The following is a 57,671-nucleotide window of genomic DNA, read 5'->3' as shown; positions in this document are numbered from 1 at the left end:
ATGTCGGGCCCGGATGTGATCCGCGACGGGTCATCCTCGCGTACGGCTGACAAAAAGCTCTTCATCAGACCGAAATCGCCGCCGCCATGGCCCGTAGTGATCTGACCGTCGCCCATATCCAGCTCGACCATGGTCTTCTTCTCGGTCAAAAAATCGGCGTGCTCGATACCCTGATCGATGCACCGAAGAGTGCCCTGATCGCCCATAACGTACGTCTCCCGGCCGCCTGACAAATTAAAAGCAGTCATAGTAAAGCCCGCTGTCTCGCCGCCGCCGAACTCCATGTTGACCACCTGGTGATCGACAACATCATTATCGCATGCAAAGACGCATCGTCCGTAAGGACCGTCCTTGAGAGCAAGCTTTACGGCCTCGGGCGTGCCGCCGCGAGTCACAACGTTCACCGGCCACCTGTCGAAATGGGTGATATCTCTTATATAAATCTTAAATGCCGAATAGGGACACTTTGGCTCGATGCTGCATTCGGCGCAGCGGTCCGATGCGCCCTGCGGCTGATTGGCGCGCGTGAAATACGAAAGGCTGCCGAATGACGACACTGCGGTGCATTTACTGGGTATGAAGTAATTGAGCAGATCGATATCATGGCAGGACTTGGCAAGAAGCATGAACGATGACATCTTCTCATTGCGCCAGTTGCCTCGGACATAGGAGTGAGCCTGATGCCAATAGCCGACCGGTTCGAGCAGTTGGATATTATGCACCTTGCCAATGATGCCGCTGTCGATCATCTCTTTAAGTTTGCGATTGAACGGAGTGTATCTCAAGACATGGCAGACCGCCAGCATAACACCGCTCTTTATTACGGCATCATAGATAATCTTGCAGTCCTCGGGAGTTGGAGCCATGGGCTTTTCGAGCATTAAATGATAGCCCATGCCAGCCAGAGCCACAGCCGGGTCACGATGGTCGGCGTCCTGCGTGCAGATAATGGCGGCCTCGGCGAGTTTCGGTTTGTCCAAAATATCCCGCCAGTCTCTAAAGCGCATGTTCTCGGGAATGTTATAGGTATCGGCATAGTCGTTGCGGACATCATCCCTCGGCTCGCATACCGCAATAATCTCCCCCTCATCAGGGAATGCCTTTACATACTTTGCGTAGGCATTGCCGCGACTGCCGGCGCCTACGACTATAAATGATACCTTTCTCATGATACTTCTCCAAAAAAACTTCTTGTTGAATAGACCTATCTTTTACAGTTTAGCCGTATTGTTCGGCTTTTTCAATGGTAGACCGGGATTTGCGTCAATTGTGAGGAGCCAGAGATGTGATGATTCAAACCGCCGTCATCTGGAAAAAACCACACCGTTGCATACAGCCAATACTCAATGCCTGCAGGTATATTGAACAAAAAGAAGGAACTGCAGCTCGTATCGAGCAAACAAAAACAAAGAACAAACATTGCTTGATTGGAGTAAGCCTTCAGATGAACTCACTGGATAAACTGATACAACCGGGCGCTCTTATGCGCCCTGCGCCGTTTTGGAGCTGGAACGATAAGCTTGATGAGCAGGAACTCAGGCGGCAGATTCGCGAAATGGCTCAAAAAGGCTGGGGAAGCTTTTTTATGCACTCTCGGGTCGGGCTTGTGACCGGATATCTGTCGGACGAATGGTTTGAACTGATAAACGCCTGCGCTGACGAAGCCGAAAAGACCGGCACATACGCATGGCTCTATGATGAAGACAAGTGGCCGTCGGGATTTGCAGGCGGAGAAGTGCCCGAAAAGGATGCAGCGTATCGATCACGCGCCCTTGTGTTCGTCAAAAAGGGCGGCGCCACAGAAAATGATGAGCTTCTCTGCTCCGTGACATACAAAGGTGCAGAGTATGATATATGCAAGCGCGTGCAGCCTCTTGGTGACTTGTGGTTCAACGGGGCAAGCTATGTGGATTTGATGAGCCCGGACGCCGTCAGAGAGTTCATCAACTGCACGCACGAAAGATATAAACAGCACTGCAGCAGGCACTTCGGCAAGACAATACCGGGCATCTTCACGGACGAACCATGCTATCTGGCTCAGCACAGGTATGACGTGCCTGTGGTGCCGTGGTCCGATTTTCTGCCGGATTTCTTTAAGCAGCTCAAAGGGTATGACCTGACAGACAAGCTGCCGCAGCTCTTTGTCGACATTGAAGACTACCGCAAGGTGCGCTTCGACTTCTACGATGCGGCAACAGAACTCTTCAAGCGATCTTTTACAAAGCAGTACTATGACTGGTGCAGTGAAAACAACATGATTATGACCGGCCACTTCATGGCGGAAGACGGGTTGGTATACCAGACACAGTGGTCGGGCGATGTGATGACTCATTATGAGTTTATGCATTGGCCGGGGATAGACAAACTCTCGCGCGTAACATGGCCGAGCCAACTGCTGACGGTCAAGCAGGTCACATCAGCCGCCGATCAACTCGGTAAAGAACGCTCCTTCTGTGAAGTGTTCGGATGCGTAGGCGGGCAGGTCAGTTTCTTCCACCGCAAGTGGATCGGTGACTGGCAGGCGGCACTGGGAATAAGTTTCGTCAATCATCATCTATCGCTCTACTCGATGCGCGGCGAGCGAAAGCGCGACTTCCCGGCTAACCTCTATTACCAGCAGCCGTGGTGGAACGATGAGAAGGAGTTCGCAGATTATGAAGCCCGGGTATGCGCGGCGGTCTCTGAAGGCGAGCGAATGGTGGACGTGCTGTTGATCCAGCCTCTGGCTAGTGTGTGGAGCGAATATTCACCGCTGCATAAATCGGCATCCGAAGCGCCGGAGCGGTTATATGATGAAGCATTCACCGATATATCCTCCAAGCTTATGGCCGAAAAGCTCGACTTCCACTTTGGGAATGAAAACCTGATGGCTAAATATGCATCTGTAGAAGGCAAGACCTTTAAGATAGGTAAGCATTCGTATAGCTGCGTGGTTGTTCCACCTGCATGCAACATCAAATCGCATACGTTTGATCTGCTCAAGCAATACGCGGCAAACGGCGGCAAACTCATATTCACCGGCTCGCTGCCGACTATGATCGACGGAATTGGAACGGCTGTGGATATTGCCGATTGCACGGTTGCATTTGATGTGGATGAGGCTGTAAAAGAAGTATCCAAGGCATTCCCGGACAGGATAAAGGTCACGGACAAATACACCGGAGAGAACGCCGGAGCAGTATTTATCCACTCTCGGAAGGTCGGCGGATCGACTCGTCACCTTATCGTGAACACTGACGAGCAGCGGCCTATACGCTCGACAATCAACATGCCCGGCAATCAGCCAACGGCAATTTTCGACCTGTACGATGGATCGTTTTACAAGCTGGAAGCAAAAGACGGCGTGATAGACGTCAACTTCGCTCCCGCTGGAAGCATATTGATAATCTGTGGCGAAGAGGCTAAAGAGGCGACCAAGAGCGCTCCCGCAGTGCTGGGATCGGGTGTATGCCTTACCGACTTCACACAGAGCATGCCGGAGGCAGTGATCAGCAAGTTTGACTGTCGGGTTCTGGAGGATAATGTGCTGCTGCTCAATGACTTAACTCTCGAACTGGACGGGAAAGTGGCATACGAAGGCCCTGTGTGCGGCTCATGGCATGACTATTATTACAAAGCCGACAACGGCACTGCGTTTAAGGCCACATACAAGTTCATCTCGGAGTGTGAAGTCGAAAACGCAGTTGCGGCAATAGAAGTCGCTGAAAACCTCGACTCGATCACATTCAACGGCCTGCCGGTAAAGGCTCTCAAAGAGCGCGGCGAGCTGGGAGCATTCGACCCCGCAAAGAGCTGGAAAGACATCAACTTCACAAAAGTGCCTCTGCCCGTCATTAAGAAGGGAACAAACACGCTCGTCATTGAAGGGATAAAGATCAACAACATCACAGGGATAGGTTTCCACGAAAGGGTGCCGAACTGGCAGGAACATCAGCCGACTGAAGCGGAAGAAGTCTATCTGACAGGTAAATTCTCTCTTTCGCCGATATCTGACGGTCAATATGTGATCACAGAGTTCAAACAGCCCGCCGGCAAGAACCTGACAGATGAAGGCTTCCCGTTCTATTGCGGACGCGCATTGCTCTCATCCGAGTTTGAGCTCTCTGAAAAACCCGCAGGAAGGCTTTATCTGAAGCTCAACCGGGCTAATCTGGCGTCGGCTGTGGTCAAAGTCAACGGCAAAGAGTGCGGAACCTTGAGATGGAAGCCGTTTGCACTGGATATCACAGACACTGTGAAATCCGGCAAAAACACATTGGAACTGGATATTGCGACGACTCTGGTCAACTGCTTCGGCCCGAACCGCAGGACCGGCATCAAAGAGGATACCGGGATCGGCCCCGGCAGCTTTATTGAGATGTCCAAGTTCAAGCGCGGCTACGAACTCTTCGAGTTTGGTCTGGAGAGTGTGTCAATATTCAAAAACAGGTAATAGGTAACAGGTAATAGAATAAGGCGGCAGGCAACAGGGATCAAAGCTGTTGCCTGTCGCCTTATTTGTGGGTATGATAACGGCAGAGGTGTTTATCATGTCTACAACCCATTATTCAGTTCTTGCCGCTGGAATCGCGCTTATAATATTCGTGCTATGGTTCTTCTTCGGCGGCAAGAAAGAGTCGATACAGACTAAAGAAGAGATGCCGGAGAGTGTCGAATCCGACTTCGCTATTACCGGCATCCACTGCCCGAGCTGCATGCTCTCTATACAGAAAGTGCTCTCACGCACCGAAGGCGTCTCAGATGTAAGCACCAACTTCGAATCGGCGCGGGCGACGGTCACATATGACCCGCATGCGCTCACGGTCAAGGATATCTCATCGAAAGTCGACAAACTCGGGTATACGGCGACACCTATTACCGAAGAGCGGGAGATGACCGAAGAGTCCGCACCGGACATGGAGACCGAGGTCAGGGACGTCCGCATGAGGCTGATCGTCTCGGTGTCGCTTACCCTGCCCGTCCTGATAATATCCATGGTGCTGCCGGTCTTCTTCGGTATGAAGATCGCCATGCCCCCCTCGCCGCTGGTATATGTTCAGTTTGTTCTCACGTCTATTGTGCTCTTTTACGCGGGATGGCGGATATACAAGAGCGCAATCGGAGCCATAACCAACCGCGCGAGCGATATGAACGTGCTGATAGCTGTGGGCACCTTTGCAGCATATATCTACAGCGCATTTGCAACTATTGCGCCTGGGCTGTTCTTAAGATACGGGGTCGAGCCGCATGTGTATTACGAGACTGTGGCGGTGATTATAACCCTGATCCTCACAGGTAAATTCCTGGAAGCGCGTGCGCGCAGCCACACATCAGACGCAATCCGCAAGCTCCTGAGTCTGCAGGCAAAGACTGCGCGAGTTATACGTGACGGCCAAGAGTTCGATATACCCATTGAAGAGGTGAGCGTGGGTGAAAAGATTATCGTGCGACCCGGCGAGAAAATACCTGTAGATGGGGTCATAACCGATGGATCGTCAGCAATTGATGAATCGATGATCACAGGTGAGAGCGTGCCTGTCGATAAGCAGCCCGGCGATGAAGTGATCGGCGCGACAATCAACAAGACGGGCAGCTTCACGTTCGAGGCGACAAAGATCGGCAGGGACACGATGCTCTCGCAGATAGTCAAAATGGTGAGGCAGACTCAAGCGACAAAAGCTCCCATACAAAAACTCGCGGATATGGTGGCGGGGATATTCGTGCCGGTGGTTATCTGCATTGCAATTGCGGCGTTTATGGTCTGGTTTATATTCGGACCCGCGCCGTCGATCACATTTGCGCTGATATCGTTTGTATCTGTGCTGATTATCGCCTGCCCATGCGCTCTAGGGCTTGCAACGCCTACCGCTGTAGCTGTCGGAACGGGCAAAGGAGCGGAAAACGGAATATTGATCCGAAGCGCCGAGGCTCTTGAGACGGCAAGAAAGCTCACCGCTGTCGTTCTGGACAAAACAGGCACGATCACACGCGGGGAGCCGTCGCTGACTGACGTAATTCCAATCACATGCATTGACAGGGATCAGCTACTGACGATAGCTGCTTCAGCCGAGAAGGCAAGTGAGCACCCTATAGCCGGAGCAATTGTGAAGGGCGCACAATCACAGAAATTGCAGATATCCTCACCCACCCGATTCGAAGCATTTCCAGGTGGAGGAATCAGGGCGACAGTCGACTCAAAGAATATCCTGATCGGCACGAGTAAGCTGATGGGTGAGAACAACATCAATACCTCGGCGCTGGATGAGTCCGCCCAGGAGCTTGGTTCACACGGCAAAACGGTTATGTATGTGGCAGTGGACGGCGAATGCGCAGGGCTGCTTGCTGTGGCAGATACCGTTAAGCCCGAATCTATACCGGCTATCGCACGATTGAAGCGGCTGGGGCTTAAGGTCGTGATGATTACCGGAGACAACAAGCAGACAGCAAATGCTGTCGCGTCGGAAGTCGGGGTTGATGAAGTTATGGCAGAGGTTTTGCCGGGTGACAAGTCTGCTGCAGTTAAAGAAATTCAGCGTACTGGTGGGACTGTCGCGATGGTGGGGGATGGAATAAACGACTCACCCGCCCTTGCTCAGGCTGATCTTGGAATAGCAATAGGCAGCGGGACAGACATCGCTATCGAATCATCTGACATCACCCTGATCAGCGGAGACCTGAACGGTGTCGCTACAGCAATCGAACTCTCTTGCGCTACCATGGCCAATATCAAGAAAAATCTCTTCTTCGCATTTATCTACAACACTCTCGGAATACCGATTGCAGCGGGCGCACTCTACCCCGCGCTCGGCATTCTGCTAAACCCTATGATAGCCTCTGTTGCTATGGCTGCGAGTTCGCTGTCGGTGGTCAGTAATGCTCTGAGATTGAGAAAGTTTGTGGCAAGGCACTGAGCATTTCCTATATGACAGTCTATATTGAATAGACTACAAAGCACGGGAACAAAACAATGAAGAACATCAGCCACGATGAGTTGGACAAGCAATTAGATGAAGATGGTAACCTCGACGAAGCGATAGACGAGCTTCAAGCCGCTGTTACATTAAAGCCTGATGACGTCCAGATATTGGACAGCCTCGGCTATGCTCTGTATCTTGTAGATAGAGCTGAAGAGGCTGAAAATGTATACCGCAAGGCATTGTCGGTTGAGCCTGATAACCCACATTTGAATCAGGGTCTTGGATATATTTTGGAATGGCAATGTCGGCATGAAGAAGCTGCGTCTGCCATTAAGGAAGCCATTCGGATCGACCCAGAAAATCCAGACTATTGGTTCCTGCTCGGTTATATTCTCGAGGACCTTGAGAGATATGATGAGGCAATTGACGCGCTTAATGAAGCCATACGAATTGATCCTGAATATGCAGATGCACATTACAATCTCGGGCTTCTTTACTCGAAACTGGAACGCCTGGTTGATGCTGAGAAAGAATACCAAGAAGCAATTAGGATCGATCCGGAATATGCAGATGCACATTATAATCTTGGGTCTCTTTATTTGAAAATGAAACGCACGAGTGATGCTGAGAAGGAATTTCAGGGAGCTGTCCGACTTGACCCGGAAGATAAAGATAACTGGGATGTGCTAGGCTGGACCCTTGCCGATCTTGGCAAATATGAAGAGGCAATAGCAGCATATAAAAAGGCGCTTGCAATTATGCCGGAGAACTCTGACACTCACTGGAGGTTGGGCGACGCGCTCGATGAACTCGGTCGATATGAAGAGGCAGTCTCGGCTTATCGTGAGGCAATTCGCCTGAAGCCTGAAGAAGCTGAGTATATGCTTTGGAACAGCCTTGGTTTTTCACTCAAACATTGCGGTAAAATAGAAGAGGCAATAGCAGCATGTCTTCATTCTATCAGCCTCAATGCAGAATGCGCCGATTCACATTACTTCTTAGCACAAACACTGCAAGAATTGAACAGACTTGGCGAAGCAGAATCCGAATCACGCGAGGCAATTCGCCTTGAACCTCAAGACCCGGATATGTATTATCAGCTTGGTTTGGTGCTCGAAGACACTGACCGTCATGAAGAATGTGCACAGGTATTCAAAGAAGCTATTCGCCTTAACCCCAATGATTATGGCCCTCATTACAGACTTGCCTGGGCTTATGAAAGACTACGCAAGCTCAATGAGGCATCTGCAGAATATCGCGAGGCGGCACGTATCAAGCCTGAGAACTGGTGGCCTTATTACAACCTCGCAAATGTAGTTCGCGATCAAGAGAAGTATGAAGAAGCAATTGCGCTTTATAAAAAAGCACTGGAAATTAACCCGGAGGAAGATACTGTCTACTTCAATCTAGGATACTGCTATTCTAGACTCGGGAAGCTGGAGCTTGCCGACCAGGCCTATCGCGAAGGACTTCGCCTGAATCCGAATGATGCTGACGCGCACGATGAACTTGGGGATATTCTCCAGCGCCTTGGTCGGTCAGAAGAAGCTGTTGAGGAATTCCGTGAAGCAGAGCGCCTGGGAGCTAATGATGTATGACCGTAAAAAGGCCCCGGGCTTTGTTCTCTCCAGGGCCAGATAGGATAAAAAAACAGAAATGTATGTGCTTTAGAGAATCAAGAGGTCGAGCCGGGAATCAATCCCTTGTTTGCCTTCTTGCCCTGCTTGTCACGGCGCTTCTCTTTAATGTCCTTCTTCGGCGCTTTCACATCTTTCTTTGGAGATTTGTCACCCATTGCAAGGATACTCCTTTCAGATGGCAGCCAACACACTCATGGATTCAGCATTTGGCCTAGTCCATTCTTTCGGGATTTCGCCCAAACTTCTATAAATTTTAGCCATCTATTTTACATACATACTAGGCTCTTCTTGGCCTGACGTCAAGCGAGTGTGGCTAAATATCACCGCGCCTTTCGATGGAGATAAAGATGCAGGCATAAATAAGCAAAAGGGCCGGAACTCGCCTCATATTCCGGCCCTCTCTGGTTCGCTGCCGACCTGTATCCGTCAAAAATTATGCAGCAACTCTTCGCAACCAATACTCCACGTAGGGCATCACATCCACAACGTCATCCGTAAACTCCGGGCACTCGCTTATTGCCGACTGGCTCACAGGCACAACAACCGCGCCCGCCGTGAGGTCCAGATACATCCCTTCAACTGGAATCAGAGCAGTCTTGCCCGATGCATGACTTGTCACTGCGGCAAATATGATCTGGCCGGTACCGACATCGGCCAGAAGGTCCGATACTTTGCCGAACTCCACGCCATCCGCATCCAGTACTCGCCAACCCATCGCGTCGGGCTGGCCGTCTGCCAATTGATATGTAACACGGCTTAGTCTGACCAGGCCGCCTTTTTCTTCCTCTTCGGGAAAGTCAGGATAATACTCCATCGCCTTTACCCTCGCCCAACTGTAATCTTGACGGGACGGATTCGCCCGACATAATTTGGTTACCCTATACTCCCGAAAACGACACTAAATGTGATATAATTCCGCATAATCCAAACCGAGGTGGCATATGCTTAATTTGCACAAACGCATCAGAATTCTTACTCTTCTTGGTGTTATTCTCTCGCTTTGCATACAAATATCCGTCTTTGGGGCAGATAAGCCTAATTACCTTGCCCTGACCATACTTCATACAAATGATATACACGGTCATCTCTTTCCATTCGACTACAATGCCCTCGGCAAACCTGAAACCAATGTAGGCGGCGCGGCGCGCAGAGCTGCAATGATCAGAACAATTAAAAGCGAATCCACAAATCCGGTGATCGTGATGGATGCGGGAGACGTGTTCACGCGTGGGCCTCTGCAGGACCTTGAAGGCAAGCCCGATTTCGATGTTATGAACGCTGTGCCGTATGACATAATGACACTGGGCAACAACGAGTTCAAAGGAGACAGCTACATAAACAATCCCAGCCCTCTAGGTCTGGATATATTGCGTGAAAGGATCAAACAAGCAGAATTTAGCGTAATCTCAGCAAATGTAATAGAAAAATCGACAGGGAGCACGCTGGTAGCGCCTTGTCATATCTTTGAAGCGGGCGGAATAAAAATAGGGGTGTTTGGGCTCACTGCCCCAAGGGTTGCCGGTTATCCACAGGCAGTAGCGCTACAGCTTAACGATCCAATAGCCACAGCAAAAAAAATGGTGGCGGAGCTGTCCGACAAATGCGACTTCATTATAGCATTGACCCATATCGGATATGATTCCGATCTCGCGCTGGCAAGCTCTGTGCCGGGAATAGATGTAATTATTGGAGGCGATTCTCACACATGGCTGGATAAACCGACTCTTGTGAAGAATGATAATGCTAGTGAAACAGCCTGCTGGGTAGGCGGAACAATCATCTGTCAGGATGGGGAATGGGGAAAGGCCCTGGGCAAACTGGACTTGTATCTGCACAAGGAGAGCGATGGGCGTTATCTAGTGATGAGTTATAAAGATCAAGTGATCGATATAGACTCATCGATTCAGCCTGCGCAAGACGTTGAGATCATACTCGAGAACTACACAAAGCCGTATATGGTCAAGATCGGTACACTTGATAAGGATGTCACTTTATCAAATGCCCCGGCATGGGTCGCCGAAAGGCTTCGAGAAGCGACAAAGTCGGACATAGGCTTCCGGCCATATGACGGAGTTGAGAGCGGACTTGCAACAGGACCTGTCACCGAGCTTGATCTGCGAAAAATGGTCCCGTGGAATAACAAAGTAGTGGTTGTAAAGGCAACGGGCGCTCAGATTAATAAACTTGTGCTGCAGCCGAATGCTGCTGTTGTAGGAGCCGAGATACGCGACGGTCAGCTATATGTTGGTAACAATAAGGCAGAGCCTGCATCATACTATACAATTGCAAGCGAAGACTACTATGCCATAACAAGCCCTGCGCTTTCCGACGCGCAGATCACTAAAACGGACTTGAGCACGAGAGATATCTTGCGCTCGTATGTGGCTCGACACGATCAATCTAATAATAATACTTTACCGGCTGCCGCTGTGCGAGAGCCGGTGATTTCTATGGCCGGGACAATCGCACCTTAATTTTGTGTTAAATGGTGCCTTGCGACTAAAGTCACTGCTACAAATACACAAAGTCGGCCTTCGCCGACTGAAACCTCAGTGCCCGCAGGGACACTTTGTGCAGTTTTTAGCTGCGGTTTTAACCGCAGAGGCCAAAACAAGGTAAATGGCATTTTGATTCGTTCGCTCTGTTTCAAGCCCGGGTGATATAATACCGATATGAAAACAAGGACTGAGCATGACCTGCTGGGCGCGATGGAAGTGCCAGCGGATGCGTATTACGGCATCCACACTCTCCGCGCTCATGAAAACTTTAATCTCTCGGGGATCAGGCTCCACCCGGAGCTTATTCGTGCGCTCGCTGATGTTAAGAAAGCCTGCGCTCTGGCTAATCTGCGCACAGGACACCTGGACCGGCATATAGCCGACGCAATAGCCGGAGCTTGCGATGAAATAGCGTCGGGCAGGCTGCACGATCAGTTCATAACCGATGTATTTCAGGGCGGCGCCGGAACATCGGCCAATATGAACGCCAATGAGGTAATCGCTAACCGCTCAATTGAAATCCTTGGCGGCAAAAAGGGCGATTACAGCATCGTCCACCCGCTCGATCATGTGAACCTGGCTCAGGCCACAAATGATGTTTTCCCGACGGCTGTCAAACTCGCCGCTATACGCCTTCTTATTCCTACGAGCAAGGCTGCATCCGAACTCCAGCGCGCGCTTCAGGAGAAAGAAAACGATTTCGCTGCTGTGCTCAAGACCGGCAGAACTGAAATGCAGGACGCTGTGCCGATTACTCTCGGCCAGGAGTTTGCGGCATGGGCGCAGGCCGTCCAGCGCGACTGGTGGCGGCTGTATAAAGTCGAAGAACGCCTCAGGCAGGTAAACCTTGGCGGAACGGCAATAGGGACAGGTCTTAATGCAGATCAGAAATATGTCTATATAGTTGTAGATATCCTGCGTGAGATCACGAATGTCCCTCTGGCTCGGGCTGAGAATATGATAGACGTCACTCAAAATGCGGATGTATATGTCGAGGTATCGGGACTTATTAAGGCGGCTGCCGTAAACCTTGCCAAGATCGCATCAGACCTGCGCATATTAAGCTCCGGGCCAAAAGCCGGGATCGGCGAAATCAAGCTGCCACCGCTGCAGGCAGGAAGCTCGATTATGCCGGGTAAGGTAAACCCCGTTGCAACTGAGGCCGTGAGCCAGGCTGCGTTCCAGATAATGGCAAACGATCATGCAATTACAATCGCGGCGATGAGCGGGCAGCTTGAGCTCAATGCGTTTCTGCCTATGCTATCGCATAACCTATTCCAATCGCTCCAACTGCTTCAGAACTCAGCGCTGCTGCTGGCGGATAAGTGTGTCAGGGGAATAGAGGCTAATTCCGACCGCTGCCGCATGCTCGTCGAAGGCAGCTTTGCTATGCTCACTGCTTTAAGCCCACACATAGGCTACGAAGCAGCGTCCGAACTTGCTACTGAAGCGGACAAAACCGGCAGGACTATCCGCGAGGTCGCTCTCGAGAAGAAGCTCTTTACCAGGGAACAACTGGACACAATTCTGTCGTCTGTGGAAATGACTAAACCTGGAATAGCAGGGGCTAAAGCTTTTAAGCCAAAGGCCACGGGCAAATAAACAGCTTTACTCGTGGTTAACGGGTATGATTTTCGGCTCTACAACATCCTTGTTGTCTTCTGCTCTAAACTCCACAGTAAAGCCCTTGAACCTGAACCTGGCGACGTTGTGTGGACCGAGATATGGCTTTAGTGATGTCGATACGACCGGGTCAGTAAAGGAGTCCACAATCACCCACTTGCCTTGAAGCGAGCCGGATGTGTGGGCATTATACAGTGAGCGTGAGATTATGCAGGTTGCGCCATTCTTCACTCTCACAGCAATATCATTGAACGTTTGATCGGATAAAGCATGGCCGCATACGATGAAACACTCGACGCTGTCGAGGACAGGACCTGTCACAAGATGGTCGAAGACCGCTACGCTGTCTATCGGCACGAAAAACGGCCATGGATATTCGGGATACACATTATGATTGTTGATCGAAATAGCTCCGGGGCGGGCAACCCCGTGAGTTAAAATCGGCCATACCTGCAGCCACTCGGCGCTGACATCGTCCATCGGATGATCGGGGTTTCCAAGCAGACGATCACGATACATTGTTCCGCGCTGGCCCCAGGCTCCGTCCGGCAGTCGGATAATTGCGACACGCGGCCTGTAATCCCGCCAGGAATAGCTCCTGGGGTGCTCAGGAACATATCTCTTATAGAAATCCTGGACAACTTTTCCGTGATTTGTCAGCTTATATGAGCCGTCATCTTCCCATGAAATCAATGAGCCCGTCGGTGAAGCAAGCGGATGACGTTTGCCTGGCCTGCCGGGATAATCCAAGTTCTCGACATACAAAGCTTCAGCTCCGAGCCAGTAGCCCATCATAAGAGCCGACTTCAGCGCCTGCGGAGAATGGCCGGGATAGCAGCTTTTGCACCAAAGATCCGGTGAAACCCACCAATCCGCATCCGAATTCTTGTACTCAAGTGCAGCCCCAAGAGAAATAGACATCACAACTGAACTCAGGTTTTCTTTAAGAATCTTTGGAGTGATGGTCCAGCCTGCGCGAGCGAAAATATGGAACATATCCGGCCATACGTCCTCCGTCGAGAGCGTCAGCCGATCCTTATAATGGATTCGCTTTAGCTGTTTGCACTTTTCGACCAGGAGATTGTATGAGGTAATAAGGTCCTTGCCTTTTGTATCAACCAAAAATGGAGCATCAAATCTCTGTTTATCATCAGTGTGGACAAACATGTTGCCGGTCAGCTGCATGTGCTCGCACTCGTCATAAGTGACGCCGAGCAGCGCAGCCTGCCCAGCCTTTTGCGGCGGCAGGATAGGATCAAGCCAGGACATGCGAAGGTCCCAGCGGTGCGTGCCGTCCGGATGCGTAAACTCGTTGACTCCCGGGGCGATCTCGGCGGACTTGACGAAGTTGGGGATCTCATTGTTGAGCATATACTTCAGGCCGCATTCGCGCATTGACTCGTCAATTGCCTGAACACGACGAGCCATGTTCCCATCGCCGCTAGTTGGGAAAAGGTGGTAGACCATAAAATTAACCCCGAGATCGGCAAGAGCACTTTTGACAAGCGCAGAACCGTCACCGAACGGGTTGCCGGTCTTGCTTGCCAACCATTCGCTTCCCGCATTGTCGACGCCCAATAGAATTGGCTGCCGCGCCGGTTGGGCTAAGGTTGTCGCTGTGCAGGCAAATATGAGTATGCATAAGAGCAGTAATATACTTTGCTTCATTTTCTTCTGTTGTTTCCGACTATCGTCCTGCAGATTCGATTTACTTATAGGTTTTCGGTAACTATCTCGGAAATTCCTGTCTCGTCTGTCGAGATGACAAATCAGGAATTGTGGGAGCTAAAACAGCAAAAAGCCCCCGCGGGAGAGAGATGCGGGGGCTTTACGGCAGCGCCTACTTAATGCTTGCCAGGACGCTGCACATCTTAATAGCTGCCTGGCGAAGATGAACCATCTGGTGGTGGTCCGCCGGGGCCACCGGGGCCATCAGGTTTGCCGGAAAATGTGGTCGCCGACTGGAGCGACGTGATCTGATCGGAAGTCAAAATGCCTCTGACCTTTGCCCACACACTTATGCTTTCACTGACAACAGCAGCTTCCGCTTTCTCAGCCTTGGCTGCCGCTGCCGCTACAGCATCGGCATCGTATGTGGAGGCAAAGATAGCCTCGCGAAGGGCTTTGGATGCCGCGGCGGACGTCTTCGTAAGAGACTGGATGGTCGAATCACCGTCCGTTAAAATGGTCTTCAGGCTTTCCGCTTGGTCAGTCGTGAGACTGAGCTTATCAGTGAGCCGATCAATCATATCGGCCTTTGGCGGCATTACCGCCATCATTACGCTGGACGTTCCCATGCCGCCCTGTCTGGGGCCGCCCTGACACCACGCGGGTGTCATACACATAACTGCCAGCATTACCACGATCAAAGTAGTGAGCTTCATTTCCGGTTCCTCCTTTGAAAAGTTGAGAGTGGAGAGTTGAGAGCTAAAGCTCGCAACTGCTTCCGCTCATCCAACTGTCTGCAGTGTGAGCGTGAGTGCCGTAAGTGCGTCTCAAAACTGCAATGAAGCCGCTTTTCTGCTGTAGCCTGCTTCCAGTTACTATGACGAAAACGCGCTCACAATCAGTTCCAAAAACAGATCACACATACATCACAGTTGTGTTTAAGTTGCATCGTATAGGCAATGCGGATTTGCCGGAAGGTGGCGCGCATGCTAGAATCAGAATGGATGATCCAGAGATGATGGAGTAAAAATATGCTTATCCTGATCGTTGACGATGATGCTGATCTTATAGAAGGCCTTAGATGGTATCTGGAAGCCGAGGGCTATGAAGTTATATCGGCGACGGACGGCGAGGCGGCTATAGAGTTGTTTTGCGGTAGAAAGCCTGACCTGGTAATACTGGACATTATGATGCCGAAGATGGACGGGATCAAGACGTGCGAGATGATAAGCCGCAGCTCCGATGCCATGATAATGATGCTCTCCGCTCGCGACAGCGAGATAGACAAGGTCCGGGCGCTCAAAATAGGCGCTGACGACTATGTTACAAAGCCGTTCCATACATCCGAACTGCTTGCAAGAATTCAGGCGCTGCTGCGCAGAAAAGGTCGCGGCAAGTCGCTGGAGTCATCATATCACTGGAATAATTTGGAACTTGCCATCGCCGAGCATCGGGCGAGTGTTGACGGAACGATAGTCGAGCTTACTGCGATGGAATTCGATCTGCTTGCCGCGCTTATGGGCAGCCCGCAGGTTGTGCTCGCGCGCGAGCAGTTGGTGGAAGCGATATGGGGAGACGACTTCTACGGCGAGCTTCGCCTGGTCGACAACCTGGTATATCGACTCCGCGAAAAACTCACCGGCGCAGGATGCGTCGATTTCCCGATTGCAACGGTGAGAGGAGTCGGATATGCGTATCGTCCCGAGGGTTAATGTACGTGTGAGCCTAGCTCTAGCAATATTGCTGACTATTGTATTGAGCTGGATCATCAGTTCGGGGATCGCGAACTATCTCAATTATCTCAATATTCGCTCGTTTCAGCAGGAAATGGTTAAACACCCGGAACTCTACCCGAGGCCAATGCCGGAACCGAGATTCGGTTGGATGGAGTTTTTGAGCGCGAGCTATCCCTTTCCACCTAAGCACGAACGCCGACCTCCGCCTGATCCGAATATGATGAACAAACCCCGGCCTCCTGTCGAAAGGCCACCCGACCGGTCGTCAATTCCGTTTGACCTAAAATGGTCGTTTATACGCCTTGGGGTGGCTCTCGGACTGGCTGCGCTGGCAGGAGCATGGCTTGGACGCAGGTTCACCCGACCTCTCACACAACTGACGAGTGGAGCCGAAGCGTTCAGGTCGGGCGACTTTGAATACCGAATACCCATCAGTGGAAAGAGTGAATTCGCGGAAGTAGCGGACGCTATGAACGATATGGCCGGACAGGTCTCCGATCAGATCAGGCGGCTGGAAAAGGACGCCGAACGCAGAAGACAGTTCCTGGCCGATATTGCACACGAATTCCGCAGCCCGGTCGCCACAATGCGCACCATGGCAGGGGCCCTGTCAGACGGTATAGCTGACGAGCCCGAACGCAAGGAAAGAGCTATATCAGCGCTGGTGGGCACATCTGAAAGGCTGCTGCGGCTGGTCCGAGACCTGATGGAACTGGCTAAAATCGACCTGGACGACTTTCCGCTTAACGTGCGTGACGTAGACATGCGAGAGCTGGTCACATCCGTGATCTGCTTACAGGATGCGAAAGCTGCTGAGGCAGGAATTATTATTCATCCGCTCCAGTCGCCCGAGTTCGTAACAGCCAAGGTTGATCCTGATCGAATTACTCAGGTGCTCGACAATATAATTGATAACGCGATCAGTTATGCCGGAGAGTGCTCGCACGTCAATGTGACTCTGGAGGATGGAGATCAGATCAAAATAATCATCTCAGACACCGGAAAAGGTATTCGGCAGGCGGATATAGGCTGCGTGCTCGACCCGTTCTATCGAGCGGATGCAGCAAGAACTCCAGGTGACTGCCACTCGGGTCTGGGATTAAGCATCGCGTGCAGGCTGGTTGAAGCGCACGGCGGCAATCTGAACATCGACAGCAAAGAAGGCGCGGGGACTACGGTAACCATAGTTATTCCCAAAAGGTGAAATCCGCGTTCGGAAGTGATATGATGTTATAGTGAAATGCCAATCGGGAGGATTACATATGGCGGAGTTGAAAGTCGGCGATACGGTGCAGGTTATAACCAGAGAGGTTACAAATGACGACTATAAGAGCAGCCTGTATTTCGCGTATTTCGGCGGACTTGTTGGAAGTGTGGACAGAATATATGATGACGGCTCGGTATGCGTTGAAATAGACATTGACAGCCTGACTGAGGATGCGCGCAAAAGACATCTCGACACTCAGGAAGCGGAGAGAAAGAGATGGCTCGACAGCCTTTCGGGCGAAGCTAGAAACCGGCTCACCGAAGATCAGAAAAAGCTCAAAATAAGCTACAAAATACTTGTATCAAAAAAAGACCTGGAACCAACTAAAAGTCCTAAAAAGAAAACCAACCGGACATCCGAGGAATCCGGATCAAATAAAGACTCTGCTGCTGATCATAAGGGCCCTGCCAGGGCCCCGGATCCCGCTGAGGCAAAGGATCAGCCCGTAAAGCGCCTGAGCGAAGCCGACCTGGCTGCAAAGGAAGAAGAGTTTCTTCGTGCTCTTCAAAATCGCTCGCAGTAAGAAGCCCTTTATATAGAATCCGCAACTAGATGGCGTCAAATCCTCATCTGACGTCACCACCACTCTCACTATACTCCGACATTTTTTAGCTCGCAGGCTATTAGCAGCCTCAGATTATATGCTATATTACTTGTAACGTGTGTCTGGTTTTGGTGAAGGCAGGATTATTGCGATAGGTTCGGTTCAAAGCAGATCCCTCGACTTCGCTCGGGATGACTGGATACGATAGGCCAGCTTGTTGATGAATAATGCTGGTTCAGTCGCAGGGCGGCTGAAACTGCTGCCACAACTATATAAAGTCCCCTTACGACGCAGTATCGATCCGCATCATATTCTATTATCTATTGGAGTGAGAATGGACGAGATAAGACAAATTGAAGCTGACTCATTGAAACGTAATCTTAAATGGTTCAAAGAATCCGGCATAATGGACCCTGCAGACGGGAGCTGGGGTCTGGCGGAAAGAATCGCTCTGACTGAGGATAACTCGGCAATCGAAGCAATAAAGAAGGCATTTACGGCATATTCGGATTTTGACGGATATTCCGTGATCGAGCACCGCCGCCCCGACTGCAACTTCGAGGCCGCGCTTATGTTTCTGCTTGCCGCGGAAGTTTTCGACAGCAGTGATATGCATCAAACTGCGAGCAATATTCTGCATTTCCTGTTTCGCAGAAGCTGCACCCGCAATGAGATAGAAGACAACAATGTGCGATTTATGTGGCGATGGGCATCCGGATACTGGTGGCAGCCTTATTATGTAGACGACAATTCATGGAACGGAGCGCTCTCGATTATGATCGGCAGGCGCTATCCCGACCTGAACGCACAGCACTCGCTTGTCGATAAGGGTATAGAGACAATCGAGACGATCCGGGTAAGCCTGCAAAACTACCTAGACGGTAAAGAGCAGCCGAAAGACCAGCCGCCGGTCTCAGGACTGGAACTCTCTCCACATTTTGCCGCGCTGGCTATTATGGCTTTTGCTCACAGTTGGAAAGCGTTCCAAAACAGCAATTTACAATCGACCGCGCTTCAATATATCGATAGGGTGCAGGATAAGAAGCAGAGCTTCTCAAGCAGCGAGCATGGCTACTACCTTATGGGCAATGCATGCTGCGCCTCCGCATTCGAAGACGATTGCTTCCTTAAGGAAGCGAGGGAAAGCGCAAATTATATCTTGTCCATTATGTCCCCTGAAGGGCTAATTCCGAGTGAGCATAATGAAGCGCCCACCGGAAAAAACCTTGTAGACACAATCTACACCCAAAACTGGTGCGCCCTCGGCCTGCATGCAATATGGAAGCTGACCGGCGATACTGCTTATCGCGAGGCATATGAGCGGTCTGTCCGCCTGCTTGCAAGCATTCAGGATGATACTCCTGCTCCACACTTTAACGGCTGCTGGCGAGGGATGTACGACATGGAGAAACGCGCCTGGGGCGGGGGTGATAAATACGAAGGCGGCGCAGGCAGTATATACAGCGGCTGGACAAACGCCCCTATTTCATTCACTTTTGCTATGGATATACTCGGGCTGTCGCTGCTGCCTTAAAGGAAAAAGTTATGAATTCAATTCTCGACTCATACGCAGATATATACCGCAGCGCTCTAGTTAATGACTGCATTCCATTTTGGCAGAAGAATTGCCCCGACCACGAGTACGGCGGCTATTTTGATTGTCTGGATAGAGACGGCAGCGTCTATGACACCGAGAAGTATATGTGGATGCAGTGGCGCAAGGTGTGGATGTTCTGCGAGCTATATAACAAGCTTGAGCCAAGGCAGGAATGGATCGACTTAGCACGGCTCGGCTATGACTTTCTTACAAAGTATGGACGCGATCAGCGGGGACGATACTATTTCGCTCTTGCGCGCGACGGCAGGCCAACAATGGCGCCATATTCGGTCTTCTCCGATTGCTTTGCAGTAATGGGCTCGGCGGCATATTATCGCGCTACAGGTGATGAAGGCGCCCGTGCAGAAGCTTTGCGAGCATTTGAAAGCTATCTCTCGCGTGAGATGAAACCAAAGGGTGAGTGGACGAAAGAAATGGAAGGCCGGGAGCCGATGAAAGCACTTGGCTTCTATATGATGAAAGCCAATCTGCTTGCCGTCCTAGACGAATGCATCGGCGGTATATCTGCCTGCTCGGAGTCTATAGATACGGTCAGAATGGTAATGGACCTCTTCTGGAACCCTGACTTTAAGGTAATGTTCGAGAATGTCAGGCAGGACGGGTCATTTGACCTCGACTCTATGCAGGGACGCCATCTCAACCCCGGCCATGCCATAGAGGCGATGTGGTTTATTATGAATATCGCTGCCAGAGCGGGTGAGACGGAACTGGCACAACGCGCTGCGGATATCGCGCAGGCGGAGCTTGAGTTCGGCTGGGACCCCGATCACGGCGGTATATTTTACTTCATGGACGCGCTCGGCAAGCCCCCTCTGGAACTGCAGTGGGACATGAAGCTGTGGTGGGTGCATAACGAAGCGCTGATAGCAACCGCCATGGGATACAAGCTTACTGGAAAGCAAGAATTAGCCGAGTGGTTCAAGCGTATTCACGACTGGACCTGGGAGAGATTTCCTGACCCAGAATACGGCGAATGGTTCGCTTATTTGAACAGATATGGTGAGCCGACTCACATGCTCAAAGGCGGCAAGTGGAAATGCTTCTTCCATCTGCCCCGAATGCTTCTGGTATGCTCATCTCTCTTCAACAACACATACTTTGAAAGTGAGTAAGCAATGAAAACAGCTATCGTAATGATGCTTCTGACGATGATGGTCTGCGGGAGCTGCATGGGTGCGCCATCATCCCTGCCTCCGCCTGCGATTCCCGAAGGTCTGGGTGTGAACATCCATTTTGCCGGAAGCGATATGGCGCAGGTAAACAAGATTGCTGACGCGGGCTTTAGGTTTGTGCGCATGGATTTCGGGTGGGGCGGCGTCGAGACTAAAAAGGGAGAGTATAGCTTTAAGATTTTCGACGAATTGGTCGACTCCATGGCTGCGCGCAACATCCGCGTGATCCTGATCCTCGATTACAGCAACCCGATTTACGAAAACAGCGCTCCTCCCCTTACTGATGAGGCAAGAGCAGCCTTCGCGGCTTATGCAAAGGCCGGAGCAGCCCACTTCAAGGGCCGGGGCGTTGTTTGGGAGATATATAATGAGCCCAACGGTGACTGGTTCTGGAAGCAACCCAAAGCTGAGGATTATGTAAAGCTGGCGAAGGTCACTTACAAGGCAATTAAGGAGGCCGATCAGGATAGTGTGGTTATCGGCCCCGCGAGTTGCGGCTCATGGGCCCGAAAATATCTGGAAGAGGCTTTCAAGTCCGGCTTGCTGGAATATGTCGATGCAGTCTCGGTGCATCCATACGGATGTAAGAAACCGGAGGACGCCAATGTGTTCTACTCCTGGCTGCGGCGCAAGATAAGCCAGTACGGTCCCAAGGGTGCCTCGCGTCCGATCATAAGCGGCGAGTGGGGTTATCCGTCTCTGCCGTCCAGTACTTTCGGCGACGGAGTTACGCTTGAAGGCCAGGCCGATTATCTGGCTCGAATGCTTCTGGTCAACACTATGAACGGCTGCCCGATCAGTATATGGTATGACTGGCGCAATGACGGCACCGGAACCAATCCCGGAGACAGGGAACACAACTTCGGCACACTCTTTTTCGACTTTAAGGAGAAGCCATCTTATGTTGCAATGAAGACTCTCTACAAAGAGCTTGACGGCTATTCGTTTGTTCGCCGGATCTCTATGGGGACCATCAATGACTATGTGATACTCCTGCGCAAAGGCGGCGACTATCGCATCGCCGCATGGACTGTCGGTGACGCGCATACTGTCTCAATACCAGTCGATACGCCCGTCGTCAATGTAGTCTCGCTTATGGGAGACAGGAAGAGCATGGCAGTCGAAAACGAAACGATAAATGTTGATCTTGCAGGATCAGTGCAGTATATTGAACCGGCTGCACCCTGCCGCCGGTGGGCACTGGACACTTCTTGGAGAAAGTAAATTGATGATAAGAGTATTAGTGATCATTCTTCTGACGGTCCTTGCCTGCTCGATATGCCACGCTGTGCCGTCATCACTGCCTTCGCTCACGATCCCGGACTGTCTGGGTGTCAACATCCATTTCAGCGGACGCCAGCAGGCGCAAGTTGACCAAATCGCCGATGGCGGGTTCCGATTCATACGCATGGACTTCGTCTGGGGGGCAATCGAAACGCAGAAGGGAGTCTATAACTTCGCTAGTTATGATGCCCTTGTAGACTCACTGGCATCAAGAGGTGTACGTGCATTCTTTATTCTCGGCTATGGCAATGGACTATATGGGTCCCATCCAAATACCACAGACGATGGAAGAGCCGCGTTCGCTGCATTTGCGAAGGCAAGCGCCGCTCATTTCAAAAGCAAAGGCGTAATCTGGGAGATATGGAACGAGCCTAACCGAGAGTGTTGGGGGGCAAAGCCTAACCCTGAAGATTATGTAGAGCTGGCTAAAGCAGTATACCCGGCGGTAAAAGAGGCCGACCCCAACGCGCTGGTCGCGGGACCGGCGCTCAACCGCTGGGACTATGGTTACCTCGCTAAAGCAATCAAGTCCGGGCTGCTCAATTACATTGACATACTCTCATTACACCCGTATGACCCGGCGATGCCAGAAGATGCTATCGTGTTCTACTCCAAAGTCCGCTCGATTATACGCAAATATGATCCGCAAAAGATCGGTATTCCCATTATCAGCGGAGAATGGGGATACAACACCAGCAAGTGGGGCATCAGCCTTGATAAGCAGGCGGAATATCTGTCCAGGATGTTCCTGACCAATATTATGTGCGGCTGCAGGCTTAACATATGGTATGACTGGCGCAACGACGGCACCGAGTATACAAATGGTGAGCACAACTACGGCGTGGTATATAACGATTTCAAGGAAAAACCGGCTTATGTGGCCATGAAAACCCTTTCGACCCAGTTGAAAGGATATACTTTTGTAAAACGGCTGCAGGCTAAGTCGGACGAGGATTACCTGGTCCTGTTCAGGAAAGAAAATGACTATCGCCTGGCAGCTTGGACCACAGCAAAACCGCATGCCGTCTCTATTCCGATTGACGTTCAAGGCCTGGATATCGTCTCCCTATTAGGAGAGAAAAAGCAGGTTGAAACCAATGGAACGCTGCGTATTGACCTAGAAAGCTCGGTCCAGTATATAGAGCCCTCCAAGCCAAGCAATGCCTTGGCTGCGCAAGCAAGAAAAGTAGTAATCAGCAAAACAGAGTTACCCTGGATGGAAGTGCTTGCGCCGGTCGAGGGAAACCTGCTTATTGAGGTGCGACGGCCGGCGGCTCAACTTAGAACCAACTTCAAGGGCAAGGTGTTTATCGGAGGCACAAAAGGAATAAAAACAGCTTCAGACTTTGCCGCTCTTAGCCTTGCGCCAAGCCAGGACCGGGCAATCATCAGAATAAAGATTGATGGACCACCTGCGCCCATATTCTCGTTCGGATGCACGCTCATAGATCAGAATGGCCGCAAAATCGCGTCCATTCCCGCAAAAAGATATTCTATTGTAGAAACATTTGCAGACGGCAAACCAGGCGATCAGGTGACGAAATACAATGCTGAATTTACTGAGAAGACCTATCCATCCTGGTCGGATAATTCAAAAGACGCAAAAGGAATGGCAGATCTTACATATGTAAAAGCGCCTCAGCAAAGTCCTATGAGTGTCTGCGCAAAGCTCGATTACTTGCTCACAAATGCCAAATGCACTGCTTTGGTAACACCAGCAACACCGATCAAACAGGAGATTCAGCCGACCGGCCTTAAGGCATGGATCAAAGGAGACGGAAACGACGGGTCTTTAAGGCTTGAGATTACCGACGCCCGTGATGAGGTGTTTCAACCCGACTGCGGTCTCGCCGACTTTACCGATTGGCGATGTGTCACAATTGATATGACATCCACGAGCGGTGATCATTGGGGCGGAACTCGTGATGGACGTATGGAGTGCCCTCTTACATGGAGCAGGCTGCTCTTGATCGACAACCTGGCACGAGACATAAAAGGCTCGGTCTATCTCGGCCCGATGATGTTGTGCTATGAGTAGAGTCAGGATTAGAATCTCATTTATAGCCTCCAGGTAAGATGCCTGGAGGCATTTTTAATTGATACTTATAATTGGTGTTTGATCGTCTCCCATGCCTTCTCAGCGTCGAAGTCGGGAGTGCGTTCGTTTGTGTGGCATGACCGGCAGGTCTCCTCGCCGACCGGTCCGTAGCCCGCTTTCGGATCTTTCGAATGCTCATCACCGGGACCATGGCAGGCCTCGCACTGAACATTCACCATCTCCGGTGTATCGTTCTTATTTGAAAAGCCATAACGCGTATTCGCCCCCGTGACATGACAGCTCACGCACTCCGGATCAAAGCCCTGATTAGTAGCTTCAAGAGTTGCCATGGCATGAGCGTGCTGCGATTTCGACCAGGTATCATGAATATCCGCATGGCACTCTTTACACTTTTTATCACCGGCGAACGGCGACGTATGCAGGCGCTTTCTCATATCATTCACCTGTAGGCCGCGACTTACCAGCATAACTTCCATGTCTTTTTTCATCTTCTTAGACCGAGTAAGTACGGCATCGGCTACTTTCTTGTTGTAGTCGTCGTACACTTTCACCATCGCCGGATCCTCGTCGTATCGCCGGTCCAGATAGAAGAGTTTATGAGTCGCGCTCTTGATCTTGCCGTCGGAGAGATCGAGGTCAATTCGCCCCAGGCTCCAATTCGTGCTCGTCTGGCCCTTGACGACAATCGTGCTGCCGACCTTGTCTACGGGAGCGCATACTTCATTGGTTGTCTTGTCGGGAAAAAGAAAATCACGACCAGTTAGATGAGTGCACAAAACCAGATCGATTCTCTTAACCGCTGCCAACCTTGCCGCGGTATCGGATGCGCCATGATATACCACTACAACAAGGTCGGACTGCAGACGTACACGTGGTACTAATTTTTCCAGCACGGCGACAGGGTCAGTCACGGGCTGATCGATCCCGCGTCTTCTTAGTTCCTGGGTGATAGCATCATCGAGCACACCGATAACCCCAACTCTGAGATTGCCTTGGGTCTTGAATATGGCATACGGAATATAGCCACCCTGACCACTGCATAAATCAGGCACGTTGGCGCAGAGGATGGGCACTGACTTTGGATCGAAATAATCAAGGTAATTCACACCTGATCTACCCAGTTCCAACTCGCCGGGAACTATAGCGTTATAGTCGAGGAGTTTAAGCGCGCTCGATGCGACTGACGCCTTGAGCTTGGCCTGGAAGTCGTCTCCGGCTGTAGAATCTCCGCCCTCAATAAGCACGACGTTGGGATTGCTCTCGCGGATCGACTTGAGCAGAGTCATCTCACGTCCATATCCCCCGAACTGAAACTTCGTGCAGTTGCAGGATCTAATCTGTCCCCGCGAGCAGGATGTGTAAAGCAGGACAAGAGATGATGGTTTTGTCGGTTTTTGCGCAATTTTCTTGACAGCTACAACCGGCTTTGCCCTAGAAGCCTTCATCGAAGGAGACACGGATGCAAGCAGGAACACCGTCACCAATAAAACCGGTATTTTCATTTTCAATTGCCCCTTTCGTTTTAGCTACAGCTCGTTTTTTGCAAACTTTAGCCGACGTGAAAAACGTCGGCTGAATGGATTATCCCTCCAGATGTAAAACCCGGAGGGATAGCGGATGAATCGAGGCTAACTCGATTCCTTTTTCTGTTTGTCAGCCTTTGCTCTCAATGCTCGGCGTTCGGATGCCGTCGTTTTGGAAGCTTTCAGTTCGTCAGGCATCGGCCTTACAGCATACCCTTTCGGAAGTTCAAAAACAGAATCGGCAATGCCGATGCCGACTTCATATTTGGTATACACCGCTGTAAGAGTATCCATTTTTGCCCGCCTACCTCTCATAAGAAGTTTGACGGGTTTTGTCGACTTGTCGTCAATCCAAATCCTGCACTGACGTCTTGAGACCGGATCCATGTATGAGTAAATCGTGCACTTCTTCTCATTCACGACCTCCCTACCACATTTCTCCGCTTTCACCGATTTCAGAAATCCCTGAATAGAACCGGTGGGACCAGGAAAAAGCACCTTGGGATTGCTGCGAGATGATCCCGTCGGATATTTGGCTGCAATCTTGTTCCAGGGATGGATAAGAAACGTTCCATCAGCATTTTTAACAATGCATACAGGAAGCTTTTGACTCTTGCCCTCCCATCGCATGTTGTTCCCCTTGATCCACATCTTCCTTACACCGCAATTGCCGAAAGCCAAGGACTGAAGCTTGACCTCATAGTGAACTGTTGCAGGCGCCGGAGCCTTGGCCCCGGAAGCCGCGCCCAGGGATAAAACGGCGCATAAAGAGAAAAGACTGATCTTTATTTTCAACTTATTCCTCCAGTCTGTCTTCGACCTGTCAATTGTGACCGTTGTAATTTCCTCCGAGCCCCTTGGTGATAAGCTCTGAATTCCGCAATTCAGTGGATTAGTTTTGCATTATTGATTTTTTGGAGCCGCCGAGGCGGCTCCAAACCACTGACCGATACTCGACTTTACTTCTTGCTGGGATTACCTATGCCTGTGGTCTGCAGAATGTATTCCACGTCGCAAAGGAGCTTGCAGCAAGCCGGATTCTCGTCGCTGTTGGCGATACCCGTAAGAAAACCGGTCGGATTCGGCAGAGGCGGCGAATCAATAATACAGGCATCCATGACTTCCAACTCAAAGTCAGCCAGCCATTGAGCTGCCGTAGCAAGATCGCCTACGGTGTATGCAGCCTTTGCCTCGTCGATCTTGTGCAGAAGCTCTCCAAAGAGCAGCTCGTCGGAAATCAACGGAACTTCGTCCTTGCCGAACGGCAGTTCATGGAACAGGTAAAGCAATTCCTTTAGGCTGTCAAGATCGGCATCGACATGCCATTCCCACTGCTCGAGGTGAACCCATGCAGGCGGGTTCGGACCAGTACCGTCATCATCCCACGCAACTGGGGTTCCATAGAGAATACTCAGTGTGAAGACAGTGGAAGGGCACTCATACATGAGCGGCCACCACAGTCTGATATTGGGTGTGCCCTGCTGAGTCACTTTGTGCGCAGGAAACACATCGGCGCACTGCACGATCTCAGGAGTCTGCTTGGTGAAAGTCGTATTTTTGATCGTGTATGATACTGCCGGCGTCTGCTGCGCAGCGGCAATATAGTTCGGCCAATTAATCCCGCCAGGCACAATACAGAGTACGCCGGGTGCGGCATTGATGACCGGTTCTCCTATTGTCGGATCCGCTATTGTCAGATAACCAAGGTAACAGCGGCAGACATCATTGCCTGGAACCGGCAAAGGAACCGGACAGACTTGTTTCAGCTCGAAGCGGTGAATCACCGGTGTGCTTGTGACTCGAGCAGCAAATGACGGCACAGAGCAAACCAAGGTCAGTGCCAGAACAAGAAAAATGATCCTTCGCATTGTATAGCCTCCTTTGAGGTAAACAGAGATTTTTTTCGCGCCGCTTTCTACAATCTAGACGACACTTAACGCGAGCGGCACAAACGCGTAAGATCGTCGCCGCCGGTCCGGCCCTTTGCCGGAAAAGCGGTTGTCCCACCCTTTACGAGGGACTGGCTGTTTTGACTACCAACACCACCTCCTAATCGGGCTCTTGACAGCTTCATCGGAGGCTTGACACGCAGGCCTAAGCCGGATACAATGCGCATGGCCGACAAAGCGATCCCTACCCATGACCGTTCTTGGAGGCCACGGCTGAGAAGACATACTTCTCAGCCACTCTCTTTTACTTGACAGGTTGAATGCGGCTTTCACCGCCGGCCGGTTTCCCTGATTATCCGCCGCGGCCTCTGGGGACGGATTAGAAACCGTATCCACGCTTACTGAGGCATTTGCAGATAGGCCGATTGGCCCACCGCATTTACCAGCCCAGGCAAAATACCCAGCAACCGCATTGTTTCAAACCTTACATACAAAAAACTACATCGGATTGTCACAACCTCTGCCATTACAATTCATCAGCTCGATCACATCATGCCCCAAGGCGTAAAATTACAGCTCAACTGTATGTAGATATATGCATAAGTATAACCAATTAATGACGTTGTGGCACGATTTTTGCAGTGGCTGTATTTGCATCACGATTCAAGGGTAGGGATCAATATGCCAATACATAGAACCCATTTCCGAGGCCGCATACGCGCCTCAATCTTGACGGTCGCCGTATTTGCGCTCGCAGGCCAAGGCAATTGCTTACAGCCTGTCTCACAATATAGAGGAAACTCGCTTCGCACCGGACAGATCGGCTATACGGCAACATACTCGCCGCAGCTCGCCTGGAAATATTCGACCGGGACCACCTGCAGCGCATCACCGATTGTTGCATCAAACGGCACAGCCTATTTCGGCGCTTACGACAGGTATTTCTATGCCGTAGCGGGCAGCGGATCGCTTGCGTGGCGCTCGCCCAGATACTCTTCGTCCATCATAGGCAGCGCAGGCGTCGCAAGCAGCGGTGTTGTGTACTTCGCGGCCCTCGGCGGCTCAATATACGCGCTCAATTCAGATGGAACATCGAATTGGTCATCACAATGCGCCGTATCAGGAGCCGTAAACGGTTCCATGTTGATAGGAAGAGATGGAACGCTTTATGTAGGCTCAGACAACAACCGTATCTATGCGATCGATGCTACTGGGACGATCAAGTGGAGCTATTACACGGATGGAGATGTTACCCGCGCCCTTTCGATGTCGGCTGACGGTAATGCAATATATGCGCCATCACAGGACGGACGAATTTACGCCGTCAGCTCAAGCGGCACACTCATCTGGAAATCGGCTGTGATAAACCCAAGCAACAACTGCGCGATCGGCCCCGACGGCTCGATATACGTAGGCACATCCAGTGGCTCACTTGTGGCTCTAAATGCAGACGGCTCGACAAAGTGGACATACCCTACTCAGGGAAAGGCTATAACGACAGCACCCGCCGTCGGAGCCGATGGAACGATATATATCGGCGCTCAGGACACTCGTCTGCACGCGATAAACCCCGATGGCACGCTGAAATGGTATTACCAAACCAGTGCAGCAATATACTCTTCGCCCACTCTTGACGCAAATGGAACCATTATATTCGGCACATCCAGCGGGAGTCTTTTGTCCATAAACCCCACCAACGGCTCGCTCAACTGGAGCAGGAGCGTTGGGGCGACTATCTACACTTCTCCGACTATCGGCAGCGATGGGAGTATATTCGTAATGGACTCGGAGGGAAGGCTATCAAAATTCACGGGTCCGGTCGCGTCATCAAATCCATCCACACCTGAGCCATCCGCATTTGTATCGCTGGCAATGGCGGTAATAGCTCTCGCTGCTTCGAAACTGCGTAGAGTGCGAGGATGAGGTCGCCTGGAAACAAACTCCACATAATATTTGCACTCCCGTCTCATATGCGATAAACTCAGATAGTCGTCCATTTTGCTTCTTTTAGGACACTGCGATCTTATCCATATGGAGGGATATATAGTGTTTTCCGCATTATCGCGCCGCCGATGGGCAGTGCCGCTCGTCTGTATCATCCTCATGGCTCTGTGCTCACCATGCCGCTCATCTACCCCGAATTACTGCATAGATAAGGTCGCCTCGACACCCGACCTGCCGCAGTGCGATCCTGAGGCCGGTTTCTGGCAGGACGGCGAGCTGTTTTGCGGACCGGCGGCCGTCTCCAATTCGCTTATGTGGTTGGCTAAAAACGGCTTTGACCGCCTAAACCCACAACTTGAGAACGAGCAGAAATCGCAAGTTGCCATGGTCAAGATTCTTGCCTCACGCGATATGATGGATACCACCGAAGACGGCACTGTCGCGGATGGAATTTTGCGTGGTGTAGAAAATTACATAACCAAAGCCGGCTACCACTGCAAAAAACTGGAATATCGCGGGTGGAGAAAGCTCTACGGCCAATATAAAAGCAGCGGCGATATCCCTGATATGAAATGGATGCAGAGCATGATCAGCGACCCGGCGGGCGCGCTGTGGCTCAATATAGGCTTCTATAAATACGATAAGCAGACGTCTACATACGAGCGCCTGGGAGGTCACTGGGTGACTGTTGTCGGATATGGGATGAATGCGAAAGGCAAGCGAGACCCGTCGATACTCATTGTTCACGATCCATCGCCGCGATCCGGGCAAAAACTCACTCATGATTATTGCCATGTGATTGAGATAAATGACGGCACTACGCTTACGGGAGACAGTGACGGGCTGCCGCGAAGCTCTGACGGCTATTATATGTTCAAAGACGGCCTGCACCCTTGGAGGATTTCGGATAGAGCGATAATAGACTGCGCAGTCGGGCTGGTTATCGACAGAAATTTACACGGAGGAACATCCAAACCCATGAAGTGGTGGGAGAATAAATTTGTTTTATCAACTTTTGCGTCATTTCAGCACGGCGACAATATCGAGAAGATAGTCTCGCTATTGCATGAAGCCGGGCTTAACGCCATAGAGACCAACTGCCCGCTGGAATACGGCGCCGAGGACCCGACGCGTGAAGAGATGGTCCGCGCTCTCAGGGTATGCGAGCAACACGATATGCGGCTTTTTGTTACCGACCATGCCCGTATGACCGGTGTAGAGAACGCCTCGGAAGATGCGATAAAGTCTCTGGCAGATGATTATTCGAGCTACCCAGCACTGGGCGGATATTATGTGTGGGACGAGCCGAGCACTCAAAAGTTCGATGACGTGAAGAGAACATATAACATCCTCCTCAAGCTCGACCCTGATAGACTGCCGCTTAACGCGATTATCCCAAGCTACGGTCACTATAAATATCCGACAGCTTATCCCGAACATGTGCGTGAGTTTGTCGGCAAGGTGAACCCTCCGGTGCTCTCCTTCGACTTTTACTCTGTCCATCAAGCGAAAGATTATCTTAGGGTCAATCAGGACCTCTACAGAGACCTTGCGCTGTGGTCGAGCCTGTCTCTCGAAACAGGAAAGCCGCTGTGGATGTATGTGACATCGTGCCGGTGGTCCGACATCGCCGGGCCCACTAGCGCGAGTCTGAGTTTTCAGGTATACACGGCTCTTGCATATGGGGTCAAAGGTATCCAGTATTTTGAGAGCAGAGGTTTCACAGGCGGTGATGTCGATTTTGTAGATGCCCCTGTCAACGGCGACGGCACTAAAGGCCCATCTTTCGACCTTTTCAAATCATTTAACGCCCGGTTAAACGCGATAGCTCCGACAGTTTGCAAGCTCAAGCTCGTAAAAGTAGTCCACACCGCTCCCGTTCCGCCCGATAACGAGGGGCTCGAAAATGGGCTCTGGGGGATAAAGAGCGCATCGGACGATCTCATAGTCTCTTTCCACTGCGGCACTGGGGCAGAGCGTTATCTGATAGTGGTGAACAAAGATATCAACTCGGCGAGAGATGTCTATCTGGAGTTTGATAGCGATACTTCGCTCACCCGATTGCCCGATATGACCAGGATCGCCTCTCATAATGGCAGAATCAGCTTCAATATGGCTGCAGGCGAGGGTATGGTATTCAAATTGATGTAATTATTCCTGGAGACTGTGAAGTGTCTTCAGGTTGCGTTTGTCCCACTCTATGTCGTCAGGGGTCTCTATAATCCCGGGCAGATCGCGTGTAGCCGGGTGATGCAGGATCGCGCGAAAGCCTTCGAGCCCAACCTGGCCATGGCCGATGTGGTAGTGGCGGTCGGCATGGGAGGCGAGGTCCTTTTGGGTGTCGTTCAGGTGAACAACCTTGAGCCTCTCCAGTCCGACATATCGATCGAGTTCGTCAAACATATCGCTTACACCACCTTCGGTGGAGATATCGTAACCCGATCCCCAGAGGTGAGCCGTATCTATGCAGATTCCCACGCGGTCTGTCACATCGGGCAGATGCTCCATGATGTCTGCAATGTGCTCAAAGCGGGAGCCTATGCTGTTACCCGCGCCCGCGCCCAGTTCGAGTGCGATTATAGGGTTAGGGTCGGCTTCAAGAGCAAAACGCACTGCATTGGCTATACGTTTCACTCCAACCTTATACCCGGAGCCTTTATGGCTGCCGATGTGAGTCACGATATACCCAGCCTCAAGCATCGGCGCTTTCTCGACGGCATCTACCAGCGCGCCCTTGCTCTTTATCCAAATGACATCGTCCGGTGAGGCGAGGTTCAGCAGATACGGTGTGTGCAGGATCACAGGGTGTATATCGAGTCCGGCTGTGCGAGCCCTAAATTTGTTCGCTACATCCAGCGGCAGCAGAGTCCTAGCCCAGCCGTTTGGGTTGCCGGAAAAGAGCTGGATCGCCTCGCAGCCCAGATACTGAGCGCGGTCCAGAGCTTTAACCAGCCCGCCCGCTATTCTGATATGGACTCCCAGACGCATTTATACTCTCAAATCCAGACACCTATTTGGCATATCGGATCATACTCGGTTTGCGGTCAAAAACACTGTGTCATCAGGCAAGCCGTTCATTGCGATTGGCTGCATGGCATTATGAAAATCATTGCCGATAACGGTTATATTGCAAGTTTTGCTGCCGGAAAGACCGAGAAAAGCGCCTGTGCCGGGCAATGAACGGCAGCCATGTATGAAAGCCGTATCGACATCGTTGAGCATTACGGCAGGTATATCGGAATCAGCCTCATACTGCCTGCCGATGAAACCGTCGATATCCAGGTCGGAACAACTGTCAACCCGAAGCGCACTCATCCAGTTTCCACAGGCATCGTCTTCCCAGCATATCTCGACATCTCTTAACTTGATATTTCGGGCGTTGCGAAGGTAAATACCGAGAGGTATCAGTTCACCGCCCCATACACCGGTGTGATATGGATCAGTGGAGCGTTCGACCCCCTCCATATTGCCCTTGACGAGCAGCCTGAAGTTGCTGAATATCACTGACTCTATGGGTCTGTCAGACAAGCCGCCGATATATGCGGCATTGTTCGCGTGGGCAATAATGTCGCTGAAGGATATGTTCCTGATATATCCCAGGTATTCGCCGAGCACTTCGACTCCTGACCAGAGATGAAACGGCCTGTTAACGTTCTCCATTATGATATTGGAGAAAGCGATGTCTTCTATTTGGCACCCCTGCTTGATCTTGACATATTCCGTTTTCACTGCACCGGGGCACGCAGCGGGAATATCCGGCAGAACGGATACTATCGATACGCCTATATCCGTATCGCGCATAACTATGTTGCTAAAGCAGCATCTTTTGATGGGGGAATCTCCCTCATAACCGATCCTGATTCCGCAAGCTCGTGAGCTTAGTGTGCAATTGGTCACTGTAATATTTTCGCATGCCTTTCTGCGACCGAGGCAGTCGGCATCGCTTTTCAAGGCAATTGCGTCGTCCCCGGCAGAAATAAAGCAGTCGGATATACGTACATCGCTGCAGCAGTCGATATCAAGGCCGTCGGTATTGGGCCCATACTGTGCGTTGATAATGGAAATACGATCTATATTTACGACATCGCATCCCATCAGCCATACCGTAAATGTTGGGGAGTTGTGGAAAGTTACATCGTTTATCCTGATGTTGCGGCCATCTATTATATAGAGCAGTGCGCGTGGTCTGTACGGCTTGGGCTTCATAATCGGGCCGAGGTTACGAATATAGTTTATCTGTTCATCCAGCCAGAATGCGGGGCCGCTGCCGTCGATAGTTCCCTGGCCGGTTATCGCGAAGTTTTCGATGTTTGTTCCGAAGAGCAGAAACCCGCTGCCCATGTAGCAGTCAAATCCGCTCCCGCCGTGGTAGTCCTGCTTTCGAGCGCTCCCCATCAGAACAGCCGATGCGGCCAGATCAAGAGTGATATTGCTCCTGAGGCGCAGTGTGCCGATCAGATACGTTCCGGCGGGGAAGTGAACAACTCCGCCGCCGCATACCGAACAATCATCTATCGCAGTTTGGACAGCCGCAGTGTCGAGAGCAATGCCGTCTCCCTGCGCGCCGAATTCTCTGACATCCCATATCCGGTGATTTTTCATTCTGACTCTCATAAGATACCTGGAGGGATTTCTATGCGTCTGTTATTTCTTCTCGCACATATATGCGGCGAACATACCGCCGGTATAGTCCGCGCTGATAATGTCGAAGCCGGTATGCCGAAGCATCTCTTCCATCAGCCAGGACGTTGTGGAGTATTCATCGCGAATATGGTTACGGCAATTGACGCTGCCGCAGCATTCCTTTACTGTCTGCATCCAATTATCCAGCGCCTGCTTGTAGTCCTTCATATCGAATGAAAACACGACGTCCCTGAGGAAGAACTTGCCGCCGGGTTTCAATATATCATGAATTCTGCCTAGAGCTATTACCTTCCAAAAGTCCGGCAGATGATGGAGCGCAAGCTGGGTCGCTACGATATCCGCAGGCTCATCGGCGTGCTCGTAAGTAAGAAAGCCCGCCCTATGAAATTCCACATTGCCCACTCCGCGTGGTTCTGCTTTGGACTTGGCATAATCAATCATCACCTGAGAAATATCGACTGCATGCACTTTGCGGCAAAGGCTGGCAGCAGTAATGGAAAGCTCGCCTGTGCCGCACCCGAACTCGACAAGAGTGCTCTCAGGGCTGATTCCGAGCCTGCCGATGGTATCCGAAGTTTCTTTGGGGATATCACGGAGGCTGTGCATGCGCTCGTCATATCGGCGGACTTCGTCGATAAGGGCGTAATCTGTGCCTATTTGTTTGAACTCATCGTAGTACCAGGAGGGCGTTTCCATCATTCTTTCTATCCTTGCTGGTGCAGTTGCCGGTTAGTATCGGGATTTCCGGAGCGGCTGAACACTTATCTTGTCAATTGAAAGGCTGTATTCGCTCCTCAAATCCCGACACCTAATCCCTCCAGGTAAGATACCCGGAGGGATTTTTATGCTGCGGGAATGACACAGACCACAGAACCTTGAAATGCAAATCAATCGTTAATTCCCGCAGCTTGCACTATGCTATATAAGCAAGAAACTTCGGGAACTCACGCTCACGAACGATTTACAGGCAATCGGTCAGCGCCGTTCCCGAAGCATATCGGTATACACGATCAAACTATCCGATCATTAAACCGAGATCAGTCTTCTTCGTCCTCAGGGCCGAAGTCGCCCATGTCCATAGGGGCATAGCTGAATGAGCTGATCTCTTCCGCTCTGAAGACGGTCACCAACAGGTCCTCTCGCTCAAAGCTGGGCAGATATGAGGAAACAATATCTTCATCTATAGCTTCAAGGAGGTCCTCTTCTTCAGGCACGGTCAGGTCGACTTCCAGGAGCAGCGCGGCATGGATAGTGTCGTGGGCGTAGTGCAGGTGGACCTGCCCGACCCGCGTCTCGCCCTCCCAAATCACATATATCTCCGAGGCCGCCGTGCGCACAAGGCGCGATAGCTTAAACTGGGTCTTGCCGCTGTTTTCCAAGGAAAACCTCCTGATAACCGAATCGGATCGGTGATGGGCCTAGTATGACACTTTTAACGCATAAGGTCAATACTTGCGCGATGAGCGATTCTAGGCTAGAATCACACTATACTATGAAAGCACTTTATCCGGACACAGCGAATATGGAAAACGTGAAACCCGCATTCGAGCAGCTCGCAGATGAGTATGGACGGATGTGGGGGCTTTGCTGCGTGCTTGCCGATGCGCAGGGACATGTCGTTGCCGGAAGTGTCGCCTGCCCCGACAAGTGCTCCTCGTTCAGGCAAAGAGCCATCCAGGAAGCGCTGCGCTGGGGTGAACCGTCCATGCTGCAGTGCCCCGAGGGATACGTGATCTGGGCTGTGCCGGTCATGCAAAACTCGGTCGTGATAGGCGGGATCGTAGCTGAGAAGGTGGTTGTGGGAGCGCCGTCTAAAGACTCTGGAGCGCTATCGCCTGCCGACACCCGGCGCGCCGCTTCAGATCTGCTGGCCATGGCCGAAGAAGCCAACCTCACCAACGCTGCTCTGCTCGAACTTAAACGAACGGCTGCCGAGCGTGAATCCGAACGAGCCGAGGCTATCCATGAACTCAAAGGGCAAAATTACCAGTCGATCCGAGATATTTATCTGGTAGAAGAACCCGCGCTTATAGCTGCGATCAAACGGGGTGACAGACCCGCCGCCAGAGAGATCATAAACCGCATTCTGGTCGGGATTTACTTCTTTGGGCGAGAGAGACCCACGCTCCTTAAAAGCTTGATCCTCGAACTGGTGGTAAATATGTCTCGAAGCGCGGTCGAAGCGGGCGGAGACCCTACTGAGCTTTTGGGCGCGAATTACTCATCCGTCGCTGACCTTGCGCGGATCGACTCTGAAGAAGAACTCTGCGCATGGCTTGTAGATATGCTCGAGAGGATGATGGACGCGATCAAGTCCAACAAGCAGTATCCGAGCACTGTACTCCTCGGCGAGGCAATGAAGTATATGCAAGAGCACCTAAATGAGGAAATCTCGCGAGATGACGTGGCGGAGGTCGCATGCCTTTCGCCGTCGCACTTCAGCAGAGTCGTAAAGAGCAGCTTCGGGCACTCATTTACCGATCTTCTGGCAAGGATACGCGTGGACAAGGCCCGCGAACTGCTGATCCGCACAGAGAAGAGCCTCATTCAGATTTGCCTGGAGTGCGGGTTCAGCGACCAGAGCTACTTCACCAAGGTCTTCCAGAAATATGTCGGCAGGACTCCGGGCGATTACCGAAGGTTTCACAGGTCGTCATTTAGATAGACTCCCCACTTTCTTTCTGCGAAACGCAGCCGCACCAAGACCCGCGACGCCGCCAATTACTGCAATAGCGCTGGATGGCTCCGGCGTGATTGTGATAAGAGCGTTTGTTGACACAACCTGATTGTGGTCGTTTATCGCCACAATTTCACCTGAATCCGCAAAATTAATGTAGTCAACAGTTCCATCACAACTTCTGAATAAGCCGCAACCATATACCCAGATATCACCATCACCTTCGCCTATGATCTCGCCGAGGTTGTTCATATCTATCGGGCTGACATGCATGGCCACCTGAGTGCCGTCTGGATGCAAAATTATGGGCTCGCACCAGTAAACCCCCGGTATGGCCCCGACCACCTGATCGAGATTATTGATTTTTACCGGGATATATGCAGACGGGCCATATGCGCGCGTTCCATCCGCATCGTCCCAGACAAACGGGTGAGATAATGCATCTCCCCATAAATCTTCTAGCGGATTAAAACATGCGCCGACAATATGTCCGCTATCATTGATATCGGCAGCAGTGCCATAAGTGCATCCCAAAAGCAGAGGAAGGCCGGTCATGCCGGTCCCACTTTCCCAGATAAACGGCAGGCGATTTTTTCCACTGTTGACATATCCCACAATCTGCCCCTGGTTATTGATCGCAGTAGCCGTACTTGATTGCGCTCCGGGAAGTATCCCCAGATTGATCATGCCGGTATCTTTTTGCCAGAGAAATGCCGTATCTGAGTAGGTGCCACTAGTGCTGTGGCAGTATCCAACGACCTGGCCGTTGTCATTGATCTCAGTCACGATTGTGCTGTCATAGCCCGAAAGCACTTCAATAGAGGTGAATGTTCCTGCCTCCCACAACGCCGCTCCGCGCCATGCGCCGGACTCAAATACGCGCCCCGCCACCTGGCCCTTGTTATTGATATCGCACGGCTGGAAATTGTCAAATGCCTGTACTGTATACGTCAGCGCATCGGCGACCGTAACAACAACGCACTGCATACAGATTATCACTAATACTATCTTTGCAGCTTTCATTATTGTTGAGACCTCCCGTAGCATTTTGATAAAGCAGAAGCAACTTGCGTTTACCCAATGTGCCTGCCCGCCAATCCTTTGGTTGACGAATTGCTGCCTGCTCCAGTAGCATGGTTTTGGTAGATGTTTGGTTCCAGTTGCAGCACCAGATTACCAAACCATACAACCTTACCAGGCAATCGCACGAGATTGCAAAAAACACCGCACGAAAGTGCCTGATATACCCAACCATTGTGTTGTAGAATTTGAGGGTAGCAACCCAATGACACCCTCTCCTTTATGAAGATGGCCGCCATAGAGCGGCCATCTGTTTTCTAATAATACGGAGGTGACAGATTGCTGATAGTAGGCGAACGAATCAACACATCTCGAAAGATAAAGGGCGAGCCGGTTATAGAAACGGCTGTTACAAACCGTGACGCCGATTACATTGCAGACCTCGCAAAAAAGCAGTTTGAAGCGGGCGCGACATACATAGATGTCAACGCGGGAACCCTGACCTCGGGTGAGCCTGAAGCTCTTGAGTGGCTCACTAAGACTGTGATGGAAGCGGTAGATGCTCCGATCTCGTTTGATACGCCAAACGCAGCCGCTCTGGAACGCGCGCTTAATGTGTATGATGCGGGCAAAGGCCAGCCTATGATCAACTCGATAACTGCGGAGTCTGGGCGATACAAAAACATTTTGCCGTTTGTTTTGGAGTATAAGGCAAAGGTAATTGCCCTGGCTATGGACGACACCGGTATCCAGCAGGACCCTGCCAAACGTCTGGATGTCGCAAGAAAGCTTATTGTCGATTTGACCGGCGCAGGTGTGCCGCTGGATGATATATACGTTGATCCGCTCACTTTCCCGATAGGCACGGGCAGCGATGTCGCAGTGACCATGTTCGATATTATTGATAAGCTCCGGGCTGAGTATCCGGGGGTGCATATAATCGCGGGGCTAAGCAACATCTCGCACGGCATGCCCGCCCGCAAGCTCCTGAATCAGGCAATGACAGTGCTTTGCATGGGCAAGGGCTTGGATGCAGGTATTGTTGACCCCAATGACAGGTATCTTATGGCTCTTATCGCCGCGACCGAATCGCTACTTGGTCGCGACGATTATTGCATGAACTATATATCGAAATCACGCGAGGGAGCCTTCGAGGGGCTATAAGTTTTTCTCATCACGAAAGCATGAAAATTAGAAAACACTAAATTTTCGTGCTTTCGCTCTTTCGCGATTTCGCGATTAAGCAGGCGTAATGTATGATATCCGGCAGCAATCTGGAATGTGTTCTAAGCGAAGGCCACTTCGCTGTATGTGGTGAGATGAGTCCGCCGCTGGGAGCAGACAAATCCGTAATTCTCAAAAAGTGCGGCTATTTCAAGGGCTTTGTCGATGCAGTGAACCTCACAGACAACCAGGCTGCTATTGTGCGCATGAGCTCGGTAATGTCGAGTGTGTTTGCACTGGAGGGCGGTATTGAACCGATCATGCAGATGACCTGCCGCGACCGCAACCGCCTGGCGCAGCAGTCGGATATACTGGGCGCATGCGCAGCAGGAGTAAAGAATATCCTCTGCCTGACGGGTGACTATATGAGCTTCGGTAATCACCCGGATGCCAAAGGCGTGTTCGACCTCGATTCCGTCCAGCTCATTAAAACATGCGCAGGAATGAATGATGGCAGGTTCATTTCGTGTGATGAGATAAAAGTCCCTCCGAAGATATTCATCGGCGGGGCCGCGAACCCGTTCGCCGAGCCTCTGGAGATGCGGATTATTCGCCTGGGCAAAAAAATACGGGCAGGTGCGCGTTTCATACAGACCCAGCCTGTCTTCAATTTTCAAAAGTTCGAACGGTGGATGCAGGCAGTGCGCGATGAGGGTTATGACCGGGATGTATTTATTCTTGCGGGTGCGATGCCGGTTAAGTCTGTGAAGGCTCTGGAGCATATGCGGAACAATGTGCCGGGAATGAGCATAGCGGACGAATATTTCTCGCGCATGAAATCGGCAGATGACCCAAAGGAAGAGGGCGTCGCTATATGCGTCGAGACAATCAAGCGGCTAAAGGAGATACCCGGCATTGCAGGTGTGCACATTATGCCCGTGATGTGGGAGTCGATCACACCGAGGATAGTCGAGGAGGCGGGTCTGCTTCCAAGACCGGTGTTAGGCGATGCCGAGGGCAATGCAAAGATAGAGTAAGTATCTGGAATAAATTCCCGATACACCGAATAGACATTTTTCTGATTTCGTGTTTTTTCCTTTCGTGTTTCCGTGATTAAGTCTCTTAGGTAATAAAAGATGAGTAAACTCAGCGAGAGAATCGGCAATTTCGTTCTCAGGCACTCGCCTCTCCATAAATGCGCGCATTTTGCCGAGAACTGTATTAAGAAGCCTGTGTTCGGCTGCCAGGACTGCGGCCAGTGCGTGCTCGGTTATGACGGTCTCACCTGCCCGATGCGCTGCCCAAAGCAGATCAGGAACGGCCCGTGCGGGGGAACCCGCGCTGACGGACATTGTGAAGTTTACCCGGAGCGGGCTTGTGTGTGGTGGCTGATATACCAGCGATCCAAGAAACTTGGGATGACAGGTAAGCTCAGAAAATATCACGTGCCTGTCGACCGCAGGCTGGAACACACCAGCGCGTGGATGAATATGTTCGCAGGCAAGATACTTCCCATATCGCTTTGCAGGGACCTAAAGAAGGGCGAACTCGGCGAGATAGAGAAGAAGTATTAGCCGGTGACATTTGATGGAGATCACTCTAGTTCGGTCAGATTTGAAATCTGCGCCGAAACTGAGTTTGGAGGTCTCGCCACCTTCGGCGGCGGCTCCGGCCGCTTCGCAACCGAAGCAACCCAAGGGGCGTAATTAGCGGATGAAGCATTTGCGATGATGATTTAGAGGCTTATCAAACTTGATGGGCAAATGCTTCATCCCTACGGCTCATTCAGTGTTTGATGCATATCATTTGGTTTGAGCGGATTTGCAATCTGCGGGAGAATGAATATCTATGCTATCCGACGTAGAAATAGCACAACAGGCTAAGCCTGATCATATAAGAAATATAGCCGCCAACCTGGGTCTGACTGAAGACGATCTGCTGTTTTACGGCAAGGATAAGGCGAAAATTTCACTGGATGTAATCGACGCTCTCTCAGACAAGCCCGACGGCAAGCTCATTCTGGTCACAGCTATTACGCCCACCCCTGCTGGCGAGGGAAAGACTACCACGACAGTCGGCTTGGGAGACGCGCTGAAGAGGCTGGGTAAGTCCACCTGCATAGCAATCCGCGAACCCTCGCTGGGGCCATGCTTTGGTATAAAAGGCGGGGCTGCAGGCGGCGGTTATGCGCAGGTGATACCAATGGAAGACATCAACCTGCACTTTACCGGCGACTTCCACGCCGTCACCACTGCGCACAACCTCCTGGCTGCAATGCTCGACAATCACATCCACCAGGGCAACGCGCTGGATATAGATATCCACTCGATCACATGGAAACGAGTGATGGATATGAACGACCGTGCGCTGCGTGAGATCGTTATCGGCCTCGGCGGCAAGACAAACGGCACCCCCAGGCAGTCCGGTTTTGACATCACCACCGCATCTGAAATTATGGCTCTGCTGTGTCTCGCTACGGATCGTAAAGACCTGGAGAACAGGCTGGCAAATATAGTTGTTGGATTTAACAAATCCGGCGCTCCGGTCACCGCAAAAGACCTCAATGCAAGCGGCGCGATGGCTGTGGTGCTCAAAGACGCGCTCCTGCCGAACCTGGTCCAGAGCTTGGAGCATACGCCCGCGTTCGTGCACGGCGGTCCGTTCGGCAACATAGCTCACGGCTGCAACTCGCTGATCGCGACCAAAATGGCTTTGAAACTGGCTGATTATGTGGTGACGGAGGCAGGGTTCGGTTCTGACCTGGGTGCTGAGAAGTTTTTCAATATCAAATGCCGCGCTGCCGGTCTTAAACCCATGACCGCCGTTATAGTTGCCACTATCCGCGCGCTGAAGATGCACGGAGGCGTTGCGCTTTCTGACCTTGCCCAAAGCAATCCGACTGCCGTCGAGCGCGGTATTGAAAATCTTAAGAAGCATATCGAAAATGTGCGCAGTGCGGGTCTGGAGCCTATAGTGGCGATCAATAAGTTCCCGACCGACTCAGATGAGGAGATCGGGACTCTGTCGGCTTGCTGCGGCAAGATGAATGTTAAGTGGGCGCTATCTGATGTCTGGGCAAAGGGAGGTGAAGGCGGCCTTGAGCTAGCCCAGTTAGTCCTCAAAGCATGCGAAGGCAAGAGCAGTTTCCACCCGACATATTCGACCGATCAGCCTATAAAAGATAAAGTGGATCAGATAGCCGGGCTCTTTTACGGCGCGGATGGAGCAGACTACCTGCCCACAGCAAACACTCACATCAGGCAGATCGAGTCTCTTGGTTTCGGTAAGCTCCCTATCTGCATTGCCAAGACTCAAAGCTCTCTCTCGGACGATCCCAAGAAGATCAACCGCCCCACAGGCTATAGAATAACAGTCCGGGATGCAAAAGTGAGCGCAGGCGCGGGGTTTATTGTCATCTACGCAGGCAATATCATGACCATGCCCGGGCTGCCCAAAGTCCCGGCTGCTGAGAAGATAGGCTTGAATGCCGATGGAGAGATTTACGGACTGTTCTAGGAGGCTGAGTTGTTTGGATATCAAGCAGTCTATGATGATGATTTCTTCGATGCGCTCGACTATGCAGCAAAGAACGGCTTCGACTTCGTTTCTTTTGACCTGAATGTGCCCCGGTTCTATATTGACGGGCTGCCTGATGCCCGTTTAGATGAAATACGAGGTTATGCCGTCTCGAAGAATGTGAAGCCGGCATTCCATGCGCCCGGAGACAATATCAGCCTGTATACAGACTATCCTGCAATCCGCTCTGGAATCCTTGAGCACTTCTCATCTATTATCACTTCAGCCCAACATCTGCAGGCCCGGCACACAACAATTCACCCCGGCGCGTATCCGTCTCTCAAAAAGTTTGATGCAAAAAATGACGACTTTGTCGCTGCCCATCGCGACTACTTCAGCCGTATGCTCTATGAAAATGTCATGCATCTAGCCGACCGGGCGAAGGATGTTCTGCTGTGCCTTGAGAATTTCAACTTCACCGATATTACCATGGAAACAGTCGATAAGCTGCTTGCAAACACAGACAGGTTGTTTTTAACCTGGGATATAGCCAAGACGTATGACCGCAGCCTTCAAAAAGATGAAATGGTTGAGAGCTTTATGCTGAAGCACTGCGACCGCATACGCGAAATCCACATCCACGACATTATCAAAGATTTCAGATCACACCAGATTGTCGGCGAAGGCGGAATAGACTTCAGCCAATATGCCGATCTCCTGCATCGTCCCGATATTGCGATTACTATTGAAGTAAGGCCGCGTGAGGCGGCCAAAGTTTCGAGAGATAGTATTATCTCAATGCTCTGCTGAAAAGACAGCCGCATCATTCTTTGACAGCTCTACCTTAACCTCAGAACTCTCTGCATCCGCCTTGCCATAGAAAACATTCGCAAGTCTCCAGCCGGATGATAGCGTAAATATATCGCTGATGTCGTTAGGAGACTGGTTTATTGCCACGATCAAGCGATGATCATTGCTGACCGGGTGCTCTGTAAGAGCAATCATTGGGTGAATTTTGCGCACCACACGATTATTGACTGCTTCTCGTGAAATATATTGATAGACCCTCCAGCAATCGGGCGAATCCTCTAAATGAAATGCACCCGGTGTCTGGGTCAATATTTTCTCCAGCGGGACTGAAATGAAATAGACTTTTCCCTTGCCGTAGTTTGCTACGGTAAACGCAGGGTTGCCGTCTGTTTCCGTAGCCAATACCTGTGCGCGAGTCGGGTTGAACCTGGTCTTAAATGACCCTGCGCAGGGGATTTCGAAGCAGCCATCTATGCCGTCTATCTTTATTGTGCCAAAGTCACGTCTTCTCTCACGTGTCTGCGGCTCCAAGCCAGTAATTGATTGCAAGTCGCTCGGCATACCATCGTCCAGCGAGATATATAAAGCAGCGCCAGACTCTACTTTTGCCAAGAGTTCATTCAACCGGGTGCGAGAAATCATCTCTCCGCCCGAGAGCGACGGCAGCAAATAAAGCTGAGCATCCTTTATAGGCTGAGAGGAGTATAGGAACTCGATATCAAAGCCTGCCTGTTTCGCCAGTATAAAACTGCTGTAGGCAGCGCCCCACTGGTCCTGACCACGAGTAAGGATACAAACTGCTTCAGAAGTGCGCTTAGGCAGAGCCGAAAACGGCAGGCTGGCAATAAACCGCCGGAATTTACCCATCTCTTCGATCACAGGCTTGGGCGATCCGTCTGTGCACAGCAGACCCAGCTCACGCTCGACCGCCTTCCAATCGTAAGGAGCATGCGCCAGGTTGGTCTGGTCGTTCGCGCACCACCAGAGCATGCCATGGCAGTCATTGGCCCACAGCGAAAAGAGGCAGCTTCGAGCAAAATCGGCAGCAACACTCTCGCTTGCAATCATCGGCCCGAGAGTTCCTATCTCCTGACACAGACACGGCTTGCAGCCGATATCGCTGTAAAATCGAGATTCTGCAGTGGAGTGAGAGATAGTGCGTATAGTATTTACCGGGTCCTGGTCACAGTGAGGGGTAAAAACCGGGTAAGAGTGAGTCGTCAGTATATCCGTCAATTCACCCTGGTCCTGAATTGTCCAAGTGCCCTCTGGTGAGAGGCCGTGCATCCCTGATATTACAGGCCGAGTCTGGTCGATAGCTTTTATGGCATTTGAGATTGTTGCTGTCCACGCATAGGCCTGGTCCTGAGTCGCGGCTGCCATGCAGTTGCATTCATTTCCCAGGTCCCAGCCTGCAATTGCCGGGTGAACCCGAAATGTGGTCACAAAATGCCGAATGAACCTCAGTTCCCATTTTATAGCAATAGGGTCGGTGAGCACATTGAGGCCTTCAATGGCAGGCGGAACAAAGAGGCGTCCGCTCATCCATCCGGTTATCAGTCCGACTATGCAGCACTGGTTGTGCTTATCCAGCATATCGAGGAAGTCGGCAAAATGCGCCATAGCCTCTGCAGACATTCCTGCCTGCCCGCAAGGGTCATCGGTCAGAGGGAGCTCACCATGCCGAATTTCCTTGCGGTATCCTCCGCCGCCGTAGAGCTGAGTTATGGGCTGAAAGTCCGGCCACAGGGGAAATACTCGCAGTACCTGCAGTCCGGCTTCAGCAAGGCGAGCAAGGTCCCACTCGACCACATCAGGCTGCCAGTCTCTCCACATGTGAGTGCCGGCGTGAGACGCCCAATAGTTACACCCGACGACAAAGCCGCCGGGCTTAGTCAGATCGATAGAAGATGTCATTTTAGTTTTCGTCGCTATTACCGCCATGTACTAACAAGACCTGCCGATTCGTCAATGCCCAGCATAATGTTCATATTCTGAACCGCTGCTCCAGAGGCTCCTTTGCCGAGATTATCCAGCCCTAAATCAGCAAAATTCTATCTTTGTTGCCGAAAACAAATGGCTTATGCTTCACCTGCTCATCTCTTGGTATTATCAGTTTTTGCGACCGGCGCTGCCTGAGCCTCCGCGCGTTCAAGGGTTACGGCAACAACCTTGATATCAGGATTCTTTGGCAAAGTAATTCCCGTCAAAATACGTGATGCATTTACAGGGATCACATAATCATAAAGATAACACGGCGTGCCGACCTCATCGCCGCCGTGGCTGTGTCGATGCCGGGCGGCAAACCCGATCTTCTCCCCGTGTGACGGTCCCTTGCTCCAGTCGCTGACTTGCAGTGGCATACTCCTCGGATATTTCGTGTAGTCAAGCGAGACATCGCCCGATGCGTCGCCGTTAGTGGATGCAGCCAGTATATGCAGTGACTTGTATGAGCCTTGAGCAAATGTCAAGCTCTGTCCATCGCAAGCAACAGCGCCGGGAGTGCCGGGAGTCTTGTCGGGATACAAAAAGCTGATCCTGCCCTCGGGTTGATCATCGCGGACCCAGTTGTAACCCGTCGGGTAGACGCGCTTGACCTCTTTAGTCATGCCGGAGTCTGGCGGGATCAACTCGGACGGGAAGCTGGAACCTTTGCCGTCGAAATCACCGGATGTTCTGTCCGTGTCGGGGCTTGAAAGTTGGACATTGCAGAGCTTGCTCAAGTCTTCAAATGCAAGCCTGCCGCCTTTTACTTCCACAGTCACAGGCAAGATATCGCCGCCCCTGCTTAGCGGTCCGGTCGAAAGCCACTGCTCATCTATCATTACATCCCAGACCAGCACATACTGGCCGTCATATTCCGGGGCTTTGACTTGAGCGGATATCACAATCGGCCAGCCGGGCTGAATATTCTGCTTGATGGGAGTGGTGATACCATCCCAGAGCATTTCAGTGCCGTCCAGATAATACCAGTGATAACCTATCTTGGTGCGCTTGCGGTCCCAGGTCTGCGCGCCGCTGTTGCGCACCACAACCTTGGCTTCAAGCGTCTTCCCGGCATCGATAGTTTCCGGCAGATCGCAGTCTACTATCCTGGGACCGTAGTCTTGATCATATATATTCACTACACGGTTCAGAGTGCGAACGCCGCTCTCCGACAGCCAGTTTTTGCCGTTATATATGTCAAACCTAAGCTGATAGCTCCAAGGCTCGGACTGCTTGCTCGCCGCGAGGGGCTTTTTATTCGCACCGGCAAGGTTAAGGTCAAATGCAAATTCGCCGACCTCACCCGGCTTGCAGTCTCTAGCGAGCACACAACGAACATCCTTGATCGGGACTTCCTGGCTGGAACCGTCATTACTTACTTTATAGAGTTTGCAGCCGAGCTTAGTCGCACCTTTGAGCCAGGCCTGTGAGCCGTCATTGCGGACGCGAACAGTCATCGGGTAGTTCTGGTTTGAGGCAAGCATCACCGGACTATTGCAGGTAAGCCACGTCGCTCCCCAATCAGGTACCTGGCCGACCGTCACAGGAACAACCAGCGGTTGATCACCGAGATTTGAGAACCATTTGCCGTCGGATGTCCTGATAAGCTCGAACCGAAGCTCCCAATTGCCGTCCGGGATCGCCGCCCCCTGAGAGTTGACTGTGGCGATACCAGCATCGACTGTAATTGTCTCACCCGGCAAAACGTCACGTCCGAGAGGCACGCGCACCTTGCTCTCGCCGTAATATCTGCCGCTCTTATACCAGCGATATGCCATGGCATAGCCATCGGACATCCGCCAGGGTGAATTGCCGATGTTTTTGATCTCAAGCTCAGCCTGAGCTATCTGCTTCGAGCCGATCACAGGCGGCACGCTCACCCGCAGATACTGCGCGTCGAAGTCTTTATTGCCATGGAAACGTTTTGCATTGGCAGCAGTGGCATCGGTGTATTTGCCGTCGTACTGGCGCGAAGAGCAGATATCGGCGCCGATGGAGAAATTATCCCAGGAATCACAAAGCACCCAGCTCGATTTCTTATCGATTGCGGATGCCCACTGCTTGTCATAGGCTTCGCCATTGGGCCTTGAAGATATCTGATTATCAGCATTTGGTCCGCACAGATCACATCCGGGTGTGACAATACTGCTCATCGTGCCTGCAAGGATCGAATCAAACACCAGCGGGCATCCGCAATCTTTCTCAAACTGCTCACTGCAATGATCTTTTATATTCTGACTTAAAGCAGGCCCTAAAAATACGATCGGACCGATCTTTCCCGCGTTTGGCTTTCCTGTCTGGGCCAGCGCGCGAAAGTCACAAGGCACGCGGTCAAAAAAGCTCTTTATCGTGCCGTATGCCGACTCAGGTGTCTCCGCTGAAGTAGCTGCAAAGAGCATAGCCGCTCTCGGGTAGGGCTTGCCCTCCGCCCGAAACTCCTCAAGCGCGCTTACCATACAGTCCATTCCCTTGTCGGCATACCCGGCGCGGCTTGCCGCATCGCCGCTGTATACGGGCGCGACAATATCTATGCCTGCCGCAACCATATCCGAAAGTTGCTCTTTATGCCACTGCACCCTATCGTAGCTAAACCATGGCCCGGCGTTTTTTATGGGGAAGTCGATTAGCGCGGGTGTGCCGTCTTGATTTGTTATGCCCGACACGGGCGCAGCTTTGCGTTTATCCGCCTGATAGTTATAGTCATACCGGGCAAAAACAAGAGGCTGCACAGGGAACTTGGCTTCATAGACAAAGCCTTCCGGCGTAGGTATATCTATCGCATATGACGTGTTCTTGTGCCATTCTTTGTCGGCAATTATGCCATTGATAAGCGGCGCGCGGGTCATATATCGCGCAGATAATACCTTGTCCCAGCTTGTGGTAGCTACGCCGAACGAATAGTTGGCAAACACTATCTTCGACCACTTGGCCGGGTCAAGAACGTCGGCCTCGGTCTTTACATTTTGCGAGAGGCTTACAAAATCGTTAGGCTTATCTCCATGCCTGCGGACGATAAAGTTGAAGCCCATCATATCGCCCGGCGAGAGCTTGTTGACATTCATAACAGCCCAGGGAATAGCCATCTCCATGCTGTAACCCTGGTCTATGTCGTCGCCATTATTGAGAGTGCCCTGCACGTTGTTGCCGTATTTGAACGTCCATATCGTCTTAGGCTCCAGCGATCCCGAATCGCTGCCCGCCTTAAACTGAGCGCCGCCCGCAGGAGAGACGGTCATGGAAAAGCACGTCGGACCGATCTTTTCCGAACGCTCTTCCTGCGTATCGATGAAGACCGTAACGCTGTCGTCACCCGTGACGTCCGCATTGGGGGTCGCATGAGTCGCCCGAATATCAGGGCAGTCGACTGAGACGGCTACATAGAGGTAGGCATCGTCAAACGTGGTATAGCACTTGACCTGGTCCTTGATCGGCTCTTGGGCCATCGCCGGCGAGGCAAACATAATAGTCGTCAACATACAGACAAGCGCAAGAGCGAAATACTTTCCTGATTTCATAAGCGACCTTCCTTGAGATATATGTATCATATTTATGGAGACTTGTATTGAGGGTTTCACCCTCAAGCTCCCATAAGGGGCCTCTGCCCCTTAACCCCGCTGGGGACGCGTCCCCAGACCCCATTACGAAATTGGTTATTCCCCGGCAAAAAAGCCGGGGAATAGCCAATTTCGAGACAGAAGGTCCAGGAAACCGGGTTTCCTGGCAGAGTCCAGAGACAGAGTCTCTGGTGGGGATTGGGGGCAAAGCCCCCATCCAAGACTTCCTTAATTATGACAGACATTATTTCAATTTACACACGAAACGCGCAATACGTTCGATTGCTATCTCGATCTTTTCTATAGAAGTCGCGTACGAGCACCGGATATGGCCTTCTCCGCATTCACCAAAAGCATTTCCCGGCACAACGGCCACTTTTTCTTCAAACAGGAGCCGTTCAGCGAACTCTTCAGAACTCAAGCCGGTTTCCTTAATGGATGGAAACACGTAAAATGCTCCTCTGGGCATCAGACAGCCAAGACCTGCATCGTTGAGACCCTTGACTATCACCCGTCTGCGCTGACTGTACTGCTCGATCATGCTCTCGCTGTCTTCATAGCCGTTCTTGATAGCTTCCAGAGCGGCGACCTGGGCCATTACCGGCGCGCACATCATACCGTATTGATGGATCTTCATCATCGCTTCGATTATATCCGGCGCGCCGCATGCGTAACCGATCCGCCATCCTGTCATTGCGTATGCTTTGGAAAAACCGTTGAGCAGGATCGTGCGCTCATAGGCTCCGGGAATGGTCGGCACGCACGTATGACGTCCATCGTAGGTGAGGCGGTCATATATCTCGTCGGAGATTATATATAGATCATGCTTGACTGCTATTTTAACGATCTGCTCCAGAGTATCACGCGATGCCACTCCGCCTGTGGGGTTGGTCGGGTAGCTGATCCAGATAGCTTTTGTTTTGGGAGTGACTGCGGCCTCAATCTGCTCGGGTTTTACTGCAAATCCGTCCTCCATGTAAGAGCAGACCGGAACGGGCACGCCGCCCGCAAAGCTGACGCACGGCTTATACGCCACAAAGCAGGGTTCGGGTATTATCACTTCGTCGCCGGGGTTTAAGATAGCGCGCATGGCAAGGTCCATACCCTCGCTGACGCCTACAGTAATCAGAATTTGATTGTCTGGATTATATGTAAGGTATTCGTGCTTGCGCAGATAGTCGGCGATAGCCCGTCGCAGTTCGATGGCGCCGTAGTTGGAGGTGTAGTGAGTCTTGCCTCGTTCGAGCGAGTAGATGCAGGCCTCGGTTATTCGCCACGGGGTGTCGAAATCGGGCTCACCTACGCCCAGCGAAATGACGTCCTGCATCTGGGATACTATATCAAAGAACCTGCGTATTCCGGACGCAGGTGTCTGGCTAACCACTTTGGATATTGGTTTCATTCTTGCCTCTCTCAGTTTCTTGTGTGCTCGATCATCAGTTGCCTGCTGACGATCGAGCGCCGACAACTGATGAGCGACTTATGGAGCGACGGCCAGTCTGTCTTCTGCTGCGGCGGGTTCTTCGAATATGTCTCCGTCCATCTTGTACTTCTTAAGAAGGAAGCTGGACTTAGTGGAAAGGACTCCCTCAAGCGTGGAGAGCTTCTCCGCGACAAAGAACGCGACATCGCGCATGGTCTTGCCTTCGACGACAACTCTCAGATCGTAGTCGCCCGAGACCAGATATACCGAATGGACTTCAGGATACTTGTAGACCCGTCTGGCGACATCGTCGAAACCGACCCCGCGCGACGGGCTCACCCGCACGTCTATAAACGCAAAGACCTGCTCTTTACCCGTCTTTTCCCAGTCGACGACTGCCTTATAATGCCTGATGATGCCGGCTTCCTCCATCTGCTTGATGGATTTTTCGATCTCCTCCTCGGTCTTGCCCAGCATCACGGCCATTTGCGCCGGGGAGGTACGGGCATCACGCTCAAGAATCTTCAGTATCTGCTTGTCCATAGCTCTTCCTTATTCTTATATTGATCAAAATATACCACTGATGGCGTGTCAGCGTCAATGTCCGAAATTTGCGCCTCTTACCAGACTCGACCCCAGAAATATATAAAACCTGTTTCCGCTCAGTTGGCAATGGCGGATTAGCGTGATATAATAAAAATGTAATTATCCATTCCAGTGATAGTTCTCCTGTTCTTTATGAAGCTGACTTCGGAATATGGACAGAACATGGAGGTGTGCTCAGACAATGAAAACCGCGATCAAATGCAACTGCGGGCAGCGTGTACTTGCTAAGGATGTAATGCAAACAGGCTATTATCTTCGCCTAATAGGTCCCAGCTTTGTCTATGTTAAGTTTCGCTGTTCACGCTGCAAGAAGCTCGGTGAGCAGTTTGTTAAGCAGGAAGACTGGGAAGATGGAATCCTGAACGATATCCCGAGCGAGCTCAAGCCGGAGGAAAAGCCCAGGTTTGAGAAGATGGGTCGGATAGACATTTATGAGTGCATCGACGCCCACTTTGAGCTTGAGAAAACAAACAGCCTTCGCGAAATTATGGATGCGATGGAAGAAGCTAAAAAGTAATCGCGGAACAAAATATGCAACTACAAAAGAGTGGCTGCCGTTGGGCGGTTCACTCTTTTTTTGTGCCTGTGCTCAAGATTTGCCGCCTAACTCAAGCCAGAACCGCTTGTCTTTGTCGATACCGTAGTTTTGGCCGTCCGGAGACCAGGCGATGCCGATCTCATACGGCCCCAACGGGTGGTACAGACCAACCTTCAGATACGAATTTATATAGCGATAGCCGATATCATTGAGACTGTAAGCATAGCTATAGAGGTTATAACTGCACCTTGCCCGCCAATTCTTTGACGGACGCAAGTTGAGGTTTGAAATAAGGCTCAAGCGTCTTGAGTCCAACCCATAGCCCGCTGATGAGTTGGAATTCCACTTGCCCCCGCTCAAAAACAGGCTGCATATAAGCTGATGCACACCTTGGGTTGAAATACTCTCAGTGGTGCCGCTCATGGCATTTAGAGTATAACCGATGGACGCATTGCCGCCATTCCATATGCGCCGCAGGGTCGGGCCCGCTCTCAGGCTTGCGCCCATATCCGCATCGGCCGTCATTGTCAAAGCCGTTATCGCCTCAAAGCCCGTTCTGAATCTGCCATCCCCCGACTCAGCGCGATTGTATCTGAGCCCAAACGATTGATAAAGACAGGAAGATGTAGCCTCGTCGGATTCAGTCCAGAGAGTGCCGTAGCCCAGGGCGTAACTGGGTGATGGTCTGCCACTACTCTTGAAGGCCGCAGGACTGAACACTGCCTTTACGGTGCAGTTTGACTGCCCCACATATTCAAGGCAATTATCAACATATTCCCGGACACTGCTGCCCCCGAAGTATCCGGTGAGTGAATAATTGTATCTGCTCATGCTGCCAGCCACATTGAGCGTCGTGTAATATATATTTTTGGCATAGGTAGAAGACGGTTGATAGCGAGTCGATATGTCTGCCCTGCCGCCGGTCAGCAGCGAACCGAACTCCAAGTGATGTGAGACCTCCAGCGCTTGAGATGAGTTGCCGACCGAGTCGATGAAAACTCTGCCCTGCCCGCTCTCACCCATAGAATAATCCTGGTCCAGACCCAGACTCAGACCCTTTCTGGGCCTGGTGTAACCGCCTGTATCGCTGCCGTCCGCCGCATAGCGAAGCTTGAGCGCGCCGGTCGCCGAATCGGACATCTGATAATACAGAGGCAGGTCCACGAGCATCCCATCATCGGAAGTATAACGAACCTGTTGAAGGATGGACTCTCGCTTCTCATAGCTGTAGGAATAATAAGGCACCTTGAGGATCTCCGCCCGGCCCACATATATGGAGGCTTTGAAAAACAATATCTTATCGCGCGGGATCAAGACGAGTCTTGAGGATACTATCCATGTTTTACCGTCCACATCCGACAGCGGCACAAATCCGGGATCACCGTCGGTCTCTTTTGAACCTACCGGTTCAAGCGCAATATCATACGTTTTGTCTCCGCTTTTATCGTCTGTGCCGAGCAGGCGAATAGTGTCATTTTGAGTATTGCATATAAGAGCATCGGCTCTTACGCTTGTATCGCCTTTACTGACAGTCACGTCACCTTGAGCGAGGATTCGACCCGACTTCTGAGACACCTGAGCAGCGTTGGCCTTTATAGTTAGACCCATATACTCAATAGTCACTCCGCTGCTTGCAAGCACTGTGTCTTTGTCCACACAATATGCAAGCGATCCGCCTTCCATACGGATTGCTCTGGCGCTTGCGGTTGCCTCCTCGTAACCGGCTGAAGACGAGAACTCAACTTGAGCCGAGGCCGATCCGCCGTTTGCTATCGCGTTTATGACTGCGATCTGAGGACACTGTGCGGAGGTCAAAATACCGACGGCGCGACCGCCGGATGTATAGACTGCTGCGGTTATATCGCCCGCTGAGGTCGTCAGACGCACCTCGGTGCCGTCAGAGACCGGCGCGCCATTGGAATCGAGGATTGTAACAAGGACTTGCGAATGGCTCTTGCCGTCAGCCGGGATTATTGACGGATTTGCTTCAACTGAGACGAAAACAGCCGCACCGGCTTGCAGTGGAGTCAACAAAGCCAGCCCTATCAGCAAGAATATAGCGACCCTGAAGGATGACACTTGCGCCTCTCTTTAATAGAATATCGAGGCCCGGTTGCGGGCCTCGATATTCTTGGTTGCTATTTTAGGACTTCGAAACTGGCCGTAAGTGTCACACTAGAGCCTGCTCCGCCGGCAGGTATCGTAACGGTCACTGTGCCTGCTCCCGCTTCAGTCGGGGTGACGGAGTCAGTGCTTGTCGAGAGCGTGAATGTGGCCATGCCGTCACTTGTCTGAGCAGTTGAGGACAACAATGTGCCCTTGCTGGTTGCAGATGTGACTTCCGTGCCATCAACCATTGCGTGGCCGTTTATATCCTTGGCTGTGACCGTAATCACCGCTTGTCCACCGGAGCTTGCCAGCGTATCGGGCGATATTTCGACGCTGCAGTTGGCTGTGGCGGGGGCCCCGGAGAAAATCACCGTCACGGAACTGCTTGTAATGCTGCCCGCTGTTGCGGTCACTGTCACGTTGCCGTCTCCACCGCTTGCGTTCGAGGTCAGTGTTGCGGTAGCTTTGCCATTTGTTGTCGTAGTGGTATTGGAGATCATGCCATGGGTCGCCGTAAACGTGACTGCCGTGCCATCGGGAACTGCGTCCCCTTGCGTATTGGCGACAATTGCCGTCAGGGTAGTTGTGTTGCCGACAATATCCAGACCTCTGATATTTGTTTTATCTGCGCTCACACTTACACTTCCGACTTCGCTCGACACGAACTTTACAGTGGTTGTAGCACTGACACCGGAGCCGGAAGCTGGCGCAGGCACGTCGCCTGACTGACTGGACGCGACGGCAGCCGTGACGGTTGCAGTGCCCGGTGTGCTCTTGTTGCCGCTTGAGTCTTTTGTGACCAGCGATGCTGTGGCGATTCCATTTGAAGTCTCCGATTGCGAGGTAATGCTGCCGTTTACTCCTCCGCTGCTGTCCGTCGCCACACTGAAGTTCACAACAGTGCCGTCGGTAACAAGGTTTCCACCGGAATCCTTAACGGTCGCGGTTATTGCAGCATTAGAGTTACCGTCGCATGAAAGGCTGCTGCTACCGCTGCTGAGGCTGATGGAATAAGGCGGCCCCGCCGTAACTTTGACTGTATCGGTCGCTGAAGTGCCCGACCATGTCGCCGTTATAGTGGAACTGCCGGCCTTAGTGCTGGTAAGAGTTGTGGTCGCCACACCGCTGGATATTGAGACGCTGTCATTGCTGAGCGTTCCTACGCTTGCAGTGAATTTCACGGTGCCGCTGGTCGCCGCGTTGCCCTGTGCGTCGGAGCAGGTTGCCTTGATCGTAGATGAAGTTGCGGTGCCGCCGCCATTTGTTATTTGAATTGTAGCGGGGCTTACCTCCAGCTTGATACTGACCCCAAAGGAAACTGTTGTGCTTGCTGTCGAGCCATTACATGTGACTTTAACTACAGCATTGTTGTCCGTTGTCTTGCCGGTCAGCGTTGCGGTTGCGATTCCACCCGATGTCACAGTCGTCGTATGATTGAGCGTGCCGACTGTAGATGAGAAATCGACCCTTGTGCCATCAGTGACCAGGTCTCCGTTCGCGTCTCTAATGGCGGCGGTTATAGTAACAACGCTGCTGTCGCCATTTGTGTCGCTGTAACTGGTAGTCTTTTCGGCTTTGAGAGTGATCCCGGTGCCGCTGTCCGAGCTGCCGCCGCCGTGATTTCTGGTAAGCAGATATGTTGCCAGACCGATGCCCAGCGCCCACCATATCCATTTTTTGAATTTGGAGGATTTCTTTTTGACTTGAGGGATGCTTGTAATCGGAGCTTCGTCGCCTGCGCGTATTGTCGTTCCTTCGGCACGGTTGGAAATCGCAATTCTGGATATGCCCCAATTGACCTGCACGACTTCGTAGTCGGCAACTTTCATTCCGTTTTGTACTATGCTGCCTTTAGAGCCGACATGAATGCCCTCTCCTCTTCCGGCATTGATATAGAGGTTTCCGGCAGTATCGGTAAAGCTTGAAATTGCCACCGATTGGGTTGATTTTGCACCCTCGGTCGCGTATATTGGAGTTATGATCGACAAGACCATAACAATCACAAGCGCTAACGATAACCTGGAGGCAAATTTTCCTGTAATTGCCTTTACACTCATTGTATCCTCCTGATTTATATTGCAGACAAAGCTGAGGTTCTTGCGATTATAATACCTCTGCCGACATTAGCATGGGTTCCTGAAAATAATATTAATATCGGACTGATAATTTATTTGGCAGATTCACTCAACAAATACAGGGTTGCACCTAAAACGATAAGCTTCTTTTTGAGCGCACCGAAGGTCTTTTCTATACTTGCGCTTAATAATACTAAATATGGTTAAAAAAAGCTATTTACTGGACATGGACGGCGTGCTGGTGCGGGGAAGCTCTGCAATCCCCGGCGCTCAGCAGTTTATTGAGCGGCTGCTTGGTAATGATATCCGTTTTGCTGTGCTTACAAACAACCCTATGTATACACCGCGTGATTTGCAGCACAGGCTCTCGCTCGTGGGTCTCAATGTCCCCCACGATCGACTGTTTACTGCAGCTATGGCAACTGCGCAGTTTTTGCACACTCAAATGCCCGACGGATCGGCATATGTTATAGGTGAGGCAGGACTGACTTCAGCCCTGCACGATGTGGGCTATCTGCAGACCGAACGCGACCCCGATTATGTGGTACTCGGCGAGACTACAAACTATAATTTCGAGCGCATATCCAAAGCAGTGAGACTTGTGGCAGCCGGAGCAAGGTTCATAGCCACAAACCCGGATCCGTCCGGGCCGAGTGAGAAGGGCATCGAGCCCGCATGTGGCGCAATGGCCGCTCTTATGCAGAAAGCTACCGGCATCGCGCCGTACTTTATCGGCAAGCCCAATCCGTTGATGATGAGAAGCGCACTTCGATTTTTGGGAGCACACTCCGAGGAGACGGTGATGGTCGGCGATAGAATGGACACCGACATTGTGGCAGGTATGGAAAGCGGTATGGACACAATCATGGTCCTTACAGGCGTCACTACCAGCGATATGATCACCAAGTTTCCTTACAGGCCGATGAATGTGGTAGATTCTGTTGCGGATATCGAGGTGTGATACTGCCGCAGGCTGGATGGCAGCTCCAAGGCAATCCGCTGTTTACGAGGGGCTAAAACCTTCCGACGATTATTGGGTAAGTGACAAATAGACTTTTGCTGCCGGTTATTACTGTGAACCGTATTATAACATCCTGCCTCGCATTATTGGCGCTGTTGGCTCCGGCTCAGGCGTACGCCTACAGTCGCGGCGCAGAAACCTCGCTGTCAAAAACGATGAAGACGGAGTTCTTTACCGTTCATTATGACCCCGCCGATCCTTATCTGCCGCAGCTTATGTCCGAAACAGCGCGCATAGCGTTAATTCGTATCAGCCATGATTTAGGCTATGAGCCTGAAAAGAACAGGCCGTTTGTTCTCAACATATACCCCACCCACAACTCATTTATAGAGGCAGGCGGGTTGAAAGACAGCAAGTTTACAGTGGGAACAGCAAGCAGCCGGGAAGTGATCTCAGTCGACGCCAGTGGTGTATTCGCATCCCCAACGGATACAATAAACCATGAGATCACACACATGGTAATATTCAGAATTCTTTGCAGAAACGTTTCGCGGTTTCCACTATGGGCAAATGAGGGTCTCGCGCAATATGAGTCCGAGGAATTTCCTGACGCCGACAACACCCTCGTAGCGAACGCAGCGGCAGACGGCGCTCTAATCCCTCTTTCTTACTTTGTGGACCGCTTTCCAAAGGATAAGTCGGACCTTGCATATGCCGAATCGGCATCCGCAATACGCTTTATGGTCAAAAAACACGGTAAGTCGTCTCCTAAGACTATGCTCAGAGAACTTACGCTTACCGGCTCGTTTGATAAGGCCATGCTGAAGGCCACAGGTCAAACAGCCAACACGTTTACAGATAGTTGGGAAGCCCATGTTACAAAACGATACTATGCTCTTAAGTTGACACGCATAGCGATGGGCGTGATCCCGGTTGTTATGGCTATTCTTGCAATCATAGCTTTTTTTGTCAGACGTAAACAGAAGATCGAAGCCGCAAGACAGTGGGAGCAGGAGGAGTTCGACGAAGCCATGCGCAGGCAGCTCGGCAATGACTGGTGGAGATAAACAGTTTCGATGTGCGAATTTGACCTGCGCTGGGGTGTGTATGTCAAATCTACGGAAATAACCAAAATTTAGGCAGGTTGCTCTAATCGCGAAAACACGAAAGGGCGAAAACGCGAAAGGATCAGCGAGTGAAATGAATTCCAATGCAATTTATGGTTTG

41 protein-coding genes (1 of these 41 running past the window's edge) are annotated in these 57,671 nt (G+C 51.5%); 23 read left to right on the top strand and 18 right to left on the bottom strand.

From position 1 onward, the window contains the following. On the bottom strand, positions 1–1,169 hold the 5' portion of the coding sequence (locus ABFD83_04365) for a Gfo/Idh/MocA family oxidoreductase (protein MEN6356301.1). The gene continues 73 nt to the left of window position 1, outside the view; the window shows 1,169 of its 1,242 coding nt (coding positions 1–1,169); it begins with the start codon at positions 1,167–1,169; the stop codon falls past the left edge of the window. 275 nt (positions 1,170–1,444) lie between these two features. Between ABFD83_04365 and ABFD83_04360 the strand changes: the two genes are divergently transcribed. From ABFD83_04360 to ABFD83_04350, 3 genes are all read left to right on the top strand, one after another. Then, positions 1,445–4,432, top strand: a complete 2,988-nt coding sequence (locus ABFD83_04360; GenBank protein ID MEN6356300.1) for a glycoside hydrolase — start codon at positions 1,445–1,447, stop codon at positions 4,430–4,432. 97 nt (positions 4,433–4,529) lie between these two features. After that, the gene (locus tag ABFD83_04355) at positions 4,530–6,890 is read left to right on the top strand and encodes a heavy metal translocating P-type ATPase (protein MEN6356299.1); all 2,361 of its coding nucleotides are present in this window, start codon (positions 4,530–4,532) and stop codon (positions 6,888–6,890) included. A 56-nt stretch (positions 6,891–6,946) separates the two neighbouring features. Next, the gene (locus ABFD83_04350) at positions 6,947–8,494 is read left to right on the top strand and encodes a tetratricopeptide repeat protein (protein ID MEN6356298.1); all 1,548 of its coding nucleotides are present in this window, start codon (positions 6,947–6,949) and stop codon (positions 8,492–8,494) included. Between the two features lie 475 nt (positions 8,495–8,969). On the opposite strand, the gene ABFD83_04345 is transcribed toward ABFD83_04350, so the two are convergent. Continuing rightward, positions 8,970–9,350, bottom strand: a complete 381-nt coding sequence (locus tag ABFD83_04345) for a PRC-barrel domain-containing protein (protein ID MEN6356297.1) — start codon at positions 9,348–9,350, stop codon at positions 8,970–8,972. Positions 9,351–9,477: 127 nt separating this feature from the next. Between ABFD83_04345 and ABFD83_04340 the strand changes: the two genes are divergently transcribed. Beyond that, positions 9,478–11,010 carry a bifunctional UDP-sugar hydrolase/5'-nucleotidase gene (locus ABFD83_04340; GenBank protein MEN6356296.1) on the top strand — a complete coding sequence of 511 codons (1,533 nt, stop codon included), beginning with the start codon at positions 9,478–9,480 and terminating at the stop codon, positions 11,008–11,010. Positions 11,011–11,208: 198 nt separating this feature from the next. Beyond that, positions 11,209–12,636, top strand: coding sequence for an aspartate ammonia-lyase (locus tag ABFD83_04335; GenBank protein MEN6356295.1), 1,428 nt, complete (start codon positions 11,209–11,211; stop codon positions 12,634–12,636). 6 nt (positions 12,637–12,642) lie between these two features. Here the strand turns inward: ABFD83_04335 and ABFD83_04330 are convergent, their stop codons facing one another. Further along, entirely contained in the window at positions 12,643–14,205 is a 1,563-nt protein-coding gene (locus tag ABFD83_04330; GenBank protein MEN6356294.1) for a hypothetical protein, read from the bottom strand. Between the two features lie 323 nt (positions 14,206–14,528). Next, a complete protein-coding gene (locus ABFD83_04325) occupies positions 14,529–15,041 on the bottom strand; it encodes a periplasmic heavy metal sensor (protein ID MEN6356293.1) in 513 nt (170 codons plus the stop codon). A 315-nt stretch (positions 15,042–15,356) separates the two neighbouring features. Between ABFD83_04325 and ABFD83_04320 the strand changes: the two genes are divergently transcribed. The 7 genes from ABFD83_04320 (at position 15,357) to ABFD83_04290 (ending at position 23,984) form a co-directional block, all read left to right on the top strand. Beyond that, positions 15,357–16,037: a response regulator transcription factor gene (locus ABFD83_04320; protein ID MEN6356292.1), complete on the top strand. Its 681-nt coding sequence runs from the start codon at positions 15,357–15,359 to the stop codon at positions 16,035–16,037. After that, on the top strand, positions 16,015–17,265 hold the full coding sequence (locus ABFD83_04315) for a HAMP domain-containing sensor histidine kinase (protein ID MEN6356291.1): 1,251 nt from the start codon (positions 16,015–16,017) through the stop codon (positions 17,263–17,265). The genes ABFD83_04320 and ABFD83_04315 overlap by 23 nt, the downstream gene beginning before the upstream one ends. Before the next feature lie 58 nt (positions 17,266–17,323). After that, positions 17,324–17,851 (top strand): hypothetical protein, encoded by a 528-nt coding sequence (locus ABFD83_04310; protein MEN6356290.1) that lies wholly within the window; start codon positions 17,324–17,326, stop codon positions 17,849–17,851. Positions 17,852–18,206: 355 nt separating this feature from the next. After that, positions 18,207–19,406, top strand: a complete 1,200-nt coding sequence (locus ABFD83_04305; GenBank protein ID MEN6356289.1) for a hypothetical protein — start codon at positions 18,207–18,209, stop codon at positions 19,404–19,406. An 11-nt stretch (positions 19,407–19,417) separates the two neighbouring features. Beyond that, entirely contained in the window at positions 19,418–20,602 is a 1,185-nt protein-coding gene (locus ABFD83_04300; GenBank protein MEN6356288.1) for an AGE family epimerase/isomerase, read from the top strand. A gap of 3 nt (positions 20,603–20,605) precedes the next feature. Beyond that, positions 20,606–21,886 (top strand): cellulase family glycosylhydrolase, encoded by a 1,281-nt coding sequence (locus ABFD83_04295; protein MEN6356287.1) that lies wholly within the window; start codon positions 20,606–20,608, stop codon positions 21,884–21,886. A gap of 4 nt (positions 21,887–21,890) precedes the next feature. Next, positions 21,891–23,984 (top strand): cellulase family glycosylhydrolase, encoded by a 2,094-nt coding sequence (locus tag ABFD83_04290; GenBank protein ID MEN6356286.1) that lies wholly within the window; start codon positions 21,891–21,893, stop codon positions 23,982–23,984. Positions 23,985–24,049: 65 nt separating this feature from the next. Here the strand turns inward: ABFD83_04290 and ABFD83_04285 are convergent, their stop codons facing one another. From ABFD83_04285 to ABFD83_04275, 3 genes are all read right to left on the bottom strand, one after another. Further along, on the bottom strand, positions 24,050–25,507 hold the full coding sequence (locus tag ABFD83_04285; protein ID MEN6356285.1) for a multiheme c-type cytochrome: 1,458 nt from the start codon (positions 25,505–25,507) through the stop codon (positions 24,050–24,052). A gap of 126 nt (positions 25,508–25,633) precedes the next feature. Then, complete coding sequence (locus ABFD83_04280; protein MEN6356284.1) at positions 25,634–26,323, bottom strand: hypothetical protein; 690 nt, start codon at positions 26,321–26,323, stop codon at positions 25,634–25,636. 164 nt (positions 26,324–26,487) lie between these two features. Further along, a complete protein-coding gene (locus tag ABFD83_04275) occupies positions 26,488–27,396 on the bottom strand; it encodes a hypothetical protein (GenBank protein ID MEN6356283.1) in 909 nt (302 codons plus the stop codon). A 702-nt stretch (positions 27,397–28,098) separates the two neighbouring features. On the opposite strand from ABFD83_04275, the gene ABFD83_04270 reads away from it, so the two are divergent. Together ABFD83_04270 and ABFD83_04265 are read left to right on the top strand one after the other, a co-directional pair. Next, complete coding sequence (locus ABFD83_04270; protein ID MEN6356282.1) at positions 28,099–29,340, top strand: PQQ-binding-like beta-propeller repeat protein; 1,242 nt, start codon at positions 28,099–28,101, stop codon at positions 29,338–29,340. Positions 29,341–29,463: 123 nt separating this feature from the next. Continuing rightward, a complete protein-coding gene (locus ABFD83_04265) occupies positions 29,464–31,512 on the top strand; it encodes a hypothetical protein (GenBank protein MEN6356281.1) in 2,049 nt (682 codons plus the stop codon). Here ABFD83_04265 and ABFD83_04260 read toward each other — a convergent pair whose 3' ends face one another. The 4 genes from ABFD83_04260 to ABFD83_04245 form a co-directional block, all read right to left on the bottom strand. Then, positions 31,513–32,349 carry a deoxyribonuclease IV gene (locus ABFD83_04260; GenBank protein ID MEN6356280.1) on the bottom strand — a complete coding sequence of 279 codons (837 nt, stop codon included), beginning with the start codon at positions 32,347–32,349 and terminating at the stop codon, positions 31,513–31,515. A 39-nt stretch (positions 32,350–32,388) separates the two neighbouring features. Beyond that, positions 32,389–33,963, bottom strand: a complete 1,575-nt coding sequence (locus tag ABFD83_04255) for a glycosyl hydrolase family 28 protein (GenBank protein MEN6356279.1) — start codon at positions 33,961–33,963, stop codon at positions 32,389–32,391. Between the two features lie 42 nt (positions 33,964–34,005). After that, positions 34,006–34,704, bottom strand: a complete 699-nt coding sequence (locus ABFD83_04250; protein MEN6356278.1) for a class I SAM-dependent methyltransferase — start codon at positions 34,702–34,704, stop codon at positions 34,006–34,008. 338 nt (positions 34,705–35,042) lie between these two features. Beyond that, on the bottom strand, positions 35,043–35,384 hold the full coding sequence (locus ABFD83_04245; protein MEN6356277.1) for a hypothetical protein: 342 nt from the start codon (positions 35,382–35,384) through the stop codon (positions 35,043–35,045). Between the two features lie 143 nt (positions 35,385–35,527). Between ABFD83_04245 and ABFD83_04240 the strand changes: the two genes are divergently transcribed. Continuing rightward, complete coding sequence (locus ABFD83_04240; GenBank protein ID MEN6356276.1) at positions 35,528–36,670, top strand: helix-turn-helix domain-containing protein; 1,143 nt, start codon at positions 35,528–35,530, stop codon at positions 36,668–36,670. Here the strand turns inward: ABFD83_04240 and ABFD83_04235 are convergent. After that, entirely contained in the window at positions 36,659–37,705 is a 1,047-nt protein-coding gene (locus tag ABFD83_04235; GenBank protein MEN6356275.1) for a DUF3466 family protein, read from the bottom strand. The genes ABFD83_04240 and ABFD83_04235 overlap by 12 nt on opposite strands. A gap of 336 nt (positions 37,706–38,041) precedes the next feature. On the opposite strand from ABFD83_04235, the gene ABFD83_04230 reads away from it, so the two are divergent. From ABFD83_04230 to ABFD83_04210, 5 genes are all read left to right on the top strand, one after another. Further along, complete coding sequence (locus ABFD83_04230) at positions 38,042–38,866, top strand: dihydropteroate synthase (protein MEN6356274.1); 825 nt, start codon at positions 38,042–38,044, stop codon at positions 38,864–38,866. A gap of 92 nt (positions 38,867–38,958) precedes the next feature. Further along, positions 38,959–39,903, top strand: a complete 945-nt coding sequence (locus tag ABFD83_04225; GenBank protein MEN6356273.1) for a methylenetetrahydrofolate reductase — start codon at positions 38,959–38,961, stop codon at positions 39,901–39,903. A gap of 99 nt (positions 39,904–40,002) precedes the next feature. Continuing rightward, a complete protein-coding gene (locus ABFD83_04220; protein ID MEN6356272.1) occupies positions 40,003–40,440 on the top strand; it encodes a methylenetetrahydrofolate reductase C-terminal domain-containing protein in 438 nt (145 codons plus the stop codon). Positions 40,441–40,714: 274 nt separating this feature from the next. Next, a complete protein-coding gene (locus tag ABFD83_04215; GenBank protein MEN6356271.1) occupies positions 40,715–42,382 on the top strand; it encodes a formate--tetrahydrofolate ligase in 1,668 nt (555 codons plus the stop codon). Between the two features lie 9 nt (positions 42,383–42,391). Continuing rightward, positions 42,392–43,192 (top strand): sugar phosphate isomerase/epimerase, encoded by an 801-nt coding sequence (locus tag ABFD83_04210; protein ID MEN6356270.1) that lies wholly within the window; start codon positions 42,392–42,394, stop codon positions 43,190–43,192. On the opposite strand, the gene ABFD83_04205 is transcribed toward ABFD83_04210, so the two are convergent. The 4 genes from ABFD83_04205 to ABFD83_04190 form a co-directional block, all read right to left on the bottom strand. After that, positions 43,178–45,109, bottom strand: a complete 1,932-nt coding sequence (locus ABFD83_04205; protein MEN6356269.1) for a beta-galactosidase trimerization domain-containing protein — start codon at positions 45,107–45,109, stop codon at positions 43,178–43,180. The two genes, ABFD83_04210 and ABFD83_04205, sit on opposite strands and share 15 nt — an antisense overlap. A gap of 179 nt (positions 45,110–45,288) precedes the next feature. After that, positions 45,289–48,693, bottom strand: coding sequence for a sugar-binding protein (locus ABFD83_04200; protein ID MEN6356268.1), 3,405 nt, complete (start codon positions 48,691–48,693; stop codon positions 45,289–45,291). Positions 48,694–48,976: 283 nt separating this feature from the next. After that, positions 48,977–50,134, bottom strand: a complete 1,158-nt coding sequence (locus ABFD83_04195) for an aminotransferase class I/II-fold pyridoxal phosphate-dependent enzyme (GenBank protein ID MEN6356267.1) — start codon at positions 50,132–50,134, stop codon at positions 48,977–48,979. Between the two features lie 78 nt (positions 50,135–50,212). Beyond that, positions 50,213–50,698, bottom strand: a complete 486-nt coding sequence (locus tag ABFD83_04190) for an Lrp/AsnC family transcriptional regulator (protein ID MEN6356266.1) — start codon at positions 50,696–50,698, stop codon at positions 50,213–50,215. A gap of 244 nt (positions 50,699–50,942) precedes the next feature. Here ABFD83_04190 and ABFD83_04185 point away from each other — a divergent pair, with 244 nt between their 5' ends. Continuing rightward, complete coding sequence (locus ABFD83_04185; GenBank protein MEN6356265.1) at positions 50,943–51,278, top strand: hypothetical protein; 336 nt, start codon at positions 50,943–50,945, stop codon at positions 51,276–51,278. A 72-nt stretch (positions 51,279–51,350) separates the two neighbouring features. Here the strand turns inward: ABFD83_04185 and ABFD83_04180 are convergent, their stop codons facing one another. Next, a complete protein-coding gene (locus tag ABFD83_04180; protein MEN6356264.1) occupies positions 51,351–53,378 on the bottom strand; it encodes an invasin domain 3-containing protein in 2,028 nt (675 codons plus the stop codon). Positions 53,379–53,437: 59 nt separating this feature from the next. Beyond that, on the bottom strand, positions 53,438–55,465 hold the full coding sequence (locus ABFD83_04175) for an invasin domain 3-containing protein (protein ID MEN6356263.1): 2,028 nt from the start codon (positions 55,463–55,465) through the stop codon (positions 53,438–53,440). Positions 55,466–55,682: 217 nt separating this feature from the next. Here ABFD83_04175 and ABFD83_04170 point away from each other — a divergent pair, with 217 nt between their 5' ends. After that, positions 55,683–56,444, top strand: coding sequence for an HAD-IIA family hydrolase (locus ABFD83_04170; protein ID MEN6356262.1), 762 nt, complete (start codon positions 55,683–55,685; stop codon positions 56,442–56,444). Positions 56,445–56,524: 80 nt separating this feature from the next. Then, the gene (locus ABFD83_04165; GenBank protein MEN6356261.1) at positions 56,525–57,511 is read left to right on the top strand and encodes a peptidase MA family metallohydrolase; all 987 of its coding nucleotides are present in this window, start codon (positions 56,525–56,527) and stop codon (positions 57,509–57,511) included. Positions 57,512–57,671: the final 160 nt, after the last annotated feature.

Source organism: Armatimonadota bacterium (assembly GCA_039679645.1).
Classification (GTDB): domain Bacteria; phylum Armatimonadota; class UBA5829; order UBA5829; family UBA5829; genus UBA5829.
This window is presented reverse-complemented; position numbering and strand designations above follow the sequence as displayed.

What these genes read in the sequence shown, in the direction of transcription:
- ABFD83_04355 (MEN6356299.1), top strand. Translation starts at nt 4,530, where the DNA reads ATGTCTACAACCCATTATTCAGTTCTTGCCGCTGGAATCGCGCTTATA.
- ABFD83_04345 (MEN6356297.1), bottom strand. Translation starts at nt 9,350, where the DNA reads ATGGAGTATTATCCTGACTTTCCCGAAGAGGAAGAAAAAGGCGGCCTG.
- ABFD83_04215 (MEN6356271.1), top strand. Translation starts at nt 40,715, where the DNA reads ATGCTATCCGACGTAGAAATAGCACAACAGGCTAAGCCTGATCATATA.
- ABFD83_04310 (MEN6356290.1), top strand. Translation starts at nt 17,324, where the DNA reads ATGGCGGAGTTGAAAGTCGGCGATACGGTGCAGGTTATAACCAGAGAG.
- ABFD83_04250 (MEN6356278.1), bottom strand. Translation starts at nt 34,704, where the DNA reads ATGATGGAAACGCCCTCCTGGTACTACGATGAGTTCAAACAAATAGGC.
- ABFD83_04175 (MEN6356263.1), bottom strand. Translation starts at nt 55,465, where the DNA reads ATGAGTGTAAAGGCAATTACAGGAAAATTTGCCTCCAGGTTATCGTTA.
- ABFD83_04285 (MEN6356285.1), bottom strand. Translation starts at nt 25,507, where the DNA reads ATGAAAATACCGGTTTTATTGGTGACGGTGTTCCTGCTTGCATCCGTG.
- ABFD83_04295 (MEN6356287.1), top strand. Translation starts at nt 20,606, where the DNA reads ATGAAAACAGCTATCGTAATGATGCTTCTGACGATGATGGTCTGCGGG.
- ABFD83_04205 (MEN6356269.1), bottom strand. Translation starts at nt 45,109, where the DNA reads ATGACATCTTCTATCGATCTGACTAAGCCCGGCGGCTTTGTCGTCGGG.
- ABFD83_04255 (MEN6356279.1), bottom strand. Translation starts at nt 33,963, where the DNA reads ATGAAAAATCACCGGATATGGGATGTCAGAGAATTCGGCGCGCAGGGA.
- ABFD83_04220 (MEN6356272.1), top strand. Translation starts at nt 40,003, where the DNA reads ATGAGTAAACTCAGCGAGAGAATCGGCAATTTCGTTCTCAGGCACTCG.
- ABFD83_04290 (MEN6356286.1), top strand. Translation starts at nt 21,891, where the DNA reads ATGATAAGAGTATTAGTGATCATTCTTCTGACGGTCCTTGCCTGCTCG.
- ABFD83_04325 (MEN6356293.1), bottom strand. Translation starts at nt 15,041, where the DNA reads ATGAAGCTCACTACTTTGATCGTGGTAATGCTGGCAGTTATGTGTATG.
- ABFD83_04235 (MEN6356275.1), bottom strand. Translation starts at nt 37,705, where the DNA reads ATGAAAGCTGCAAAGATAGTATTAGTGATAATCTGTATGCAGTGCGTT.
- ABFD83_04200 (MEN6356268.1), bottom strand. Translation starts at nt 48,693, where the DNA reads ATGAAATCAGGAAAGTATTTCGCTCTTGCGCTTGTCTGTATGTTGACG.
- ABFD83_04195 (MEN6356267.1), bottom strand. Translation starts at nt 50,134, where the DNA reads ATGAAACCAATATCCAAAGTGGTTAGCCAGACACCTGCGTCCGGAATA.
- ABFD83_04335 (MEN6356295.1), top strand. Translation starts at nt 11,209, where the DNA reads ATGAAAACAAGGACTGAGCATGACCTGCTGGGCGCGATGGAAGTGCCA.
- ABFD83_04350 (MEN6356298.1), top strand. Translation starts at nt 6,947, where the DNA reads ATGAAGAACATCAGCCACGATGAGTTGGACAAGCAATTAGATGAAGAT.
- ABFD83_04190 (MEN6356266.1), bottom strand. Translation starts at nt 50,698, where the DNA reads ATGGACAAGCAGATACTGAAGATTCTTGAGCGTGATGCCCGTACCTCC.
- ABFD83_04320 (MEN6356292.1), top strand. Translation starts at nt 15,357, where the DNA reads ATGCTTATCCTGATCGTTGACGATGATGCTGATCTTATAGAAGGCCTT.
- ABFD83_04360 (MEN6356300.1), top strand. Translation starts at nt 1,445, where the DNA reads ATGAACTCACTGGATAAACTGATACAACCGGGCGCTCTTATGCGCCCT.
- ABFD83_04305 (MEN6356289.1), top strand. Translation starts at nt 18,207, where the DNA reads ATGGACGAGATAAGACAAATTGAAGCTGACTCATTGAAACGTAATCTT.
- ABFD83_04270 (MEN6356282.1), top strand. Translation starts at nt 28,099, where the DNA reads ATGCCAATACATAGAACCCATTTCCGAGGCCGCATACGCGCCTCAATC.
- ABFD83_04275 (MEN6356283.1), bottom strand. Translation starts at nt 27,396, where the DNA reads ATGCGAAGGATCATTTTTCTTGTTCTGGCACTGACCTTGGTTTGCTCT.
- ABFD83_04240 (MEN6356276.1), top strand. Translation starts at nt 35,528, where the DNA reads ATGGAAAACGTGAAACCCGCATTCGAGCAGCTCGCAGATGAGTATGGA.
- ABFD83_04225 (MEN6356273.1), top strand. Translation starts at nt 38,959, where the DNA reads ATGATATCCGGCAGCAATCTGGAATGTGTTCTAAGCGAAGGCCACTTC.
- ABFD83_04300 (MEN6356288.1), top strand. Translation starts at nt 19,418, where the DNA reads ATGAATTCAATTCTCGACTCATACGCAGATATATACCGCAGCGCTCTA.
- ABFD83_04340 (MEN6356296.1), top strand. Translation starts at nt 9,478, where the DNA reads ATGCTTAATTTGCACAAACGCATCAGAATTCTTACTCTTCTTGGTGTT.
- ABFD83_04170 (MEN6356262.1), top strand. Translation starts at nt 55,683, where the DNA reads ATGGTTAAAAAAAGCTATTTACTGGACATGGACGGCGTGCTGGTGCGG.
- ABFD83_04185 (MEN6356265.1), top strand. Translation starts at nt 50,943, where the DNA reads ATGAAAACCGCGATCAAATGCAACTGCGGGCAGCGTGTACTTGCTAAG.
- ABFD83_04260 (MEN6356280.1), bottom strand. Translation starts at nt 32,349, where the DNA reads ATGCGTCTGGGAGTCCATATCAGAATAGCGGGCGGGCTGGTTAAAGCT.
- ABFD83_04315 (MEN6356291.1), top strand. Translation starts at nt 16,015, where the DNA reads ATGCGTATCGTCCCGAGGGTTAATGTACGTGTGAGCCTAGCTCTAGCA.